54 protein-coding genes and 2 tRNA genes (1 of these 56 running past the window's edge) are annotated in these 57,671 nt (G+C 37.7%); 40 read left to right on the top strand and 16 right to left on the bottom strand.

Annotated features, from left to right (window positions below):
- Positions 1-218 precede the first annotated feature (218 nt).
- The 5 genes from ACQRBH_RS11900 to ACQRBH_RS11920 form a co-directional block, all read right to left on the bottom strand.
- A tRNA-Ser gene (locus tag ACQRBH_RS11900) sits at positions 219-306 on the bottom strand.
- A gap of 71 nt (positions 307-377) precedes the next feature.
- A complete protein-coding gene (locus ACQRBH_RS11905) occupies positions 378-1,091 on the bottom strand; it encodes a lysophospholipid acyltransferase family protein (RefSeq protein ID WP_347376717.1) in 714 nt (237 codons plus the stop codon).
- Entirely contained in the window at positions 1,091-1,639 is a 549-nt protein-coding gene (locus ACQRBH_RS11910) for a Fe-S-containing hydro-lyase (protein ID WP_235234272.1), read from the bottom strand. Before ACQRBH_RS11910 ends, ACQRBH_RS11905 begins: the two co-directional genes overlap by 1 nt.
- Before the next feature lies 1 nt (position 1,640).
- The gene (locus ACQRBH_RS11915; protein WP_427761864.1) at positions 1,641-2,483 is read right to left on the bottom strand and encodes a fumarate hydratase; all 843 of its coding nucleotides are present in this window, start codon (positions 2,481-2,483) and stop codon (positions 1,641-1,643) included.
- A gap of 86 nt (positions 2,484-2,569) precedes the next feature.
- Positions 2,570-3,373, bottom strand: coding sequence for a Uma2 family endonuclease (locus ACQRBH_RS11920; protein WP_427761866.1), 804 nt, complete (start codon positions 3,371-3,373; stop codon positions 2,570-2,572).
- Positions 3,374-3,602: 229 nt separating this feature from the next.
- On the opposite strand from ACQRBH_RS11920, the gene ACQRBH_RS11925 reads away from it, so the two are divergent.
- Complete coding sequence (locus tag ACQRBH_RS11925) at positions 3,603-4,055, top strand: C-GCAxxG-C-C family (seleno)protein (protein ID WP_235234275.1); 453 nt, start codon at positions 3,603-3,605, stop codon at positions 4,053-4,055.
- Positions 4,056-4,121: 66 nt separating this feature from the next.
- On the opposite strand, the gene gyrA is transcribed toward ACQRBH_RS11925, so the two are convergent.
- The 6 genes from gyrA to dnaA all read right to left on the bottom strand — a co-directional run bounded on the left by gyrA (position 4,122) and on the right by dnaA (position 12,642).
- A complete protein-coding gene (gene gyrA, locus ACQRBH_RS11930) occupies positions 4,122-6,608 on the bottom strand; it encodes a DNA gyrase subunit A (RefSeq protein WP_427761867.1) in 2,487 nt (828 codons plus the stop codon).
- A gap of 27 nt (positions 6,609-6,635) precedes the next feature.
- Positions 6,636-8,570 (bottom strand): DNA topoisomerase (ATP-hydrolyzing) subunit B, encoded by a 1,935-nt coding sequence (gyrB, locus tag ACQRBH_RS11935; protein ID WP_235234050.1) that lies wholly within the window; start codon positions 8,568-8,570, stop codon positions 6,636-6,638.
- A 10-nt stretch (positions 8,571-8,580) separates the two neighbouring features.
- Positions 8,581-9,672 (bottom strand): DNA replication/repair protein RecF, encoded by a 1,092-nt coding sequence (gene recF, locus ACQRBH_RS11940; RefSeq protein ID WP_427761868.1) that lies wholly within the window; start codon positions 9,670-9,672, stop codon positions 8,581-8,583.
- Complete coding sequence (locus tag ACQRBH_RS11945) at positions 9,662-9,871, bottom strand: RNA-binding S4 domain-containing protein (protein WP_347376714.1); 210 nt, start codon at positions 9,869-9,871, stop codon at positions 9,662-9,664. The genes recF and ACQRBH_RS11945 overlap by 11 nt, the downstream gene beginning before the upstream one ends.
- A gap of 9 nt (positions 9,872-9,880) precedes the next feature.
- Complete coding sequence (dnaN, locus tag ACQRBH_RS11950; RefSeq protein ID WP_235234053.1) at positions 9,881-10,990, bottom strand: DNA polymerase III subunit beta; 1,110 nt, start codon at positions 10,988-10,990, stop codon at positions 9,881-9,883.
- Positions 10,991-11,259: 269 nt separating this feature from the next.
- Positions 11,260-12,642, bottom strand: a complete 1,383-nt coding sequence (gene dnaA / locus ACQRBH_RS11955) for a chromosomal replication initiator protein DnaA (RefSeq protein WP_235234054.1) — start codon at positions 12,640-12,642, stop codon at positions 11,260-11,262.
- A 342-nt stretch (positions 12,643-12,984) separates the two neighbouring features.
- On the opposite strand from dnaA, the gene rpmH reads away from it, so the two are divergent.
- The 8 genes from rpmH (at position 12,985) to rsmG (ending at position 19,786) form a co-directional block, all read left to right on the top strand.
- Entirely contained in the window at positions 12,985-13,119 is a 135-nt protein-coding gene (rpmH, locus tag ACQRBH_RS11960; RefSeq protein WP_004607108.1) for a 50S ribosomal protein L34, read from the top strand.
- A 49-nt stretch (positions 13,120-13,168) separates the two neighbouring features.
- Positions 13,169-13,504 carry a ribonuclease P protein component gene (gene rnpA / locus ACQRBH_RS11965; protein WP_235234056.1) on the top strand — a complete coding sequence of 112 codons (336 nt, stop codon included), beginning with the start codon at positions 13,169-13,171 and terminating at the stop codon, positions 13,502-13,504.
- A 12-nt stretch (positions 13,505-13,516) separates the two neighbouring features.
- Positions 13,517-13,729, top strand: coding sequence for a membrane protein insertion efficiency factor YidD (gene yidD / locus ACQRBH_RS11970; RefSeq protein ID WP_235234058.1), 213 nt, complete (start codon positions 13,517-13,519; stop codon positions 13,727-13,729).
- Positions 13,730-13,761: 32 nt separating this feature from the next.
- Positions 13,762-14,829 carry a YidC/Oxa1 family membrane protein insertase gene (locus tag ACQRBH_RS11975; protein ID WP_235234060.1) on the top strand — a complete coding sequence of 356 codons (1,068 nt, stop codon included), beginning with the start codon at positions 13,762-13,764 and terminating at the stop codon, positions 14,827-14,829.
- A 12-nt stretch (positions 14,830-14,841) separates the two neighbouring features.
- Positions 14,842-15,672, top strand: a complete 831-nt coding sequence (gene jag / locus ACQRBH_RS11980; RefSeq protein ID WP_427744497.1) for an RNA-binding cell elongation regulator Jag/EloR — start codon at positions 14,842-14,844, stop codon at positions 15,670-15,672.
- Positions 15,673-15,745: 73 nt separating this feature from the next.
- Positions 15,746-17,179 (top strand): tRNA uridine-5-carboxymethylaminomethyl(34) synthesis GTPase MnmE, encoded by a 1,434-nt coding sequence (gene mnmE, locus ACQRBH_RS11985; protein WP_427761870.1) that lies wholly within the window; start codon positions 15,746-15,748, stop codon positions 17,177-17,179.
- The gene (gene mnmG / locus ACQRBH_RS11990) at positions 17,145-19,052 is read left to right on the top strand and encodes a tRNA uridine-5-carboxymethylaminomethyl(34) synthesis enzyme MnmG (RefSeq protein WP_427761871.1); all 1,908 of its coding nucleotides are present in this window, start codon (positions 17,145-17,147) and stop codon (positions 19,050-19,052) included. The genes mnmE and mnmG overlap by 35 nt, the downstream gene beginning before the upstream one ends.
- A 20-nt stretch (positions 19,053-19,072) precedes the next feature.
- The gene (gene rsmG / locus ACQRBH_RS11995; RefSeq protein ID WP_427761872.1) at positions 19,073-19,786 is read left to right on the top strand and encodes a 16S rRNA (guanine(527)-N(7))-methyltransferase RsmG; all 714 of its coding nucleotides are present in this window, start codon (positions 19,073-19,075) and stop codon (positions 19,784-19,786) included.
- 96 nt (positions 19,787-19,882) lie between these two features.
- Here rsmG and ACQRBH_RS12000 read toward each other — a convergent pair whose 3' ends face one another.
- Positions 19,883-20,845, bottom strand: a complete 963-nt coding sequence (locus ACQRBH_RS12000) for an alpha/beta fold hydrolase (RefSeq protein ID WP_427761873.1) — start codon at positions 20,843-20,845, stop codon at positions 19,883-19,885.
- Positions 20,846-21,936: 1,091 nt separating this feature from the next.
- Between ACQRBH_RS12000 and ACQRBH_RS12005 the strand changes: the two genes are divergently transcribed.
- The 6 genes from ACQRBH_RS12005 to ACQRBH_RS12030 all read left to right on the top strand — a co-directional run bounded on the left by ACQRBH_RS12005 (position 21,937) and on the right by ACQRBH_RS12030 (position 27,355).
- Positions 21,937-22,704, top strand: a complete 768-nt coding sequence (locus tag ACQRBH_RS12005) for a ParA family protein (RefSeq protein WP_235234325.1) — start codon at positions 21,937-21,939, stop codon at positions 22,702-22,704.
- A 19-nt stretch (positions 22,705-22,723) separates the two neighbouring features.
- Entirely contained in the window at positions 22,724-23,638 is a 915-nt protein-coding gene (locus tag ACQRBH_RS12010; RefSeq protein ID WP_347376708.1) for a ParB/RepB/Spo0J family partition protein, read from the top strand.
- Between the two features lie 3 nt (positions 23,639-23,641).
- A complete protein-coding gene (locus ACQRBH_RS12015) occupies positions 23,642-24,178 on the top strand; it encodes a DUF4446 family protein (protein WP_347376707.1) in 537 nt (178 codons plus the stop codon).
- A gap of 32 nt (positions 24,179-24,210) precedes the next feature.
- Positions 24,211-25,497: a serine--tRNA ligase gene (serS, locus tag ACQRBH_RS12020; RefSeq protein WP_235232781.1), complete on the top strand. Its 1,287-nt coding sequence runs from the start codon at positions 24,211-24,213 to the stop codon at positions 25,495-25,497.
- Positions 25,498-25,515: 18 nt separating this feature from the next.
- Complete coding sequence (locus ACQRBH_RS12025; RefSeq protein ID WP_427744889.1) at positions 25,516-26,391, top strand: DUF3881 family protein; 876 nt, start codon at positions 25,516-25,518, stop codon at positions 26,389-26,391.
- A gap of 890 nt (positions 26,392-27,281) precedes the next feature.
- Positions 27,282-27,355: transfer RNA gene (locus tag ACQRBH_RS12030), tRNA-Arg, on the top strand.
- A 205-nt stretch (positions 27,356-27,560) separates the two neighbouring features.
- Here ACQRBH_RS12030 and ACQRBH_RS12035 read toward each other — a convergent pair.
- The 3 genes from ACQRBH_RS12035 to ACQRBH_RS12045 form a co-directional block, all read right to left on the bottom strand.
- On the bottom strand, positions 27,561-28,952 hold the full coding sequence (locus ACQRBH_RS12035) for a site-specific integrase (RefSeq protein WP_427761874.1): 1,392 nt from the start codon (positions 28,950-28,952) through the stop codon (positions 27,561-27,563).
- A 14-nt stretch (positions 28,953-28,966) separates the two neighbouring features.
- Positions 28,967-29,179 carry a helix-turn-helix domain-containing protein gene (locus tag ACQRBH_RS12040; RefSeq protein ID WP_235251189.1) on the bottom strand — a complete coding sequence of 71 codons (213 nt, stop codon included), beginning with the start codon at positions 29,177-29,179 and terminating at the stop codon, positions 28,967-28,969.
- Between the two features lie 362 nt (positions 29,180-29,541).
- A complete protein-coding gene (locus ACQRBH_RS12045) occupies positions 29,542-29,859 on the bottom strand; it encodes a helix-turn-helix domain-containing protein (RefSeq protein WP_297874360.1) in 318 nt (105 codons plus the stop codon).
- Positions 29,860-30,103: 244 nt separating this feature from the next.
- Here ACQRBH_RS12045 and ACQRBH_RS12050 point away from each other — a divergent pair, with 244 nt between their 5' ends.
- From ACQRBH_RS12050 to ACQRBH_RS12090, 9 genes are all read left to right on the top strand, one after another.
- Positions 30,104-30,298 (top strand): 2-ketoisovalerate ferredoxin oxidoreductase, encoded by a 195-nt coding sequence (locus ACQRBH_RS12050; protein WP_154322054.1) that lies wholly within the window; start codon positions 30,104-30,106, stop codon positions 30,296-30,298.
- A gap of 353 nt (positions 30,299-30,651) precedes the next feature.
- Entirely contained in the window at positions 30,652-31,794 is a 1,143-nt protein-coding gene (locus ACQRBH_RS12055; protein ID WP_427761877.1) for a transposase, read from the top strand.
- Between the two features lie 34 nt (positions 31,795-31,828).
- On the top strand, positions 31,829-32,872 hold the full coding sequence (locus tag ACQRBH_RS12060) for a YqaJ viral recombinase family protein (RefSeq protein ID WP_288861124.1): 1,044 nt from the start codon (positions 31,829-31,831) through the stop codon (positions 32,870-32,872).
- A gap of 34 nt (positions 32,873-32,906) precedes the next feature.
- A complete protein-coding gene (gene recD2 / locus ACQRBH_RS12065; protein WP_427761879.1) occupies positions 32,907-35,144 on the top strand; it encodes an SF1B family DNA helicase RecD2 in 2,238 nt (745 codons plus the stop codon).
- Positions 35,145-35,247: 103 nt separating this feature from the next.
- Positions 35,248-36,192, top strand: a complete 945-nt coding sequence (locus ACQRBH_RS12070; RefSeq protein WP_427761880.1) for a hypothetical protein — start codon at positions 35,248-35,250, stop codon at positions 36,190-36,192.
- A gap of 67 nt (positions 36,193-36,259) precedes the next feature.
- Positions 36,260-37,477: a CHC2 zinc finger domain-containing protein gene (locus tag ACQRBH_RS12075; RefSeq protein ID WP_427761881.1), complete on the top strand. Its 1,218-nt coding sequence runs from the start codon at positions 36,260-36,262 to the stop codon at positions 37,475-37,477.
- Positions 37,478-37,528: 51 nt separating this feature from the next.
- Complete coding sequence (gene srtB / locus ACQRBH_RS12080; RefSeq protein WP_427761883.1) at positions 37,529-38,311, top strand: class B sortase; 783 nt, start codon at positions 37,529-37,531, stop codon at positions 38,309-38,311.
- Positions 38,312-38,427: 116 nt separating this feature from the next.
- Positions 38,428-39,360, top strand: a complete 933-nt coding sequence (locus ACQRBH_RS12085; protein ID WP_154322061.1) for a ParM/StbA family protein — start codon at positions 38,428-38,430, stop codon at positions 39,358-39,360.
- 17 nt (positions 39,361-39,377) lie between these two features.
- Positions 39,378-39,755: a hypothetical protein gene (locus tag ACQRBH_RS12090; protein WP_154322062.1), complete on the top strand. Its 378-nt coding sequence runs from the start codon at positions 39,378-39,380 to the stop codon at positions 39,753-39,755.
- A 141-nt stretch (positions 39,756-39,896) separates the two neighbouring features.
- On the opposite strand, the gene ACQRBH_RS12095 is transcribed toward ACQRBH_RS12090, so the two are convergent.
- Complete coding sequence (locus tag ACQRBH_RS12095; protein ID WP_243133589.1) at positions 39,897-40,229, bottom strand: helix-turn-helix transcriptional regulator; 333 nt, start codon at positions 40,227-40,229, stop codon at positions 39,897-39,899.
- A 414-nt stretch (positions 40,230-40,643) separates the two neighbouring features.
- On the opposite strand from ACQRBH_RS12095, the gene ACQRBH_RS12100 reads away from it, so the two are divergent.
- From ACQRBH_RS12100 to ACQRBH_RS12175, 16 genes are all read left to right on the top strand, one after another.
- Complete coding sequence (locus tag ACQRBH_RS12100) at positions 40,644-41,084, top strand: sigma-70 family RNA polymerase sigma factor (protein ID WP_195839722.1); 441 nt, start codon at positions 40,644-40,646, stop codon at positions 41,082-41,084.
- Complete coding sequence (locus ACQRBH_RS12105) at positions 41,081-41,272, top strand: helix-turn-helix domain-containing protein (protein ID WP_330578514.1); 192 nt, start codon at positions 41,081-41,083, stop codon at positions 41,270-41,272. The genes ACQRBH_RS12100 and ACQRBH_RS12105 overlap by 4 nt, the downstream gene beginning before the upstream one ends.
- A 194-nt stretch (positions 41,273-41,466) precedes the next feature.
- On the top strand, positions 41,467-42,279 hold the full coding sequence (srtB, locus tag ACQRBH_RS12110) for a class B sortase (protein ID WP_154322063.1): 813 nt from the start codon (positions 41,467-41,469) through the stop codon (positions 42,277-42,279).
- Positions 42,280-42,474: 195 nt separating this feature from the next.
- Entirely contained in the window at positions 42,475-43,290 is an 816-nt protein-coding gene (locus tag ACQRBH_RS12115; protein WP_154322064.1) for a metal-dependent transcriptional regulator, read from the top strand.
- Between the two features lie 20 nt (positions 43,291-43,310).
- A complete protein-coding gene (locus ACQRBH_RS12120) occupies positions 43,311-44,147 on the top strand; it encodes a hypothetical protein (protein ID WP_154322065.1) in 837 nt (278 codons plus the stop codon).
- On the top strand, positions 44,138-44,389 hold the full coding sequence (locus ACQRBH_RS12125; protein ID WP_154322066.1) for a hypothetical protein: 252 nt from the start codon (positions 44,138-44,140) through the stop codon (positions 44,387-44,389). The genes ACQRBH_RS12120 and ACQRBH_RS12125 overlap by 10 nt, the downstream gene beginning before the upstream one ends.
- A gap of 102 nt (positions 44,390-44,491) precedes the next feature.
- Entirely contained in the window at positions 44,492-44,965 is a 474-nt protein-coding gene (locus tag ACQRBH_RS12130) for a hypothetical protein (protein WP_154322067.1), read from the top strand.
- 77 nt (positions 44,966-45,042) lie between these two features.
- On the top strand, positions 45,043-50,718 hold the full coding sequence (locus ACQRBH_RS12135) for an NEAT domain-containing protein (RefSeq protein ID WP_287842562.1): 5,676 nt from the start codon (positions 45,043-45,045) through the stop codon (positions 50,716-50,718).
- A gap of 233 nt (positions 50,719-50,951) precedes the next feature.
- Positions 50,952-51,953, top strand: coding sequence for a heme-binding Shp domain-containing protein (locus tag ACQRBH_RS12140; protein ID WP_154322069.1), 1,002 nt, complete (start codon positions 50,952-50,954; stop codon positions 51,951-51,953).
- Entirely contained in the window at positions 51,943-53,154 is a 1,212-nt protein-coding gene (gene isdE / locus ACQRBH_RS12145; protein ID WP_154322070.1) for a heme ABC transporter substrate-binding protein IsdE, read from the top strand. The genes ACQRBH_RS12140 and isdE overlap by 11 nt, the downstream gene beginning before the upstream one ends.
- Positions 53,155-53,168: 14 nt before the next feature.
- A complete protein-coding gene (locus tag ACQRBH_RS12150) occupies positions 53,169-54,242 on the top strand; it encodes a FecCD family ABC transporter permease (RefSeq protein ID WP_154322071.1) in 1,074 nt (357 codons plus the stop codon).
- Positions 54,232-55,113 (top strand): ABC transporter ATP-binding protein, encoded by an 882-nt coding sequence (locus ACQRBH_RS12155; RefSeq protein ID WP_330641416.1) that lies wholly within the window; start codon positions 54,232-54,234, stop codon positions 55,111-55,113. The genes ACQRBH_RS12150 and ACQRBH_RS12155 overlap by 11 nt, the downstream gene beginning before the upstream one ends.
- 4 nt (positions 55,114-55,117) lie before the next feature.
- The gene (locus tag ACQRBH_RS12160; RefSeq protein ID WP_117540336.1) at positions 55,118-55,522 is read left to right on the top strand and encodes a YbaN family protein; all 405 of its coding nucleotides are present in this window, start codon (positions 55,118-55,120) and stop codon (positions 55,520-55,522) included.
- Between the two features lies 1 nt (position 55,523).
- Entirely contained in the window at positions 55,524-55,862 is a 339-nt protein-coding gene (locus ACQRBH_RS12165) for a nitrous oxide-stimulated promoter family protein (protein ID WP_154322072.1), read from the top strand.
- A gap of 10 nt (positions 55,863-55,872) precedes the next feature.
- The gene (locus ACQRBH_RS12170; RefSeq protein ID WP_154322073.1) at positions 55,873-57,609 is read left to right on the top strand and encodes an ABC transporter ATP-binding protein/permease; all 1,737 of its coding nucleotides are present in this window, start codon (positions 55,873-55,875) and stop codon (positions 57,607-57,609) included.
- Positions 57,609-57,671: the beginning of an amino acid ABC transporter ATP-binding/permease protein gene (locus ACQRBH_RS12175; RefSeq protein WP_154322074.1), read on the top strand. Its footprint extends 1,722 nt past the window's final position; 63 of the gene's 1,785 nt are visible here — the first part of the coding sequence; its start codon is at positions 57,609-57,611; its stop codon lies beyond the right edge, outside the window. Before ACQRBH_RS12170 ends, ACQRBH_RS12175 begins: the two co-directional genes overlap by 1 nt.

The raw sequence follows: 57,671 nt of genomic DNA on the forward strand, positions 1-57,671 counted from the left end.
GTCTTTGTCTGTCTCTCACGAGTCAGCCTATACATAATATCATGTGTTCTTTTATATGTCAAGATGTTTTTTTAATCTTTTTTCGATTTTTTTCAACATCTTTTTTTGACACAATATTCTGTATATATTAACCCTTTTTTCTTCTATATATAGGGTCTACATTAGCCATAAAAAACTGTCTGAAACTTTTTGTTCCAGACAGTCAATACTGACTAAAACGGAGAAAGAGGGATTTGAACCCTCGCGCCGGTCACCCGACCTACACCCTTAGCAGGGGCGCCTCTTCAGCCTCTTGAGTATTTCTCCAGCAGAAGTTATTATACTAGACCTTCTGCCTATTGTCAATCATTTTTTTCAGTATTTACAAAATACTTCATTTACAATGTATTTGCATTAATCGTTTGCTCAATACGTTGTTTTACCAATGCTGCTATTTCTTTTGTTTTCATATCTTTATAATCTTCATAATATAATGGTTCCAGAAAATGAACCTGAACCGTCACAGGGCTAATACTGTTTGTATCAAATGGTTTAAATGAATCTATTAATGCAACTGGTATGATTGGACATTGAGCCTTTGTCGCAGCTTTAAAACTACCACCCTTAAAATCACCTGGATGATTTCCATTTTTAGATCGTGTTCCCTCTGCAAATATGAGATAATTTCTTCCCTTTTTTACTTCATTTGCCACATCAATAATTACTTGCATCGCCTGACGAACATCTTCACGATCCAGCATATAGGCTTGCATACATGCAAATACTTGTTTTAAAAATTGGATATTAGAAACTTCTTTTTTTGCAACAACGGAAAATGGATATGGACACACATCTACAATCGCAAGAACATCATATAATCCCTGATGGTTCGGGAAAAACATAAATCCTTGTTCTTTTGGTATATTTTCAAGGCCATGTGCATCTATTGTAACATTTCCACCTTTATTTGCCCTATGACAGATAAATTGTAACATCTTATAATGTTCTTTTTCTTCATATTTATCAACATGATGTGCATGATAACACAATTTTATCCACATAAACGGTACAAGGAAAATATTTCGAAATACCATTAATAATATTCTCTTCATTATCTTTGATACTCCTTAATCGCAGTTTCATATAAATTATTTCCTTCACAGTCCGCAACAACAATTACTGGAAAATTCTCAACTTCTAATTTCCGAATTGCTTCTGTGCCTAAGTCATCATAAGCAACAACTTCTGATGATTTGATACATTTTGACAATAATGCGCCTGCTCCACCTACAGCAGCAAAATAAACGCTTTCATTTCTAACAACTGCATCCAGTACTTCTTTGCTCCTTTTTCCTTTTCCTATCATTGCTGATAAACCAAGATCAAGAAGTCTGGGCGCATATTTATCCATACGGCTTGCTGTTGTTGGTCCGGCAGAACCAATTGGACGTCCTTCTCTTGCAGGAGATGGTCCCATGTAATATATGACCTGATTTTCTATATTAATCGGAAGATTTTCTCCATTTGATAAGGCTTCATCCATCCGTTTATGCGCAGCATCTCTTGCAGTATAGATTGTTCCTGTGATATATACATAATCACCGGCATGTAGCGAACGAGATACTTCTTTTGTTATTGGTGCTTTTATGTGCTTATCCATCTTATACCTCCCTGATAATGTGTCTATTTACGTGACAGCAAATGTTAATTCCAACCGGAAGTCCTGCGATATGAGTAGGATAAGTATTTACATTTACTGCAAGTGCAGTTGTTGTTCCTCCCAATCCACCTGGGCCAATACCTAATCTGTTAATTTTATCAAGCATCTCTTCTTCTAATTCTTTTACCCATGGAATATCTGAATGTGATCCAACCTCTCGAGTAAGTGCTTCTTTTGCCATAAGTGCGCATTTTTCAAAAGTTCCTCCTACTCCAACGCCTACAATCATCGGAGGACATGCATTCGGACCAGCATCTTTTACTGCAGTTAAAATTGCATTTTTTACACCTTCAATTCCATCTGCCGGCTTTAACATGAATACACGGCTCATATTTTCACTTCCAAATCCCTTTGGAGCAACTTTTATCTTTACTTTATCGCCTTCTACAATACTATAATGAATGATTGCAGGTGTATTATCCTTAGTATTTTCACGAAGGATCGGATCACCTACCACTGACTTTCTCAAAAAACCTTCTGTATATCCCTGGCGTACTCCTTCATTTATTGCATCTTCAAGCCTTCCACCTTCAAAATGAACCTCTTGCCCAATTTCCATAAATATTACTGCCATTCCAGTATCCTGGCATATGGGAATCATATCTTTTGCTGCAATCTGAAGATTTTCCTGAAGTTGATCTAAAATCTGTCTGCCAAGAGGTGATTCTTCTGTTTTTACAGCGTTCTTCAAAGCTACATCCATGTCCTTTGACAGAAAATGATTCGCTTCTATACACATTTCTTTAATATTCCTTGTAATTTCACTTACATCGATTGTTCTCATCTACTTCCTCCTTCATTTGGGACGGGGGTTTTTCAAAAATACTCCGTCCCAAATTAATTTTACCCTGTCCCCACTGAATATACAAGTTAATATTCTGAATACTCTGTATCTTTATCTCTCTTATATAAAAAGCTTATATGATCATACACTTCCTGAAAATCAATCTCCAATTCATTATCCCATATACCAACTGGAATCTTTGCATCAAATCCATAAATTACCGGATAATTTTCTGTTTCAAAATTATATACAATAACCTTTTTTCTGTTTGGATCTATCATCCAGTATTCTCTTACCCCGGCATTTAAATATTTATTAAGCTTGATCACAGAGTCTCTTTTGGTCGATGAACGGGATATGACTTCAATAATAAAATCCGGAGCTCCATAAATACAGCGATTAATGATTTTATCCCTGTCACACACAATAACTACATCCGGCTGCACCATCGTCTTATTATCACAATCAAGCTGTACATCAATCGGTGATATCATCGGAAGACACTTTCCTTTTTTATCTAACACATGAGAAATCATCTTACTGTATATAAGTCCTGCTATTAGCTGATGTGCAGAGGTAGGAGATGACATATCGTATATCACTCCATCAATTAACTCGACACGCCTCTCATCTGGTATCTTATAATAATCTTCTAAAGTATATTCCCCTTGCTTCTTCACCTTATAAGCCACTTGTTCTTCACATAAATAAGAATTCTCAGGTTCCTTTAACACCTGCTCCAATGCACGAAGTGTCTCATATCTTGGTGAACTTGTTACTCCTGAAAAAATCTTCTGGATTGTACCTACAGGTACACCGGAAAGCTCCGAAAGTTGTGCATAAGTATAGCCAAGCTCTGTCTTTCGTTTTAACATTTCCTGAATTGTCATTTTAATCACTTCCATAATAAAATGTGAATCTGTAAGCATATTATATTTTATATATCACCATAAATCAACCATTTGTATTTTATTGTATCCATAATATTTCCATTTTATATATTTGTGGAAATATTATGATTATATCTATAATTGACTCACAAATATTTCTTTTAAAACAACATCTATTGGTATAAAATACTAATTAAGAACAAGATAAAATCCAAAAAGGGGGATTATTATGACTACAAATATCAACATAGAGCAATTACAGAAGGATGCCGTAGACATTTTTAATGCTGGCTTTGCCTGTTCAGAATCTGTGATCTACGCTATCAGAAAGCATTTTGAGATAGATCTTTCTGATGATGCCATCGCTATGAGCTCAGGTTTTCCGTGGGGACTTGGTGGAGGTGGATGTATCTGCGGTGCGTTAGCAGGCGCAACAATGTGTATTGGTTATTTCTTTGGACGAAGAACTCCTGGAGATCCGAAAATCACAAAATGTTTTGCATTAACAAACGAAATGCATGACGCATTCAAAGATTACTGTGGAGGTACATGCTGCAGAGTTCTTACGAAAGGAAAAGAAAAAAATTCTCCTGAAAGAAAGGCTCAATGTACAGATTTTGTTTCCTTTACAGTAAAAAAAGTTGCTGAAATAATTATCCGTGAACTTGAATCTGAAAACTAATCACTGTCAAAAAGTTTACATAAAAAAATCGGGACAAAAGATTTTTTGTCCCGATTTTTTACATTATTACTCAATAGGATCCATTATTTCTTCTGAAGCCTTTTCTTCCTCGTCACCTTTTCGCACTTTTGCTATACTTGCAACGATATCTCCTTCTGGAAGGTTTATCAGTTTTACCCCAGATGTTACTCTTCCAAGTGTAGATATTCCTTCACATTTCATTCGAATGATAATACCTTCTGTATTGATGATCATAATCTCATCATCATTATTTACAGCTTTTACTCCGACTACATTACCAGTCTTCTCTGTAATCTTATAACACTTTACACCTTTTCCTCCACGGTTCTGGCGTGTGAATTCTTCCATTGAAGTTCTCTTTCCCATACCTTTTTCTGATACGATCAAAAGTTCTTCGCCCTGGGAATCCAACTGCATTCCAATGACTTCATCACGATCCGACAGATTCATTCCGCGTACTCCCATAGATGTTCTTCCTGTTGGGCGTACATCTTTTTCATTAAAACGAATACACTGACCATACTTGGTTATCATGAAAATATCTCTGTCATTATCGGTATATTTTACTTCAATCAATTCATCTTCTTCCCGAAGTGTAATAGCTGCAAGTCCTGTCTTACGGACGTTCGCATATTCTTTGATAGGAGTCTTCTTTACAAGACCTTTCTTTGTAGCCATCAGAAGGTACTCTCCATCTCTGTATTCATCAATTGGAATAACGGCACTGATTTTTTCTCCAGGCATTAATTGAAGAAGATTCACAATTGCTGTTCCTCTTGAAGTACGACTTGCTTCCGGAATTTCGTACCCTTTTAGACGATATACACGTCCCGTATTGGTAAAGAACATAATATAATGATGTGTATGAGTCATAAATAACTCTTCTACATAGTCTTCTTCCAATGTCTGCATTCCTTTGATACCTTTTCCTCCCCTATTCTGAGATTTGAAAGTATCATTTGACATACGCTTGATATATCCAAGCTTTGTCATTGTAATAACAACATCTTCTTTCGGAATCAAATCTTCCATAGAGATGTCGAATTCATCGAATCCAATTGAGGTTCTTCTTTCGTCTCCGTATTTATCACGAATGACAAGAATTTCCTCTTTGATTACTCCAAGAAGAAGTTTTCTGTCAGCTAATATTGCCTTTAATCTGCTGATCTGTTCCATCAATTCGTTATATTCTTTTTCCAGTTTTTCCCGTTCCAGACCGGTCAGAGCACGAAGACGCATGTCAACGATTGCCTGAGCCTGAACATCAGACAACCCGAATCTCTCCATTAATTCTGATTTTGCAATCTGAACTGTCTGTGAACCTCTGATAATCTTAATAACTTCATCAATATTATCAAGAGCAATCAACAAACCTTCTAATATATGTGCTCTTTCTTCTGCTTTATTTAATTCATATCTGGTACGTCTGGTTACAACCTCTTCCTGATGCTGCAGATAATAATTCAACATTTCCAGAAGATTCATAACTTTTGGTTCATTATTAACCAGTGCCAGCATGATAACTCCAAATGTATCTTGAAGTTGTGTATGTTTATATAATTGATTTAAGATAACGTTTGCATTGACGTCTCTTCGAAGTTCAATAACAACACGCATACCCTCACGGCTTGACTGATCGCTTAAGTCTGTAATTCCTTCTATCTTCTTATCTCTGACCATTTCAGCGATCTTCTCGATCAATCTTGCTTTATTCACCATAAATGGAAGTTCAGTTACAATAATTCTGCTCTTTCCATTTGGCATAGTCTCAATATCTGTCACGGCACGAACACGAATCTTGCCCCGTCCGGTTCTATATGCTTCTTCAATTCCTCTGGTTCCAAGAATCATACCGCCTGTCGGAAAATCCGGTCCTTTGATAATCTTTAAGATCTCTTCTATTGTAGTCTCTTCTTTATCTTCAATCTGATTATCTATAATTTTTACAACTGCATTGATAACCTCTTTCAGATTGTGTGGAGGTATATTGGTTGCCATACCAACGGCAATTCCGGAAGTACCATTTACCAGAAGATTTGGAAATTTGGCCGGAAGTACAGTCGGTTCTTTCTCTGTCTCATCAAAGTTCGGTACAAAATCTACGGTATCTTTATTGATATCGGCAGTCAGTTCCATAGATATCTTACTTAGTCTGGCTTCTGTATATCGCATAGCAGCCGCACCATCACCATCTACAGAACCAAAGTTTCCATGACCATCTACCAATGGATATCTGGTAGACCACTCCTGAGCCATATTAACCAAGGCACCATAGATAGAACTGTCACCATGTGGATGATATTTACCCATAGTATCACCGACAATACGTGCACATTTTCTATGTGGCTTATCAGGACCATTATTCAATTCTATCATAGAATAAAGTATTCTACGTTGAACTGGTTTCAAACCATCTCTTACATCTGGTAATGCACGAGAAGCAATAACACTCATAGCATAATCAATATAGGAGGTCTCCATTGTTTTTTTGAGATCCACTTCGTGGACTTTATCAAAAATATTATCTTCCATTAGTTGTATCCCTTTCTATGTGTTGTGTTATACGTCTAAGTTCTTTACGTATTTTGCATTTTCTTCAATGAACTCTCTTCTCGGTTCTACTTTATCTCCCATCAAAGTTGTAAATGTAAGATCTAATTCTGAAGTTGACTCTTCATCCATCGTTACTCGAAGTAAGATTCTGTGTTCCGGATCCATAGTTGTCTCCCAGAGCTGTTCTGCATCCATCTCTCCAAGACCTTTATAACGCTGGATTTTATTATTGGTATCACGTCCTACTTCAGACAGGATACGGTCTAACTCTTCATCACTGTACGCATACCATACCTTTTTATTCTTTTCCAGTTTATATAATGGAGGCTGAGCCAGATATACATACCCTTCTTTGATAAGATCTGGCATAAACCGATATAAAAATGTCAATAATAAGGTACTGATATGAGCACCATCTACATCGGCATCCGTCATAATAATAATCTTATGATAACGTAATTTGGAAATATCAAAATCATCATGGATTCCTGTACCAAAAGCAGTAATCATTGCTTTAATCTCTGCATTTCCATATATCTTATCCAGTCTTGCTTTTTCCACATTCAATATCTTACCACGAAGAGGCAGGATTGCCTGTGTTGCCCGGTCTCTTGCCGTCTTAGCAGAACCACCCGCAGAATCTCCCTCTACGATATAGATTTCACAGTTCTTAGGATCCTTATCTGAACAGTCCGCTAACTTACCAGGAAGTGACATGCCATCCAACGCGGATTTTCTTCTGGTCAGATCTCTTGCTTTTCTTGCAGCCTCTCTTGCACGCTGAGCCATTACAGATTTTTCAATAGTCATCTTAGCAACTGCCGGATTCTGTTCAAGATAAACTTCCAACTGCTTACTTACAACACTATCCACTGCACCTCTTGCTTCACTATTTCCTAATTTTTGTTTTGTCTGTCCTTCAAACTGAGGATCTTCAATTTTTACACTGATAATTGCAGTCAGACCCTCTCTGATATCTTCACCTGACAGATTCGGTTCACTGTCTTTTAATAATTTGTTTTTTCTTGCATAATCATTAAATGTCTTTGTCAATGCATTACGAAATCCCACAACATGTGTTCCGCCTTCCGGGGTTGTAATATTATTGACAAATCCATACGTATTGTCTGAATATGAATCATTATGCTGCATTGCAACTTCTACAGATACGTTATTTACCATGCCTTCACAATAAATAATATCTTCATACAACGGTGTATTACTTCGATTCAAATATTCTACAAATTCTTTAATTCCACCCTCATAATGGAATGTCTTTTCTATTGGTTTTTCTTCTGGTCTCTCATCGCGAAGTACAATTTTTAATCCTTTTGTCAAAAATGCCATCTCGCGGAATCGCTGCTTTAAAATATTGTATTCAAAAACAGTATCTTCAAAAATTGTATTATCCGGGAGAAATGTTACTTTTGTTCCTGTTGTTTCAGTATCACATTTCCCAATTACTTCTAATTTCTGAACTACTTTTCCACGTTCATAGCGCTGTTTATAGATATTACCTTCGCGATAAATCTCTACTTCCAGCCAATTAGACAATGCATTTACAACAGAAGCACCAACTCCATGAAGTCCTCCAGATACTTTGTATCCTCCACCTCCGAATTTACCACCGGCATGTAGAACAGTAAATACAACTTCAACAGCAGGAAGACCTGATTTGTGGTTAATTCCTACAGGGATTCCACGGCCATTGTCCAATACAGTTACAGAGTTATCTTTATTAATTGTTACAAATATCGTATCACAAAAACCAGCTAATGCTTCATCTACAGCATTGTCAACAATCTCATATACAAGATGATGAAGTCCACGGGATGAAGTACTTCCAATATACATACCAGGACGTTTTCTAACAGCTTCAAGGCCTTCCAAAATCTGAATTTCATCCGCACCATATTCGTGCTGTACTTTTTCTGTACTCATTCTTATCCTCCTAGTTCTCATTAGTCACTTGTCCATTCTGGACATGAAACACCTTATTTATAGAAAAACAATGATTTACAAAATCTTCTACCCCTGTACAGGTAATAAGTGTCTGTATATCATGAATACTATCTAATAAATAGTTTTGCCTATGTTTGTCAAGTTCAGACAATACATCATCAAGCAATAAAACAGGCGTGTCATGTATGGCCTGTTTTACTAATTCTATTTCAGAAAGTTTTAATGATAACGCAGCAGTTCTCTGTTGTCCTTGTGATCCAAAACGTCTGATATCCAGATCTTGGATCATAAAACATATATCATCTCTGTGAGGTCCTATAGATGTACTTTTAATTCTCAGATCTCTCTCTCTGTTCTTTCTTAATGCTTGTTCTAATGTAAGATTTCCATTACTGGGTTCATAGATTATCTGTATTTCTTCTCTTTTACCAGTTAATTTTTTATGGACAGAAGAAATTATTTTATTAATTTCTTTTATGAATTCTTTTCTTCTATCTATTATTTTAGTACCATATTGAATTAATTGCAATTCCCAGATGTCAAGAGTATCCATCAGTTGTTCTTGCCTGAATGTCCCCATCTCTTTTAATAGATGATTTCTTTGATTCACAATACGATTATAATTGGACAGATTATTCAGGTATACCTTATCCAATTGAGATAGCTCAAGATCAATAAATCTTCTTCTCTCAGAAGGACCATTTTTGATAATATTCAAATCCTCTGGTGAAAAAAATACAAGATTTACAATTCCAAATAGTTCACTGGCTTTCCTTATAGGAATTTTATTGATTGCAATTCCCTTTGGATTATTTTTTTTCAAATGCATATCTAACTGATATTCGATTCCATTTTTTTCGACAACTGCCTCTATATGTGATTCATCTTTTCCAAATTGAATCATATCTTTATCCTTGGCACCCCGATGCGATTTTGTTGTTCCAGAAAGATATACAGCCTCTAATATATTTGTTTTTCCCTGAGCATTGTCACCATAAAATATATTAGTATTATCATCAAAATCAAGTTTTAAAAGATCATAATTTCTAAAATTTTTGAGTTTTAAAGATTTAATCTTCAATTCTTATTTCTTCTCCATCAAAAGTAACAATATCTCCGGCATATAATTTGCGTCCTCTTCGGGTATCTGTTTCACCATTTACCTTTACCAGACCATCTACAATGACTTCTTTTGCTTCTACCCCAGACTCTACCAGACCTGCCGCTTTTAATGCCTGTCCGAGTTTAATATATTCTTCACGTAATTTTATAGTTTCCATTTTTCCCCCCTACGCTACTGCATTAAAGTTTACCGGAAGAATGAGATAGATATAGCTCTCTTCTTCATCTTTGATAAAGCATGGTGCTTTTGCGTTCATCAGATACAAAGTTACCTCTTCGTCATCAATAACACGAAGTGCATCGATTAAAAATTTTGGATTAAATCCTATCAACAGATCTTTTCCTTCTTTGCTAATAAATATTTCTTCATTCATAGATCCAATCTGTGATTTTATCTTTAATTCCATGACTTCATCACCAATATTGATGATAATTGGTTTTTTATCTCCTTCTTTTACAAGTAATGTTGCTCTGTCAATGCAGTTTAATAATTCTTTTTTATTAATTCTTACTTTTGTCTCATAATCATTAGAAAGCATCTGATCTATTTTAAAATACTCACCTTCGATCAGTCTTGACACTACAACCGTATTATCAAACTCAAATACAATATGATTGTTGGTATAAGAAATATAAACTATGCTTTCTACTTCTCCAGACAGAATCTTACTTACTTCAATCAAAGTCTTTCCTGGAACAATTAATTTTTTATCACTTACTGAATCTTTCAATTCTATTTTACGAATGGATATACGGTGTCCATCCAAAGAGATGACTCTCAGAATATTATTTTTTATCTCAAATAATTCTCCGGTCATTAATTTGTTGCTTTCTGTATCTGCAATAGAAAAGATTGTCTGTCTGATAACTTCTTTCAAAGTAAATTGAGATATTTCAATGGATTCTTCTTTTTCAATAATTGGAAGATAAGAGAATTCTTCTCCAGGCTTTCCTGCGATATCAAATTTTGCTTTTTCACAGGTAATAACAGTCTGAAGATTCTCATCCGTTTCGATGGTAATCTCATTGTCTGGGAGCTTTCTTACAATCTCTGAGAATATCTTGGCATCAATGGCTATCATTCCACGGTCAATGATCTCTCCCTCAATATCTGTCTGAATTCCTAATTCCATATCGTTTGCAGTCAATCGTATAATATCATTTGTAGCATCAATTAAGATACATTCCAGAATTGGCATCGTTGTTTTTGATGGTACTGCTTTAGATACTGTGCTAACTCCTTTTACCAAATTGGATTTATTACAAATTATTTTCATGTGTATAACTCCTTTCACGGGGACATAAATAAATATATATATTAAATAATTACGTCTCCTTCTTATTAGGGGCTGTGGAAAAGAGGATAACTGCTTTCAGCCCTTTATTTATCAGTGTTTCAGGTTTTGAAATGTCTGTGGAACAGCTTTGAATCTGATGTGGAAGTACTGGTGATAACTTGTCTTTAAATACTTTTTTATTTCTAAAAAAAATGAATTATACCTGATTATCCACATCTTATCCGAAGGTTGTCCACATGTTATAAACATTATGCCGGATTGATTTTCTTCTTTATTATATTAATTGTATTAGATAAAGTTTCATCTGTTTTTAATTCTGCAGTAATTTTTTCAACTCCATATTTGACAGTAGAATGATCTTTACCTCCCAGAATGATACCAATTGCTTTTAAAGGTGTCTCAGTCATGGTACGAATCAGATACATGGTGATCTGCCGTGGATTTGCAATATCTGCATTACGTTTATTGCTCTTTAAATCAGCAATGGATACACCGAAGTGTTCAGATACAATATCCAGAATCAATTCTGGAGTTACTTCTCTATTATTAGAAGAAACAATGTCTTTTAATGCTTCTGCCGCCAGGGTAATATCGATTGGCCCGTTATTATTTAATTTGAAAAGAGCAATCAGTTTATTAAGTGAACCTTCCAGTTCACGGATATTTGTTTTTACATTTGTAGCAATGTATTCCAGAACATCTCGTGGTATATTATATTTTTCCAGATGATCAAGTTCAATCTTCTTCTGGAGAATTGCCATACGTGTCTCATAATCTGGGGATGATATATCAGCAATTAATCCCCATTCAAAACGTGTGCGAAGTCGTGCCTCCAAGGTCTCGATATCTTTTGGAGGCTTATCGCTGGAGATAATGATCTGCTTTCCAGAAGTATGAAGATGATTAAAAGTGTGGAAGAATTCTTCCTGTGTACTTTCTTTTCCAATGATGAATTGAATATCATCAATTAACAAAACATCGTTATTGCGGTATTTGTCGCGGAATTTAGACATTGCAGATTCATTGCCTGCTGTTTTACCATTTTTCAATGCTTCGATCAGTTCATTTGTAAATGTCTCGCTAGTGACATATAATACCTTCTTTTTTGGATTTTTGTCTAAAATAAAGTGTGCAATCGAATGCATAAGATGAGTCTTTCCAAGTCCAACTCCTCCATATAAAAACAATGGGTTGTACACTTCGCCAGGAGATTCTGCTACTGCAAGTGAAGCTGCATGAGCAAAATTATTGTTACCTCCTACAACAAAAGTATCAAAAGTATATTTTGGATTCAGTCCTGCCTTTTCAGCAGCGGACTTTGTCTTCTTTTTATTTGTTGCTTCAATAGACATGCTTTGAATTTCATTCAATTTGTCATCATCTTCGGAGATGAACACAACTTCAAATTCAATACCGGTAATTTCAGCAATACAAACTTTCAACGGAAGAAGATATTTTTTTTCAATATATTCTACACTGGCATTCATATTTACTAAAATAAATACAGTATTATCGATGACATCATATACTTTCAGAGGTTGTATCCAAGTCGAGAATGATACGTTGGACAGTTCATGTTCTACTCTAAGATGTTCAATAATTTCAGGCCACTTTTCCTTCACAATGTTCATTACAATAAACTCCTAATTCTATCCAATTCGTGGTATTTTAAATAATAACCCACTCTTTACTATTCTACATCAAAATAGAGATTTAAGCAATCTTTAATCATTGTGGATAACTTTATTCACAAGTTTAAAATGCAGATATTCGAGATAAAAATAAAAAAAATAAATGATATCCACACGTTATCCACTTAAAATCCACGTGTTATCCACATTTTGTGGATAAATTAATTTAGAAAAATCCAGGTTTTGCTTGACGTAGAGGCATTTTTTTAATATAATCAAAAATGATGTCTTTAGAAAAAAAGTGGGATTATTCCCTTATAAAATATAAGGAGGTGGATATCTATGAAAATGACATTCCAGCCAAAAAAGAGACAAAGAGCTAAAGTTCATGGATTTAGATCTAGAATGAGCACAGCAGGTGGAAGAAAAGTACTTGCAAGCAGAAGAGCAAAAGGAAGAAAGAGATTATCAGCGTAGGCCGCATATATGTGGCCTTTTCTTCTACAAAAATTGGGAGAATTAGTCAATGAAATATTCCGAATCATTGAAAAAAAATAAGGATTTTCAGAATGTTTATAAACATGGGATATCCTATGCAAATAAGTATCTGGTCATGTATGTACTAGATAATAAGACCAGTCAGAATCGATTAGGAATATCGGTAAGTAAAAAAGTAGGTAACAGTATAGTACGACACAGATTAACAAGATTAATCAGAGAAAGCTATAGATTACAAGAAGATAGATTCAAATGTGGATTTGATATAGTTGTGATAGCAAGAATAGGCGCTAAAGGTAAAAGTTATAAGGAAATTGACAGCGCAATGCTCCATTTGGGTCATCTTCATGAAATTATAGATTAGGGGTAACGTATTATGAAAAAGATTCTGTTAGGCTGTATTAAGTTCTATCAGAAGTATCTATCCGGGCTGAAAGGGTATTCTACCTGTATCTATTATCCAACTTGTTCTCAATATGCAGTAGAGGCAATTGAAAAATATGGTGCATTAAAAGGTGGACTCATGGCAGCATGGAGAATACTTCGTTGTAATCCGTTTGCCAAGGGTGGATACGACCCTGTTCCTTAAAAAAGAATTACAACAATAGGGAGGAAAAAATTATGACTGTGAGTTTACTGACTGCAGCGAATTGGCCGATCGTAGGTCAGATTTGCTGGCTGTTAGGTAAAGTTATGAACTTTATCTATACAATATTAGATAATGTTTTACCAAGTGACACTGGTTTAGTTGGTTTATCAATTATCATTTATACTGTTTTGGTATATACATGTATGATGCCTCTTACCATTAAGCAACAGAGAACGTCAAAGATGACTTCTGTAATGAATCCGGAGATTCAGGCAATTCAGAAAAAATATAGAAATAAAAAAGATCAGGCTTCTATGATGAAGCAACAGGAAGAAATCCAGCAGGTTTATGATAAATATGGAACCTCTATGACTGGTGGATGTCTTCCAATGTTAATCCAGATGCCATTGCTATTTGCTCTATATCCGGTCATCTATGATATTCAGAATTATGTACCTGCAATAAAGAATGCACCTGCAGCGGTAAATAGTTTCCTTACAATTCCTGATCTTACAATATCTCCGATCACAATGATCAAGAATAGTGGTTCTTATGCATTTCCCGCAGTTGTAATTATTATTACAGCAGTTGTATTGCCGGTATTGTCTGGATTGACACAGTTCGGAAGTATCAAATTATCACAGGCAATTTCAGGACAGCAGATGGATAAAGATAATCCGATGGCAGGTACTATGAATACAATGAATTATACAATGCCTATTTTCTCTGTATTCATGGTATTTACACTGGCATCAGGTATTGGTCTTTACTGGATCGTAAGTGCGGTTGTTCGTATGGTTCAGCAAGTATTTATTAATAAGCATCTTTCTAAAATGTCTGTAGAAGATCTGATTGAAAAAAATAAAGAGAAAGCAGAAAAGAAAAAAGCACAGAGAAGTGAAAAAGCCGAAAGAATTAATGCAATGGCACAGACAAATACCAGAGGTATCAAGGATTCTGCAAAACTTAATGTATCTGGTATGAGTGAGAAAGAAAAAGAAGAAAAGATCGCAAAAGCGAAAGCAAATGCAAATAATGCAAAGGCAGGAAGTCTTGCAGCAAAAGCAAATATGGTTAAAAAATTTAATGAAAATGATTAGGGGGCGGCTGTTATGGATTATATTACTGTATCAGCAAAAAATCTGGATGATGCAATTACAGAAGCATTAATTCAATTAGGTGTAACAAGTGATCAGTTAGATTATGAAGTTATTGAAAAAGGTAGTGCAGGTTTTTTAGGAATTGGAATGAAACAAGCTGTCATTAAGGCACGCAAAAAAGTTGTTGTTGAAGAAAAGAAAGAAATTGAAGAAGTAGAGATTCCAAAGGAAGAACCTGTAAAGGAATATCCAAAGAAAGAACCTAAGAAGAAGAACATTTCTAAGGATAGAAAAGAAAAGAAAGAAAAGAAAGAAAAGCATGATGAACCTGTAAAAGAATCTTCTGCAGCTGAGAAAAAAGAAGTTGAACTTGCCAAAATTGAACCTCAGACAATAGAAGCATGTGAGAAGTTTATCTATGATGTATTAAATGCAATGGATATGAAAGATGTAAAGGTTACATCTACTGTAGATGAAGAGGGAGCACTTTCTATTGATATGGAAGGAAGCAATATGGGAATTCTGATTGGAAAACGTGGACAGACTCTTGATTCCCTTCAATATCTGACAAATAGAGTTGCAAATAAGATGCAGGATGGATATGTAAGAGTAAAACTCGATACAGAAGATTATCGCAGAAGAAGAAAAGAAACTCTTGAAAATCTTGCAAAGAATATTGCAAGTAAAGTAAAGAGAACAAGAAGAACAGTTTCTTTGGAGCCTATGAATCCATATGAAAGAAGAATTATCCACTCAGCATTACAGTCTGATCCGGCTGTATCCACACATAGCGAGGGCGAGGAACCATATAGAAGAGTTGTAGTAACACTTGTACGTAGATAAATGATAGAAAGTAGGGGTTGAAAAATCCCTACTTTCTTATTCTATTCAAATAAAGATGATAATGGAGGAAACCATGAAAAATCAATATAATACAACAATAGCAGCAATTTCTACTGCTATGAGCAATTCAGGGATTGGAATTGTAAGAATGAGTGGTTCAGACTCTTTTGAGATTGCTGATAAGATTTATAAAGGAAAGAGAGATAAAAAGTTATCAGATCAAAAATCACATACAATTCATTATGGATACATTATGGATTGTGAAGATACTGTAGATGAAGTTCTCGTAATGTTAATGAGAGGACCTCATAGTTATACAGGAGAAGATACTGTAGAAATTAACTGTCATGGCGGTGTATATATTGTAAAAAGAATTCTTGAGATACTGATTAAAAATGGTGCAAGACCGGCTGAACCTGGAGAATTTACAAAAAGAGCATTTTTGAATGGAAGGATCGATCTTTCTCAGGCAGAAGCAGTAGGAGATCTGATTGTTTCTCAAAATGAATATGCTCTTCAAAGTTCTTTACATCAATTAAAAGGAAATTTAAAAGAGAAAATTAGTAATATAAGAAATGAAATAATTTACCACACAGCATTTATAGAGACGGCATTGGATGATCCTGAACATATCAGTGTAGATGGGTATGGCGAAAAACTTAAGATTGTTTTAGATAAGTTAATGAATGAAATCAAAGTATTATTAAATACGTGTGACGATGGAAGAATTATAAAAGAAGGCATACAGACTGTTATATTAGGTAAGCCAAATGCAGGAAAGTCTTCTTTATTAAATGTGTTAATTGGAGAAGACCGTGCAATCGTTACTGATATTGCAGGAACAACCAGAGATGTTCTGGAAGAACATATAAATCTGCAGGGGATATCTTTAAATATTATGGATACTGCAGGAATTAGAAGTACAAAAGATGTTGTTGAAAAAATTGGTGTAGAAAAAGCAAAAAGCTATGCAGATAAAGCGGATCTTATTCTATACGTAATTGATGCATCCTCTCCATTAGATAAAAATGATGAAGAAATTTTTGGTATAATACAGGATAAACCATCAATTATCTTGCTAAATAAGTCAGATTTAGATATGATAGTAACGGAAGAAAACGTGAAAAAAGCATATTTTGCAAGTAATCTTGCAAAAGAAAATAATTTTAAAGAAATTAAAAAGTTTACAACTCCTATAATAGAGGTATCTGCAAAGAATAACTTGGGAATTGAAAAACTTGAAGAAGTTTTAAAAAATATGTTTTTTGAAGGAAATCTTTCATTTAACGATGAGATTTATATTACAAATATCAGGCATAAGACAGCACTTCAGGATGCTTATGCATCTTTGCAGCGTGTGATAGAAAGTATTGATTCGGGGATGCCGGAAGATTTTTATTCTATTGATTTGTTAGATGCGTATGAGTCTCTTGGAAGTATAACTGGTGAAACAATAGGAGAGGATTTGGTTAATGAGATATTCAGCAAATTCTGCATGGGTAAATAATGATGAATATGATGTGGCAGTAATCGGTGCAGGACATGCAGGGTGCGAAGCTGCACTTGCCACAGCCAGACTTGGATTTCGAACAATAGTATTTACAGTTAGTGTTGACAGTATAGCATTGATGCCATGTAATCCTAATATAGGAGGAAGTTCTAAAGGACATCTTGTCAGAGAACTTGATGCTCTGGGGGGAGAAATGGGAAAAGTGATTGACCGTACTTTTATACAGTCAAAGATGCTCAATAAGTCTAAAGGACCCGCCGTACATTCTCTTCGTGCGCAGGCTGATAAAGCGCATTATAGCAGAACGATGCGTCAGGTATTAGAAAATCAAGAGAATCTTGAAATTAAGCAGGCTGAAGTGGTCAATATATTAACGGAACATGGGAAGGTTACAGGTGTTCAGACATTTTCTGGTGCAATATATAATTGTAAAGCCGTAATACTTTGTACCGGAACATATCTGAAAGCCCGATGTATATATGGAGATGTGAGTAATAATACTGGTCCTAATGGTCTTCAGGCTGCCAATTATCTGACAGATTGTCTGAAAGAATTAGGAATTAAGATGTATCGTTTTAAGACCGGAACACCTGCAAGAATTGATAAAAATACGGTTGATTTTAGCAAAATGGAAGAACAGGTAGGCGATGATAGAGTTGTACCATTTTCTTTTACTACGAATCCAGATGATGTACAGATAGATCAGGTCTCTTGTTGGTTGACTTATACGAATTCAAAGACGCACGAAATTATTCGTAATAATTTGGACAGATCTCCGTTATTTTCCGGGATGATTGAGGGTACAGGTCCCAGATATTGTCCTTCGATTGAAGATAAAGTTGTAAAATTTGCAGATAAAGAGAGACATCAGGTATTTATTGAGCCAGAAGGCCTGGAAACAAATGAAATGTATATCGGTGGAATGTCCAGTTCTTTACCGGAAGATGTTCAGTATGCGATGTATCGTACAGTTCCAGGTCTTGAAAATGTTCGAATTGTCAGGAATGCTTATGCAATAGAATATGATTGTATTGATGCAAGACAATTGAAACCATCATTAGAATTTCGAACAATTGAAGGATTATTTAGTGGTGGTCAGTTTAATGGAAGTTCAGGATATGAAGAAGCAGCAGCTCAGGGACTTGTTGCAGGAATCAATGCTGCAAGAAAATTGCAAGAAAAAGAACCTTTGATCTTAGACCGTTCAGAAGCCTATATTGGAGTGTTGATAGATGATCTGGTAACAAAAGAAAGCCATGAACCATATAGAATGATGACATCCAGAGCAGAATATCGTCTGTTGTTAAGACAGGATAATGCTGATCAGAGATTGACAAAAAAAGGATATGAGATTGGTCTGATATCAGAAGAAAGATATCAGAGACTTTTGAAAAAAGAAGAACTGATTCAATCAGAAATAGAAAGATTAAAGCATGCTAATATTGGAAATACAGATAAGGTACAGAAATTGTTAGAATCCTTTGGAAGTACACCATTAACATCAGGATCTTCACTTGCTGAATTGATTCGTCGTCCCGAATTATCTTATGAAGCTTTAAAGGAAATAGATGTTAACAGACCAGAACTTCCTGTTGATCTTAAAGAAGAAGTAATTGAGCAGGTAAATATTTCTTTAAAATATGATGGATATATTAGCAGACAAAAAAAACAAGTAGAGCAATTTAAAAAACTTGAAAATAAAAAAATTCCAGAAGATATTGATTATGATGCAATGAAGAGTCTTAGAATTGAAGCTGTACAAAAATTAAAAGAGTATCGTCCAATTTCCATTGGACAGGCATCTCGTATATCAGGAGTATCCCCGGCAGATATATCAGTACTATTAGTATATCTCACTGGAGGGCATTAGATAACATATTGGAGCAGGGCATGAATCAATTATTAGAAATTAAATTAAAAGAATTAAATATTCAGATTAATGAAATACAAAAGAAACAGTTTGATACATTTTATTCTATGCTGGTAGAATGGAATAAAGTAATGAATCTTACAGGAATCACAGAATATGAAGAGGTTATAGAAAAACATTTTGTAGACAGTCTTTCCATTGTAAATATTTTTGATCTGTCTGAGGTAAATACTGTGATTGATGTCGGAACCGGTGCCGGATTTCCGGGAATTCCACTTAAAATTGCATTTCCTCATTTAAAAATTACACTTTTGGATTCTCTGAATAAACGTATTCATTTTTTAGATTCGGTGATAGATGAATTAAAGCTTGATGGTATATATACAATTCATGGTAGAGCAGAAGACTTTGCAAAAAAAGATGATTATCGAGAAAGATATGATTTGTGTGTATCAAGAGCAGTTGCTAATCTATCTACGTTGTCAGAATATTGTCTGCCATATATACGTGTAGGGGGTATGTTTATTTCTTATAAATCAGGTGATGTTGATGATGAAGTATTAGAATCCAAAAAAGCAATTTCAATACTTGGCGGAAAACTTGATAATGTGGTAAAATTTCAGCTTCCTGGAACTGATATTAATCGTTCTTTTATAAAAATAGAAAAAATAAAGAATACAGGAAAAAAATATCCCCGAAAAGCTGGTTTGCCTTCAAAAGAACCTTTAAAATAACAAGTTTATGTTTGTTTGGCAGAAAAAGCTCTGTATGAATTTGTCATACAGAGCTTTTTCTTATAGTTTTCTTATAATTTATTTTAGTTATGCGGATTAAAAATCATCTTCTAAAAAGATTTTTACTTGATCTATAAATTCTTTACTTCTTTCTAATTGAGGAAGATAATTTGATTTATCAATATATATAGATTCTATAGAAGGTAATATATTTTCATATTCTTTTGATATACTTTCACTTTCATCTCTTTCTTTCCCGTTAATGATATAAATGCTATTTGTTAATTTTTCTAAACAATGTTTTAGATTTACAGTTGTATAATGTCCAACAAGACTTGCAAATAAATACTTAGAAGAAGAGACGCTTGAATGGGCAGTTTCATAATATGTATTTATTAAACTGCTTTCAACATTGTGAAAGTCATAGAAAAACTTGTTATGAAATAAATCTTCGATATCTTTTTTCTTAGTCAGCATATTATATAAGAATGTTCCGATAACAGGAAAATTAATTAATTTAGCAAGAATTTTTGTTCGTTTACTTGGAATTCTTTCAAGTGTATTCAATGTTAATGGATTTACCATTAATATCTTATCGATAATTGATTGGTTATTCTGACAGGCTGCAATCGCAATTGCAGCAGATTCCCCAGTTGCTATTATATCTGTTTTACTTCCGATAACATGCTTAATAAAATCATCAATTAATTGTACATATAAATAATTAGTATATGTAAGGTTAGGTTTATCAGAACGTCCACATCCTAATAAATCTATACAATAGACGGTATTATTCTTAGATAATTCTGAAATTATATCATGCCATTCGTATCCTGAACTATAAGTGTTCAAATCATGAATAAGAAGTAAAGGTTTACCCTGGCCCTTTGCAGTATAATAAACTTTACCAAATTTCCATTCATAATAAGAACCAGATGGGTTACTCAACAAATTATCTAATGTTGCAGAAAAGTATATTATTTTATTTATCATATGTATTGCAGCTGTAGACGCACTAATTAACGTTATGCCTGTAGCAAGTTTTCTTTTCCAACCCATAATTACACCTCATTAATTATAAAAGTTTATTTTTACTATATTTATTATACTACAGATTAAAAGTAGTGTAAATGTTTCACGTGAAACATAAAATTTAATAATGTTCTGTTAGTGATTTTTTGTTGAAAGAATTATTTAGCAATAATTATAATAAAAGAAAAAATGGATTAGTTTAGTTAAAGTAATAGTTTATATAGATACGAGTATTGATGAACAAAAATATGATTATTAAAATTCTAATTAACAAGACTATTATTAGCCTTTTAACTTATGTATATGATATGTACTTTTATATACCTTATAGTCATACTTGATTTAAACTGGCTTAATTCTTTAATATAATTTGTAGAAATCAGCCAGTCTTATAGTTAGTCAATGTAATTTAGTAGAACATATTAAAATAAAAAAATAGATAAAAAGAGACAAAATCATTTAAATTAAGTTATCTTTTATTTAACAAACCACAATAAATACATACATTATATAATTATAATTTATATATATAATGCCAAAATAAAAAGGTTTAAACCCGCATGAGCTTGCTCATAAGTGGGTGAAAGGCCTTGAGACCCGCCCCCGATGTGAGCATAAAAGTGGAATATAAATCCCACAATATGCGAATATTGGGGCGGATTGCGGGAGTGCGAAGCACGGAATAATCCGTAATCATCATAGTGGGGTTTAACCCCAACATCTATATATAGGTTAAATAGAATATAAATAAATATAATTTTTTTGTTGATTGGTATAATTATAAAGTTATATATAATTATAGTTAAAAATAAATGTCTTATTTTGCTTTAATACAAAATTATAAATTAAAATTTGTTTCACGTGAAACAATAAAAACTAATATAGAGTAAATGTTTCACGTGAAACATTTATAAGAAAGCAAATATAAATAAGAATATGATTAACTATATGCTACTTTTAATATATAATTCAGTAAAATAAAAATTAACAAAAATGAAATGTTTCACGTGAAACATTTATAAAAAACATAAAATATGTAAATCGAAATAAACATTCTATGGATAACTTGTTTAAAAAGTGATATACTAGAAACATCCTGAAAGAAAGGTGATTAACAGATGGGACGAATTATAGCAATTGCTAACCAAAAAGGTGGAGTCGGAAAGACTACAACTGCAATTAATTTATCTGCCTGCCTTGCTGAAAAGGGTCAAAAAGTTCTTGCCATTGATATGGATCCACAGGGAAATATGTCAAGTGGATTGGGATTGGATAAAAATTCTGTGGAAAAGACAATATATGACTTGATAATAGGTGAATCTGAAGTAGAAGAAGTATTACAGAAAAATGCTTTGGAAAATCTGGATATACTTCCTGCAAATGTGGATTTGTCAGCGGCAGAAATTGAATTAATAGGAATTGATGAAAAAGAGTATATTGTAAAAAAAGCTATTGAAAAGATAAAAGATGCCTATGATTATGTAATTATTGACTGTCCGCCATCATTGAGTATGTTAACCATTAATGCAATGACTACAGCAGATTCAGTATTAGTACCTATTCAATGTGAGTATTATGCATTGGAAGGATTAAGTCAATTAATACATACAGTAGAGTTAGTAAAGGAAAGACTTAATCCAGTTCTAGAGATAGAAGGCGTAGTATTTACAATGTATGATGCAAGAACAAATTTATCATTACAGGTCGTAGAAAATGTAAAGGACAATTTACAGCAGAATATATATAAGACAATAATTCCTAGAAATATAAGACTTGCAGAAGCACCAAGTTATGGAATGCCAATCAACCAGTATGATGCAAAATCAGCAGGAGCAGATAGTTATAGGAGACTTGCTGATGAAGTGATGAATAGAGGACAGGAATAAATGTATAGGGGAGAATGATATGGCAGTAAAGAAAAAGGGATTAGGAAAGGGACTTGACAGTCTGATTCCAGATAACAGAAGTGTAAAGCCAGCCGAAACAGAATCAGGACCCAAAAAGGATACCATATCTGATGTTAAATCAGGCGAGCAAATGATGAAAATCAATATGGTAGAACCAAACCGAGACCAGCCAAGAAAGAATTTTGAAGAAGATGCATTATTAGAACTGGCAGATTCAATTAAACAATTCGGTGTGTTGCAGCCACTTTTGGTAAGAAAAAGAAAAGATTATTATGAAATTATCGCCGGGGAAAGAAGATGGAGAGCTGCTAAACTTGCGGGCATAAAAGAAGTACCGGTAATAGTGAAAGATTATACAGAACAAGAAATTGTTGAAATTGGATTGATTGAAAATATACAAAGAGAAAATTTAAATCCAATTGAAGAAGCAATGGCGTTCAAAAGACTTTTGGAAGAGTTTAATCTGAAGCAAGATGAAGTCGCAGAACGAGTATCTAAAAGTAGAACCGCAGTAACCAATTCAATGCGACTTTTAAAATTAAATGAAAAAGTCCAACAAATGATCATAGATGATATGATAACAACTGGACACGCAAGAGCACTTTTGGCTATTGATGATAAAGAACAGCAATATATTTTGGCAAATAAGATTTTTGATGAAAAACTAAGTGTACGTGAGACAGAAAAATTAATTAAAGATATTAAAAATCCAAAAAAACCAAAAGAAAAGAAAATTGTTGAGAATGATTTTATATACAATGATCTGGCCGAAAAAATGAAAGAAGTGATGGGAACAAAAGTAAACATCTCATCAAAAGGGAATGGTAAGGGGAAAATAGAAATAGAATATTATTCTGATAAAGAATTAGAACGTATGTTCGAAATGATAATGAGCATAAAAAGGGGAGAATAAAATATGGAAAGTAAGATACTGAAAGCACTGGGAATTGATCCAGCATTCATACTTATCTTCTTATTAATTTTAATTATTGTTCTATTCGTGTTATATGTGAATGTTACATTAAAATATAATAGATTAAAAAGTAGTTATAACACGTTTATGAAGGGGAAAGATGGAAAGACTCTTGAAGAGAGTATGAAAGAAAGAGTAGAAGAAATAGAATCTATTCTTAAAGTAACAAAACAAAATCGTATGGAAATTAAAGAAATCAACAAAAAACTAGATAGAAATTATCAAAAAGTTGGAATTGTAAAATACGATGCGTTTAATGAGATGGGCGGTAAATTAAGCTTTGCGTTAGCAATGTTAGATGGAAACAATAGTGGTTGGGTCATCAATGCAATGCACAGCAGAGAAGGATGTTATACCTATGTAAAGGAAATCCTAAAGGGTGAGAGCTATGTCGAGTTAGCTGAAGAAGAGGCAGAAGCATTAGATAAAGCAATCTTCGAGAACTATGATATGGATATCAAAGATATAAAGAATAAATAATTCAACATACGAAAAATGAGGAGGAAATGAACATGTTAGACATTAAATTTGTAAGAATGAATCCAGATGTTGTAAAGGAAAACATCAAAAAGAAATTTCAGGATGAAAAATTACCACTGGTTGATGAAGTATTAGAATTAGACCAGAAAAACAGAGATATTAAGCAAGAAGTAGAAGCACTCCGTGCTGACAGAAATAAGATTTCAAAAGAAATCGGTGCATGTATGGCACAGGGCAAAAAAGAAGAAGCAGAAGAATTAAAGAAAAAAGTTCAGGAGAATGCTGACAGAGTAGAAAGTTTGTCTGCAGAAGAAAAAGAAGTAGAAGCAAAGATAAAGAAAATCATGATGACAATTCCAAATATCATCGATCCATCTGTACCAATTGGAAAAGATGACAGTCAGAATGTTGAAATTGAAAAGTATGGTGAGCCTGTGGTTCCAGATTTCGAGATTCCATATCACACAGAGATTATGGAAAGCTTTAATGGAATTGATCTTGAAAGTGCAGGAAGAGTAGCAGGTAATGGATTCTATTATCTGATGGGTGATATTGCGAGACTTCATTCTGCAGTTCTTGCTTATGCGCGTGACTTTATGATTGGACGTGGATTCACATATTGCATTCCTCCATTTATGATCAGAAGTAATGTTGTGACAGGTGTTATGAGTTTCGCTGAAATGGATGCCATGATGTATAAGATTGAAGGTGAAGACCTGTATCTGATTGGAACCAGTGAACATTCTATGATCGGAAAATTTATCGACACAATGTTGACAGAAGATCAGCTTCCTCAGACATTGACTAGCTATTCACCATGTTTCCGTAAAGAAAAAGGAGCGCATGGAATTGAAGAACGTGGAGTATACAGGATTCACCAGTTTGAAAAACAGGAAATGATCGTAGTATGTAAGCCAGAAGAAAGTAAGATGTGGTATGACAAATTATGGCAGAATACTGTAGATCTGTTCCGTTCTATGGATATTCCGGTACGTACTTTGGAATGCTGCTCTGGTGACCTTGCAGACTTGAAAGTAAAATCTTGTGATGTCGAAGCATGGTCTCCAAGACAGAAGAAATACTTTGAAGTAGGAAGCTGTTCAAATCTTGGTGATGCACAGGCAAGAAGACTTGGTATCCGCGTAAAAGGAGCAGATGGAAAATACTTTGCCCATACTCTCAATAATACAGTTGCAGCTCCACCGAGAATGTTAATTGCATTCCTGGAAAATAATCTTCAGGCAGATGGAACAGTAAGAATACCGGAAGTACTTAGACCATATATGGGTGGAACAGAAAAACTGATACCTAAGAAATAGTATTTGTAAGGAAATAATATGCATCAATATCTGAAAGCTATTGGATTTGGAAACATCAGCAATAAAAAAGAATTGAATAAGATTCTTACACAAGTTAAAAATTCATTTACCCAGCATAATCTGATCGGACAGGATGAAGAAACTGACTTCTGTGAATATGAAAAAGAATATGGTGCGGGGATGGGAATTGCCCTGTGTGGTGATATGAATGTCGATGAATCATTTGAAAGACAATATTATTATCCATACTTTTTTGGAACAGGAATTACATCATATGCCGATGTGTGTATAGAGAAACGAATGGACAAAGAAGCATATGTTGGAATCTGTGAAGATGTAAAGATAGGGATTAACTTAATCTTTCATCTGCAAAATACAATAGAATACATGAAAGAAAGACAGATGTCAAAAAAAGGAATTAAGTATACATCCGTTACATTATCTGGACTTTCCACCGGAGGCACAATATTGCTTCCGGTGTTGAAAGATAAAGAACAAGAAAGAAGACAACAAGAAGAAGTTCATAACAGAATGTTGCTTGTAAGCGCTGCGAAAAGTGGAGATCCTTCGGCAATCGAAAGTCTTACAATGGATGATATTGATACATACTCGAAAGTATCAAGGCGTCTGGCATCGGAAGATGTATTCAGTATTGTAGACACATATATCATGCCACATGGCATTGAGTGTGATCATTATGCAATCTTAGGTGAGATATTAGAATTGCAGCAGATCATTAATGAAGAAACACAAGAACAGATTTATGTAATGAAATTAGAAGTCAATGGGTTGAATTTTGACATCTGTGTTCCGGTAAAAGAAGTGATAGGGGAACCGGCGGTTGGCAGAAGATTCAAAGGAAATGTGTGGATGCAGGGTAGGATAAACTTTTAATTGGGGACGTAGACTTTTTAAAAAAGTCTACGTCCCCAATTAAAAAATGTGGTGTACCCAAACGTAAAATACCCTGTACCCAACGTAAAATACCCTGTACCCAACCAACACTTGATTTTCTTTTCTGTAAATGTTAGAATATGAAAAGTGCAAATGTTCTCTTAGTTAAATGGATATAACAAGTGCCTCCTAAGGAAGGGGCTTGCCTGACGCCTTTGAACTATAGGAAAAAGAACTCGATAGTTCGAATCTGTCAAAGTAAGTGTTATATAGCTTGCCACCAAAGGCGAATGTATCGAGGAAAGTTGGATGGAGCAATTCATCCAGAAAGCATAAGTAATTGAATAACCGGTTACCGATCCGGAAGCTTTGAAAAGTGCCAGAAAGCCTTATTTTAAGCCAAAAATCGGATATGTCTTCGTAGCTCAGCTGGATAGAGCACTCGCCTCCTAAGAGAACGAGGAGCGGACACCTTTTGGGGAGGACCCCACCTTAAAATTTCATATACGTCTCCGTAGCTCAGCAGGATAGAGCATCCGCCTCCTAAGAAGGAGCCGCGGCTGAACCCTGAGGGAAAACAGAAAAAAGAACTTTGAGTTCGAATCGATTCTGGAAGAGACAAAATTAACAACGAAGCTTTCCCCATTCAGGCGGATGCTCTACTGTTAATAAAATGAATAATCTGATGATATCCAGCTAGTCAAAATTAGCTGAAAATCATAAAACGGTTACCGAACCAAAGTGCTGAAAACCCAGTGTTTAAGCCAAAAATCGGTAATGTCCTCTTAGTTTAACGGATAAAACAAGCGCCTCCTAAGTGGTCGGAGGTCGTCCACCAAAATTGAATAAATAGCTTATAACAGTTGAATAAACTGCTATAATATACAAGTGTTCCAGTAGCTCAGTTGGATAGAGCATTCGCCTCCTAAGCGAAGGGTCGGGTGTTCAAGTCACCTCTGGAACGCTAAAAGTACCGAGAAATCAAGGATTCCCGGTACTTTTTCTTTTGTACCGAAAAAATAATATCCTATTTTGCGTCAAATTATCATATGCATAAAAGTATATATTCTGCTAATTGGTGGGCGAACTACTTAAAACAGGATTCGAACTCTTGCTAATAGGTTGCTAATAAATTTTCCTTGCTAATATTCTGCTAATAAGGATATATCCTAATCTTTATTGAAGTTTGTGGATGCCTGGGCAATAAGATTGCTCAACATAGCAGTCAGTTCCGGTGAATTTTGAAGTGCCTGAACTACATTTGTCAAATCTGGATTATTGTTCTCATATTCAGGAGGACGAACAGATCTTAAATCACATCTTGAATAAAATGCTTCCTCAAATTTCTGAGCATTAATCTTACGATCTTCATCCAGGATATGAGCATATACATCTGTAATCATATCAATCTGTGCATGTCCTGTGTCACCTTGAGTTGCTTTTATATCGCCTTTATTGAGCTTTAACTTATATGTGGTACTGGAATGTCTCAGAGAATGGAAAACTACGTTTGGAAGTTCAAGTTTCTCCTTCAGCTTATTAAATTCCTTTTCAATAACTCTGCTTTCACTCGGTCTGCCGTTTGGAAGAGCAACAACCAGATCATAGTCATAGTATTCATCACCAAAGAAAGACTTTACTTCATCCTGTTCTTCCTTCCATTTTCTCAAGATATATGCAAGAGTTTTTGGAAGCCATACTTTTCTAATACTGGATTCTGTCTTGGGCTTTTTTAATACCAGGTTTGTGCTTGTACCGTTCATCATAGATGGAAATACCTGAATAATATCTTTTTCATCTAGAAATTGTCTGGCATCCTTGGATACTCTGGCAAGTTCCTGAACAACCATCACATGGGCATCATCAGCAGCAATATCAGCATCGCTTATATGTACATTATCCCATTGTAGTCCAATGATTTCTCCCAAACGTAATGAACACGCAAATGCAAGATTTATTGCAATATAAAGTTTTGGATCCTTGCATCCGTCCAGTGCTTTTCGAATCATTTCTGCATCCCATATATCTCTTTTCTTATAGGTCGTTTTTGGACGATTGGCTAACGGAAATGGATTTCTGGAAATTAATTCCCATTTCACAGCTTGATCAAATGCACAGCGCATAAGTTTATGTACGCTATTGATAACACCTGGAGTTACATATTCACTTCTAGGCGTTCGGTTTCTTTTAACAACGGATTTTGTTTTTTTAAGTGTCTGATAATACTCATCCACAACTTTAGGATTGATACTTTGAATCGGAACGTCGCCAATGATTGGATTAATGTAATTTGCAATCAGAGAGCAATTAGATTCATAAGTAGATAAAGCCCAGTGTGTCGTACCATAAATTTTTACGAAATCATAAAGAAAGTCGCGAACTGTAACATCCTTTGGTGGAATAAAGGTTCCATTGTTTTGCTCCGACTCTACTTCAATTTTTCTCTTTTTGGCTTCGGCGTGGGTATTATATGTTTCCCACTTTTGTTTTTTTTCTCCTTTCTCATCCTCGTAGTAATAAACAACAGAATATTTTTTCTTACGTTTAAGTATTGTAGCCATACGTTACCTCTCCTTTAATTTGACTTGCTATTTAGCCAGTCCTCAAAGGATCGTCTATTTATCCGAATAATTCTGCCGATTCGTTTGGAAATAAAGAAATTCTGTTCGCATAGTTTATATGCAGATTTATTGCTTATTCCTAAAATGACGGCAATATCCTGAACGGAATAGGTATCTGATCCACATGACTTTATAGCAGCTGATTCATGTGTAGATTTTGCTGTCATGTATACTCCTTTCTAAGACAGCATTGGAAACGTATAGCCTTACTGATCCTCTTGCATTTATTATACGTTTCTTTCTCTGTCTTGTAAATTTCAATTTTTATATTGTAAAACTTCTCAGAATCCAGTTCCTATGCCCTTCCAGGCCACGTAGAAGGCGTTACTATGTAATCTTAAAGCTGCAGGCACGCAATAAATGCAGGCACTATCTGCAGCACCTATATCAATCTTCTGAGAGGTGTATGCAATTATCAAGGTACAACTTGGGTCTTGCCCATTTACTTAGAAATAGTCATGAAATTTTGGAGATTGGAAGAATTTTGGAAAAAAATTAAGCTGCCATAAAAGGCAGCCTGTAAAAATCATTAGGGATGTTTGGAGGTTAATCTTTTGAGAATGGATATAACCGCCATCATATCATCCTCATCCAACTGTTTTAAAAGATCGTTTGCTTTTTGATAAAGAGGTAAGTTATGAATCCTTTCATCAAAGAACTCCTGTGGTGTAATATCAAAATAACGGCATATTTCATAAAACTGGCTCATGGAAGGCAGAGAACGTCCGGAGCTGATATTCTGGATGTAACTTTTATTTTTACCAAGATCAAGACTCATTTGATATTCGGATACATTTTTTCTAAGGCGCAGCTCTGTGATTCGGTCTGCAATATATTTTTCATCCATTTTTTCTCACCTCGTTTTCTTTATTTTAATCTATTTACGAAAGTGAAATTACGGATTAAAATAGGTGTATTAAAAGTAAAGAGGATAATATTATTGATTATATCCGTAATTTGCGGATATAATACAACATACATGATCATATACACAGAATCTGGCGGATTGCAGACGTTTATTTAAAAAGTTATCAGTAAAAAGATGTGTTATGTGTATGATTTCGGGGTATGATGTAATAGAGGTGAGTCAGATGAAAGTAATCGGAACAGAACAGGAAATCGAATGGATTAAAGAAGCCTTGCAGAACAACTGTGAGGGATGTCCCCTTTCTGCATTGTGTGCAGGAGCTGCTAAGAAAGACAGTGAGCAGTACGGAAAGGTAAAACAGACATGTAAAGAATTCCTGGGTGAGCATATTGTTTTTATTACAGAAAACAATATATAGTATATATAGAATTGACACAAACAATATCTTGTGCTACTATACTGATATAGTTTATTTTTTATGCATTCCCTTGTAGGGAAGTTCTGGGATTGTGCGAATCCCGGAATCAACAGGCAGAGAAAAACTTCCTGTCTGGCATAAGCTGTTTATGTTTGTATAAAGTGTCACTATGCGGTGTGTATCGCGGTAGTGATGCTTTTTGTTTTATTAGGTAAAATACCAGAGATTTAGGAATGGATGGAGAAATACTCTTTTCATTCCTTTTTTTATTTGTTTAATGGCAGATGATGCAGCCACAACCAGCTTTGAGCTGTTTATGGATAAAACTTATTTTAAGAAAGGTGGAAAGACACATGAATGAAACAAGAATTTTTGCAGATGCGTATCAGACGACGTTTGCAGACCCAAAGGAGATGCTGGAATTTTTAGCACAGAGAGCAAAAGAATCTTCCTGGATCCGTAAGCCTACAAGAACACTGCGACTGGTTCCGGCTATTCAGGAAGTGGGTAAAATGAAGGATACAGTAGGAAAAAACTGGGAAGAGATCCTGGAGGATACTGAGAATAATACCCAGCTTGCTTTAAAAATTAAGGGTGAGACCTATCCGGTGCGTACCTGTGCGATCCGGACAATTCTGGATCGGGCAGGAATTTCTGGTTCCGGGCTTAGAAAACTGGAAACAGCAAATTATGCGAAGGTAGTGAATTACTGCCTGAAGGTAGCGAAAGGGGATGCTCTGATTAAGATTGCAGATGGAAAAGTATCTGCAGTTCACGGTGGAGATCATCATGATTACAGCATATTGGATATGCGGGCAGTATTTGAAATGACCATGCAGTTTCTGAATACCAATTTTCCGGGAAACAGTTACGTGGAAGGTTCCGGAATGTTCGATCATTCCATTGTTTCCGCAATGTGGGAACTTGGGGGAAATCAGGAACTTCTGGATACTTACAGGGATGCTTTAAGTGATCATGGCATCAGCGATAATATCATTGCACCCGCTGTAAGGCTTACGACATCAGATGTTGCAGTAAGCGGAGCAAATCTGTATCCGATGCTGACTTGTTCCAGCAGTGGCAGGACGATCAGTCTTGGCAGTCCAATTAAACTGGCGCATACCGGCGGTGCTGATATGACACAGTTTCTGGCAAATTTAAGAATGCTCTGTTCCAGATATCAGGATGCAATTTCAGATATAACGAAATTGATGGATATTGAAATCCATCATCCGCTGAATTGTATTCGTTTATTGATGAAACGCCTGGGAATCCGAAAAAAATTGATCAATGATGTGGCGGAAATGTTTGAGTTCCAGAAAGGAAACGGACCCTGCACTGCACATGATATTTATTTTGCTATGAACGAAGCATCGTTCTTTGCAGCCTGTGAAGGAATGCAGGGAGCAGCAATCATTAATCTGGAAGAACAGATTACCCGTGCATTGGCTTTAGACTGGAAAGAGTTTGATGTAGACGGAGCAATCAAATGGTAAGGCAATAAGAAAAATCAGAAGGAGGAAATAAAGAATGACAGGACTGAATTTGAATTATGAACCGGAGATTGTAGTGGATATCAGTGGACTTACGAGAGAGGAATGGCTTGATTACCGTAAAAAGGGAATTGGTGGCAGTGATGTGGCGGCTATTATGGGAATCTCCCCGTTTGCGACAATCCGGGATCTATATAACAACAAGGTGGGGATTCTGCCTGCTATTCCGGAGGAAGAAGAAAACAACTGGGTTGCAAAGGAAGTCGGACATCGGCTGGAAGATCTTGTCGCAGAGATTTTTGTCAGAAAGACAGGACTGAAGGTATTTCCGGTAAGAAAAATGTTCCGGCATCCCCTGTATCCGTTCATGCTTGCAGATGTGGATTTTTTTATTTTATTTCCCGATGGCACATACGGAATTCTTGAATGTAAGACCTGTAATTACAATGCAAGTAAGAAATGGGATGATGATGCAATTCCGGATAATTATGTGCTCCAGGTCAAACATTATCTGTCGGTCATGAACATGCAGAAAGCTTATATTGCATGTCTGTATGGGAATAATGAAGATGAATTTGTATTCCGTTATCTGGAGCGTGATCTGATGGATGAAGAAGACCTAATAGAACAGGAAGCGTTCTTCTGGGAGGAATATGTTGAAAAACATGAGGAACCGCCGTATAACGGAAAGACAGACCTCATTTTAGATAGTATTCGGAGATCTGTGGGATATGCGGACATTAGTCTCCCGGAAATCGAATTATCATGTCTGGAATCTAAAAATCTTGAAAGATATCTTGCTCTGGCAGAGGAAAAATCCCAAATTGAAAAAAGAAAAAAAGAGATCGAAGCGGAGCAGCGTGCAATCAGTGTGCCTTTTGTGGAGCAGTTAGGAGCCGGATGCAAAGCCATTTTAAAGGATGGTACGAATTGTTACCGGGTTACGTATAATCCGACAAAACGTACACAGATCGGAAAAGCGCAGATGGAAAAGCTGAAGATTCAGCATCCCGATATTTATGAAGAATATGCGAAGACAACTGAGAGCAGAACGTTTCGTATAAAGAAGGAGGCTGCATAATGTTTGGCAGATTCAAACTGGAGGGATGTGGAAGATGCGATGCAGATATGTGAATAAGATCTATATGAATGAAGGAAATGGCTTTACTGTAGCACTCTATTGTACCCAGGATACGTCCGTGCCATTGTCAGCAAGGGATAAGTATCTGGCATCCCGAAAGATGATCGGCTTTACTGCCGTGGGATACAATTTGCCGCTTACAGACCAGATTGAACTGGAAATGGAAGGAGCCTGGGAAAACGGAAGTCATGGCCTGCAGTATAAGGTGGAATCCTTTATGGAAATTGTTCCACGGACGAAAGAAGGAATCATTGGCTATCTAGCATCTGGTGCGATAAAAGGCGTCAGACAGAGGACGGCAGAAGCCATCTATCATCAATTTGGTCTGGATACGCTGGAAGTCATTGAAAAAACACCGGAGAAACTGCTTTCCGTTCCGGGAATTTCAGAAAAGAAACTCCGTGGGATTATGGATTCCTTTGGGAAGAACCGGGTGTTTCGGGAGCTGATGACCTTTCTGGCTCCTTACAAAGTGACACCAAAGAAAGTGAATCTAATCTTGCAGACATTTAAAGATGAATCTGTGGATATCATCCGGAAACGCCCATATATGTTATGTGCAGTCAAGGGATTTGGATTTCTGACAGTGGATAACATTGGCAGGGCACTTGGAAAGACTCTGAATGATCCCATGCGTATTTCAGGGTGTATCAGTTACGTGTTAAATGAGGCTATGAAGGAAGGACATCTTTATCTGGAACAGGAAATTTTAACAGAACGGGCACTGGAAGTGCTGAATAAAGATCTGACTTTTCAGGCGGTGACTGCTCAGAATGTAAGCAATGTACTCTACCGTCTGGTCATGCAGAACAGCATTGTATTAGATGGGGAAAAGGTCTATACCTTCCGCCAGTTTGAAGCAGAGGAACAGACCGCAGCCATGGTTGCAAGGCGGATTCTTTATCCTATGGAATCGCTTGATGTGGAAACTGAACTTGTACAGGCGCAGAAAGTCCTGGGAATTACACTGTCAGAAAAGCAGAAACAGGCGGTCAGGATGGTGTTTGCGAATCCTATCAGCATCATTACAGGTGGTCCGGGTACCGGAAAGACAACTGTTTTAAAGGTAATCCTTTATATTCACGGCATGAAATGTAAGTCTGAAGTGCAGTTAATGGCACCGACCGGCAGAGCCGCAAGACGGATGGCAGAAAGTACGGGTAATCAGAACGCCTCGACCATGCATATGGCACTGGGGCTTCTGGGAGAAGATTATACGGCTGAGTTTGCCTATCTGGAGGCAGGGTTTGTCAATGTGGATGAAACATCCATGGTGGATATGCGGCTGGCTTATGAATTTTTCCAGAGAGTCAAAGGGGATACAAGAATCCTTCTTGTGGGGGATGTGGACCAGCTTCCTTCGGTGGGAGCCGGTGATGTATTTCGTCAGCTTATCCAATGTGGGCTGATACCGGTCACAGTGCTTGACCTTGTGTATCGTCAGGGTGCCACAAGCAGCATACCAGTGAATGCAAAGCTGATGCAGGAGGGAAAAACCAACCTGATCCTGGGCGATGATTTTGTGTTTGTGCCCTGCAAAGGGACAGAAGAAACTGCAGATACCGTAAAGAGACTCTATCAAGAGGAAGTCATCCGAAATGGTCTCGACCAGGTGCAGATCCTGACCCCTTTCCGGGTAAGGACTGCAGCTGGTGTGGTGGAATTGAACCGCACGCTGGAGGATATCATTAATCCACCAGTCAGTGGAAAGAAGGAACTTGTGATTGGAAAAGACGTATTCCGGGTTGGGGATAAGATCATACAAAATAAAAATACTGCACTTATCAGCAACGGAGATATGGGAACCATTCTGGATTTTGATGAAGACGAGGAAGGAAACCCTAAGATCAGTATCCAGTTTACGGAGAACCGGAGAATTGAGTATGAGCTGGAACAGATGGAAATGATTGAACATGCAAATGCGATTACGGTTCACAAATCGCAGGGATCGGAGTGTCCGGTGGTGATTATTCCGTGGGTGAAGGCATTCTATGTTATGCTGAAACGAAACATTCTCTATACTGCAGTGACCAGGGCCAAGTCCAAAGTCTATCTGGTCGGGGATTGGAACGCAGTATGTCAGGCGATTCATACCGATGACAGTGGTAAGAGAAATACAGTGCTGGCAGAGAGAATCTGCAGCTATTATGACCAGTATCAAAGCCGGAATAAGCCTGCGCAGGAAATGGAACAGTTAAAACTTGCAGTATAAAAATTTTAAGAAATATTACAATCTCAGAGAAATGCAGACTATTACTCTATGTAGGGTTTTCGTCTGCTTTTATTTTGGACAGAAATCGAAAGGAGCAGAACGAATGAAATCAATCTTATATGACAAATCAGAAGCTGTTGCAGCACTCAACCGGGTGGAAGGATTTAATCCTGTGGAACTTGCAAGAAGATTGGAAAAGGAAGGACAGGAAGATCAGCTGTATCTGGATGTGAAATACCGGAAACTCTGGTTCCGTCTGGTATATCCCATGGGAAAAATTATCAGTATTGTTCGCAGTTTTTCAGAAAATGCAGCTTTGGTAGAAGCGAGAATCTATCTGGATAAGTGTGATGCGGAGGACAATTTCATTGCCAACGCATTTTCACAGAAATTCCGGTCAGAGGATCCGAATTTTGGAGCGAAATTTCTGGAACTTGCGGAAACGGCTGCTGTCGGACGGGCACTGTCAGATGCCGGGTTTGGACTTCAGTTTGCGGATGTAGGTGAAGAAAATGATCTGGAACAGGTGGATGCCGGGATTCAGATTACGCAGTCATCTCAGAATTCAGGAACTGTGCAGAGTCCTTATAGCGGGAATCGGGCTGATTATCAATCGACTGAAAATACGTATCAACAGACTGAAAGGCAGATGACGGGTGGTTCCATTCCGCCGATGCAGACACAGTCTGGCATGATGGGACAGTTTTTTCAACAGGCACAGGCAAATGGTTCCATCATCGGTCAGCCATCCATGCAAAATACCTATGGCCAGCAGCCGGGAATGAATTCCATGGCGGTAGGTACAGCGGAAAATGCGATAGACGGTTCCCTGCCTGTGGAAGAACTTCTGCAGCACATGACTTATGAGCAGGCGGTGCAGGTTGTGATTCCGGGCAAAGGGAAATATGGCGGCAAGACCATGGGACAGGTGGCAAAAGAAAGCCCACAAAGTCTAGAGTGGTTTGCCAGAAGTTATTCTGGGAATAACAATGCGGTTTCGGCTGCAGCTAAATTTTTGTTAAATAAAGCATTACCAATGGCAGGATAGTGGATTCTGCCTGTTAAGACCCCACAGTCAGCTATCTGGCTGCGGGGGAAAGGAGGCTTGAATATGGATGTATGACATGTCAGGGTTTGATTACGATATCCGCGATGTGGTGCGTGTACTGAATCTGCAGGTGCGTCGGAAAAATCCTAGTTCCTATGATGTGGACTGTCCTTTCTGTAACCATAAAACAGGAAAGATGAATGTTAATATCAAGAAAAACGTCTTCCGTTGTAACTATTGCAATGAGCAGGGGGGAATGCTGGATTTATACGCCAAGTTATATGGACTTTCAAAGGCAGAAGCAAACCGGCAGATTCGGGAGGCATTAAACCTGGGCCAATACCGGGATGATTATAAGATTCCGGAGAAAAAGCCGGAGCCTGAGATTCCCGAAAATAGTGACCGTGCATCGGATGCGGATATCAACCGTACCTATTCCATGCTGCTTTCCTATCTTACGTTATCAGAAAAGCACAAGGAAGACTTGCTGGCGAGAGGGCTTACGGACGAGCAGATCGAGGCACAAAGATATCGGAGCGTTCCTCTCTTTGGATTAAAAAGTCTGACCAGGAAACTACAGGAAAAAGGATGTACGGTAAAGGGAGTGCCGGGATTTTATCAGGATAAGGATGGAAAATGGACGATTCATTTTTCAGCAAAAAATTCTGGGTTCCTAATCCCGATTCTTTCCATGGAAGGTCTGATCCAGGGATTTCAGATCCGGCTGGATCATGTGACAGATTCCAGAAAGTATATCTGGCTCTCCAGTGTAAATTACCAATATGGAGTCTCATCCGGAAGCCCCGTTCATGTAATAGGGAATCTGGATGCGAAAGAAGTGTATGTGACAGAAGGTGCTTTAAAAGGAACCATTGCTCATTATCTGTCCGGAGCTACGTTCTTATGTGTGCCCGGAGTGAACCAGCATCGGAATCTCCGCCCTATTCTAGACAGCCTTTCCAAAAGAAATCTCCACCTTGTATATGAAACTTTTGACATGGATAAGAAAATGCCGGTTGCCTGTGATGGACAGTATGGTAAATGCAGCGAATGTACGAAGAGGAACAGGTTTGGAGAGTGTCCTTATAAGGTGAAAAAACGGGAAATCATTCAAAGTGGGTGCAGAAAACTGTACGAACTTTGTAAGGAATATTCTTTGCCCGTGAAAAGAATGTTGTGGGATACGGATGAAAACAAAGAATGGCGTGGACAAATCAAAGGGATAGATGATCTATATTATGATTTGTACATAAATCAGACAGATAAAATGTCTCAAAGATTATAGAAACAGGAAGGTCGGAGTATTCTGCTCTGGCCTTTCTTGAAAGGAAGGTTTATGAAAAGTAAAAGAAATGTACCACTACTGGTTATGATGATTGCATCGTTCATTATATTTATATTTGCTGCAGGCAAATTAATAGGAATTTTTCTGGAGTATCAGAAAGGCAATCGTACGTATGAAGAACTTATGGAGTACGTACAGGATCCAGAAACAGATGAGCAGGGTAAAAATGATCCGGATCCAGAAGATGATTCAGGATTTACATTCCTTCAGGTAGATTTTGAAGGATTAATGGCTCAGAATCCGGATGTTGTAGCATGGATCCAGATACCGGCACTTTCTGTCAGCTATCCGGTTGTACAGGGAAAAGATAACTCTTTTTATCTGCATCATATGTTTGACGGACAGGAAAACAAGAATGGTAGTATCTTTATCGACTATCATAATAAGCCGGATTTCACGGACAGTAATACGATTGTGTATGGTCATAATATGAAGAATGGAAGTATGTTTGGAACGTTAGATAAATATCAGGAAAAATCTTTATTTGAGCAGTATCCTTGTTTTTATATTTATCTTCCAGACGGTATCTTAGAGTACCGGATCGTATCCTGCTATGCAGGAAGAACAGGAAGTGTGGGGTATACTTATAGGTTTCCTGAGCAGGAAGATTTTCAGGACTTTTTGGAAAGAATTTTATCCTTCGCTGCTTATGATACAGGAACGGAAGTTACGGACACAGACCATGTCGTTACGCTTTCTACCTGTGTCAACTCGAACCGAAATTATCGGTATTTGGTGCACGGAAAACTGGAGAGGAAAATAGAGATGGGATAATGGATGATGGCATCGGCAGCTATTGCTGGTGCCTTTTCATATTTTTGAGGGAGTGGTTGCGTTTTACGTAGGTAGTACGTACAGAGTAAGTAGAAAGAAAAAGGAGTGATCATTTTATGATTAAGAAATTAAGAGTAGCAGTAGATCATGGCAACCGTAATATGAAGACTTGCAATCATGTATTCACGACAGGGCTGACAGAAATGGATAAGAAGCCTGCAAGGGGCGAGATATATCTGCAGTATCAGGATAAGTATTATACGCTCAGCGAACGTCGTATCCCATATCAGAGGGATAAGACTTCAGATTCCCGATTTTTTGTACTGACATTGTTTGCAATTGTTATGGAATTGGAAGACAAGACACAAATTCAGTCAGATGATGTGATTCAGATCGAACTTCCAATCGGACTTCCGCCAAAGCATTACAAAGAGCTGTATGACAAGTATGAGAAATATTTTAAGGGTGATGGAAAAGTGTTTCGGGTGGAATACTGTGGCAGAGAATATCATCTCTGTATGAAAGATGTGAGGGCTTTTGTGCAGGACCTGGCTGCCATGATGACAAAGATAGATAAGATTGGGGAGGCTCCGAAAGCAGTAGGAATTGATGTTGGGGGATTCACAACAGATTATTTGCTATTAAGAAGAGGAAAGCCAGATATGGATTACTGTGATTCATTGGAAAAGGGCATCATTACTATGTGTAATGAGATCATTTCCAAAGTCAACAGTGAATATGACATGCTATTGGAAGAAGTGGATGTGGAAAGCATCATTCGGGGGAAAACAGAATTTTATGATGAGTATGTAGTCCGGGCGGTTGAGAACATGGTACAGGACTATGTGACAGATCTTCTGAATAGTATCCGTGAACGTGGTGTGGATACGAAATCTGCCTATACAGTTTTCATTGGTGGTGGTTCTATTCTGCTCAGGCGATTTTTAGAGAAATCTGACCGTTTGGGACGTTATCTGTTCATTGATGACCTATGCGCCAATGCAAAAGGGTATGATCTCCTGTATCGTATGTATGAGAGCAGCAAATAGAACGGGAAGTGATTGTTGTGACCAAAAAGAATCCCAATAAATTCACGATTGGATTTAAGAAAAATAATGTTTCCCATCAAAAAGTCGTTGAGATTTTAAATAATACGGAAGACAAGGCGGATTTCATTGCCAGCGCAGTGCTTCATTATCTTGGCGAGGGAAAAGGAACTGATTCTTTGAATCCGGACAAGTCTTCCCTATTGCCATTGATTAGAACAATTGTAAAGAAAGAGATTCAAGAAGCAATCTCAGAAAAGAAATTTGTTTCTACAGAAAAAACAAATCTGGATGAGACAGTCATGGATTTGTCTGGTTCAGAAGAAGAACCGATTGCTTTTGATGAACATATTATAAAAAATATCTCAAATGCATTGGATGCATTCCGAGGTATATAGAAAAGAAGCAGCCTTTGATTGGGCTGCTTCGAATTTTGTCGAAAAGTTTTTCGATTCATAAGTCATTCATAACTGGCTCATAAGTCGCTCATAAATGGCCGTTCTATAATCAAACAATGGTGAAGTGGAGAATGAAAGGAATTACTTTTGTTTTCGGAGACCGTCAAGGAGTCCACGGAGCGTATGTAAAGCCAGATCTTTTTCTTCATCTGTACAGTCATTTAACTCATAAATGATCTGTTCGATATAAGGATTGGCAGGTGGCTTGTCGTAGAAGATGACGGAATCAAGCGAAATATTCAAGTATTTGGCTAATAGACTCAGAGTTTCAAGTCTGGGGTTAGCATTATAGTTCTCAATATCAGATATTGTGCGTAAGGAAACGTGCACATTTTCAGCCAGAGCATTCTGTGAAAGATTCCTGCGAAGACGTTCTTCTTTGACCAGATCTCCGAGCAATTTCTTAACCATCATTTTCATCACCTCACTTAACGCATATATTTTACTCTAGTTCCGCAGTATATGAAATGCGTTAAAATGCGTGCGATAGAGCAATATAATGCGTTAAGTGAATAGAGAATAAGGAAGTTATTTGGGAGAAGAGTCTGATTGAGTTACACAGATCGGTATAGGCATAGCAAGAACTTATTAAAAAAATCTTATACCAATATGTGGAACATCCTTCTGGTGAGTATGCAGAATATGCCTTAATAACATGTGGATTAGCACATGAAATAGTATGGATAATCTGGAAAGTCGAATTAGGTATAAACCGATTCGACTTTCTTTTTGATTGTCGAATTTTATCGAATAATGGAATACGGTGTCGATCCCCGCCTTCTGGGATTTCAAAAGAAAAACGAAATCAAAATACAGGAGGATAAACAATTGGATAAATTTACATATACCGGTTCCAAGATTAAGAATCAGTTTACTGCATACATACTGGCGCAGATTCGAGGAGCCAGACAGAATTATTTACGAAAGATGCTGCGGATTAGCAGGAATGAAATGCCAGCAGAGGATTTGACAATGGAAGAAATGGGCATTTCAGTAGAAGAAAGCCTTGAACTGAAATATCGTGAAGAATTGTTGTTAAAAGAGGCAGATGGGGACTATCCGAAATGGGACGAGATGAAGGATCAGAAACTTGTGGAGGCATTGCTCTTACTACGTGAGGATGAGAGAAAACTGATTTATCAGCATGTGTTTGAGGAACGGACGTTTGATGATATGAGTCGGATCAATGGCTTGCCACCTTACAAGGTGAAAGGGATTTATTATTATGCAATCCGTAAGATAAGAAAATGGATGGGAGGTGCAAGATGATGAATTTTGAAGAAGTGTTGTTCCGGGCGAAGATGGGAGACCATGTAGCTACTGAACGGATATTAGAGATGTTCCGACCATTGCTGATAAAAAACTCTTTGATAAATGGAAGATTTGATGAGGATTTGTACCAGGAGTTGATAATTGAAGTGCTAAAGTGTATTCAGTCGTATCAAGAATTGGATTAGCATGTATAAAGGTAATGAAGTAACAGGCGAGCTGGAATTTTATTACTCAAGTTGGAAAACGAGAAACATTCTCAAGTACAAATGTACATTTTAAGAAATAATATTGTATAATGATTAGACAAAACTAACCAATAGTCATAGAATACAGAGTTGTTGAGGAAAAAGTAATGTCTTGAAAGGAATGTAATAGAAAGATGAAAAAGAAAAAATCATATCATTGGTTATTATTTATTATTATTGCAATTATCTTGATTGGGACTGCACTTTATCATATTCTTCCTCCATACATAGACCGTTTGTGGACAGCACGAAGCTATAAGAAACTGGCAGAGGAGTATGTCAGTGATGAATCCGAACCGGACGATGGAAAGCAGAAGAAAAAAGACTGGTGGCTTACGGACGTTAAGGTAGAATTTGACAAGCTGAAAGCCGAGAATCAGGATGTCATCGGCTGGATACGTTTTGATAATCAGGACGAGTTTGGAATTAATTATCCGATTTTGCATTCGGGTGACAATGAAAAATATTTAAGAACTGACTTGCATGGCAACAATCATATTGCAGGAAGTATCTTTCTGGAAGGTCTCAACAAATCTGATTTTTCAGACTATTACAACATCATTTACGGTCACAATATGATAGATGGAAGTATGTTCGGAAGTCTGAAGAAATATAAGGACGAAGGCTTCTGGCAGGAGAATCAATACTTTACTGTGTACTCCGAAACAACTGCCTACCGTTATCAGATTTTCTCCTATGAGGATGCAGTCATCGGCGGCGATGTATACAAAGTAGGATACAAGCCTGGTGAAGAATATCAGAAGTTTATCGACCAAATGATAAAAGATTCTGATGTTGATACAGGTGTAAAGCCGCAATCCAGCAATAAGATACTGACACTTTCTACATGTACGGGAAATGGATACAGCAAGCGATTTGCCATCCATGCGGTCTGCATTGATGCACAGACAACAGACCAGTCAGAATTAAAGGAAACAGGTAATTAAAATACATTGACAAACTTCAAAAAAGAACAATATAATTAAAAATATAACGGTTTGGAATGGCTAACCAAAAATGTAATTAGAAAACGAGAAAACAGACATCAATGCGAAGATTCCGCCACTGACAGAAAATTTTGCGGGAAATACCGGATATCGGATAAAAGGAAATGCATAAAAAAACAGGTAGGAAGTGTAACAATGAAGAAGATAGAAAACAGAAATATTGATATGACAAAGGGCAGAGGGGAGATGGAAGAAGATCTTCTGGAATATGTCTATCGGACATGGAGACAGGGCAGACAGATTACATCAAAAGAGTATGCCAGAACAACAGGGATAACCGGATACGAGGCGGCAGGACTGGTACGAAGCCTGGTAACAAAAGGTTTTTTATATGAAACGGGAAATGGTAATCTGGGACTGACAGAAAAAGGGAAACTGGAGGGGATGGATTGCCTTGCCAGACATGAGAAACTCACGCAGTTTTTCCAGATGGTAAGTGGAATGGATCAGGAACGGGCGCAGGAAGATGCGTGTCGTGTAGAACACTATATCAGTCCGGAAGGATTAAAAGGAATTGAGAATTTTATGCAATATGGAGATATATATGACAGGGTTTATGACGACATGGATCTGTATACCTTTTATGGGGATGGAGAATTCCCGATGGCATTTGGACTTTATGAACCGGAAAGACGTAATCCAAGGTTTCTTGCAGCCGAGTATGAGAAACTGGAACATTCTGCTGTTTTAAGAATTAAGAAGTCTGAGAACTGTTTTCTGCTCCGAACGAAAAAAGAGGAATCCTTAGGTTTTGTGTGGTATCGGAGAGAGGAAGAGTGGATACAGGCAAAAAAAGAAAAATGTGTTTATCAACTCCCAACAGATATTTTTACCTACACCGCTAATACGAGCATCCCAATTACCGAAGCAGTGGCAATCATTGCCATTACCCGTTTTGACCAAAAACCGCTGCAAATCGATTATCGGGAATTGAATATACATGTATGGTAAAGAAGGAGATAAGAAACAATATGGAAAAAGGTGAACATCTGAAACGACAGAACAGACCTACGATGCTCCAATTAAAATATTTACAGGGACTTTCAAGGGTGGAAAAGAAACGTGGAGTACAAGGAAGTATCGCAGAATATTATAACGTGAACCGTTCAACGGTAAACCGATATTTTAAAAACTGTATAGAAAGAGGGATTCTGACAGAAACACTGGAATTTACTGTTGAAGGCCAGGAATGGCTGGGCAGGTATGTGGAGTTATACGAGAATCTTCAGAAATACCTAGAAGAAATCGGTGCGAGACCGGAGGAGATAGAAAAAACAATAGATGTTATGGTGGAAGACATCGACATTCATATGCTGGAATTGATGATCAATGCACATGCAGAAAAGAAATCAGTATACAAAAGAAGAGAGAATGAACTGGATCAGGAGATACAGAACAATCTGCAGAAATGCGAAAGGCATCCGGTTGTATTCCGCTTGTATCGTATGAATAAAAAGTCGGGAAAGAGCAGAGACTCTATGGCAATGAGAGGATTTGAAGAAACAGCAGAAATTGTTCAGAATCACGGAGAAAGTTATCTGGAACTGAAGCTGAAAGAAATGACGGCACATTCCAGAGCGAATGGCAAGGTGATGGCGGGCAGGTTGAAAACACTGAAGTATGAGCATAACGAGATCTTTGAGACAGCAGAGATTGAGGATAATCGTGTAAGAATTCCAATGGAAGCATGCAGAATGCATAAATGGACTGGCATAGGTACAATGGGCAGTGTACCGATTACAGTAACTTGCAACGTGGGAGAGATGCACATGCCGGAAAGCACTGCGATGTTATTTTTTTGGGTATAAAAAAGCAAAATGAGAAAAAATATCATTGTGCAAAATATGCAACAAAAATGAGAAAAAAATTCAATAAAAAGCCGTTGTTGATAAAATACCATCAACAACGGCTTTTTTGCACAAAAAAATGTCTGAATAACAACAAAAATAAAAGAAAAATCGCTATAATTGTTGCTATTTGGGCAACAAATCATTTGAATATAGTGTTGACAGGTGTGGTGGATTATGGTATCTGTTGGATGTGGAGTTAGACGCAAATAACCGAAAATAATATTGCGGAACTCTAAGCAATCATAACTAAAAATTTATTAGCGAAAAGCTAATACCAAGACAAGAAAAGGAGGATTACAGTTATGAGAAAGATTAAGAAATTAGTTGCTACATTATTAGCAGCAACAATGTTACTGGCAATGGGAGTTACAGCGTTTGCTGCAGATTCATTAGCAGATGGTAAGTACACAGCAAAGCAGAATCTTTATAAGAACTCAGCTTGTACAACAACATCTATGGGAGATGATGCACTCAATGATATGCGTGCAGAAATTACGATTGCAGATGATGAGGCAACACTTGTTGTTCATACTCATGAGATTACATATTTAGGTCTGACTGGACATTTAGGAAAAATGGTAGTTAATGGAAAAACAGTTACTCCGAAACAGACTACAACTAATGGCGTAACAGATTACTACTTCACATTCACAGGTTTAGATGCATCTACAATTTATGAAGGCTGTGTAATTACTGGTAAATTCACAACATACGTTGGAAGTATGCCGATGAACGCAACAGGATATTTGAAACTTACAGACATCACAGCAAAATAAAATAAGTAAATATGTATGTAAAGCAAGCTGCTTTACCAAAAAGTGCAGCAGCTTGTTTTACTTGATACGGAGGAAAAATGAAAAAAATAAAAAAGATATTAGCCTTTGTATTGAGTACAAGTATGTTACTTGGCGGTATGAATATACAAGCGTTTGCTGGTGAACAGAAAGAAACAAATACCGCAAATACAGAGTTAGATAACCAAAATGAATATGTTGTTCCACTGACTTTTTATGGACCTTCTGGAAAACTGCTTACGGAGGAGCCTTATTCGGGTACAGTTCAGGATTACATGGATAATGTTGCACTAGTAAAAAAGAATGATAATGGAACATATCATGTAACCTTACAGATTGAAAATTATGAAAAAATTGATATTTTGCAGTTCTCAAAACCGGGTGTAATTTCAGATGATATAGCACCTTCGAATGCACCTATGGGAACTTTTAATATTCCAGAAAAATATATTGCTAATAATGAGGAAAATCCATCAGAGGCAACGGAATATTTGAAGGAACAAGGACAAATTAATGAAGAGTGGAATGATAAATACATTCAAAATTATTCTGTTGAAAAAGCAACAACGGGTGTGTCGTGGTATTCTTTTGATGTGGATACACTGGAAGGAACGATGTATACTAAAGCTTTCTATAGTTATGGAAGAACAGATGATGACTTGGAAAGCTATATGTACGGAATTGTAAACGGAAAATTTACATTTGATGTAAATAATGCAGTAGTTGCTAAAGAGATTAACGAAGAAAATTATAAAAATATTGGATTGGAGCTTTCTAAAGTTGTAACCAGTGTTGGAGATTCATCGGATTTCACAGGATTTGTAGCAGAAGAAAAAACTGCAAATGATTTGTTTAGTGGTACTTGTGAAGCAAAAATTGAGAATGGAAAAGTTACTGTTACAGCAGAGACAAGTAGCATTGATTCAATAAGAGTACTTGAAGAAATTAAGGATTTAGGCGAGTGTACTTATCCTTCAACTTCTTCATATCGCCAATATATGTATGCGTATTCGAGAGAAGTAAAAAAGAATAAGTATATTTCTGTTTATTCAGACAATATTTTGGAAGATGGAAAATTTTCCATTGAATACGAAAACTTAGAAGAAGCTATTTTTGGAAAACAGGTTGAGATACAAACAGAAGATGGTACCTACTATGGAGAATTGCGAGTAAGAACAACACCGAAAGAAAAACTCGAATTGACAGATGGTGATGTTACACTTGTAACAGATAATTACACAGTTAATAGTAAAGCAAAATTTGGAGCAGAACTTTTACAGGAAACATCAGATGAAGCTAGTGAATATAACAAATATTATTCTTTGTTAGCAGGAAACGCTTCAAAAGCATTGATCTATAATTTGTCATTAAAAATGAATGACTCACAGGTTATCCCATCAAGAGCGGTAGAATTAAGAGTAAAAATTCCGGAAGACTGGGATACGAGCAAAATAGAAGTTCAATGGTATTATCCAGTAAATGAAATGTTTAATCCGATAGAGTATTTTGATTCGTCTTCCTATAAAAATGATGATGGAACTATTCACATGGAAGGCGATGAACTGGTTATAACAGGTACTACTCGTGTTTATAATACAATCGCTATTACACAAAAAGCAGATAAAGTAGACATTTCAGAAATTCAGGACGGAACATATAATGTTAATGTTACTATGTGGCAGCAGGAGCAGCCGGATAGATTATCTATGAGCAATTCGGCAGTTGTAAATGATTCCGCTCGTTTAGTAGTTAAAAATGGAAAGAAACATATTTACTTTGATACGCAGGGAATTACAATCGGAGGTAAGTACGGATATAGCAATGGCATTTTCTGGGCAAATAATGAGCAGACAGAAGAAGATGGGCTTCCAGTATTAAGCGAATATACACCACTCGATTATTACAGTTATTATCTGAATGATTCAGGAAACACAGATATGGATTCTTATGCAGAACAGTATGATCTGTATTATCCAAAGACGGTTGGATTCGAATTTCCGGAATCAGCAGACAGAGATGACGGGGTATATCTGAACTTCTTTGTTCCTATCATGGATGAACTTCAGCATAAAGTTCCTGGATCTGGTGAAGGATGCAGAACTGCATTTATGACTTTATCTGGTTTAACCCCTGTAGCAGAAATTAACGAGCCGACTCATGATAAATCTGTTTTAGTTGTAGCAGTTGACAAAGCATCTAAATATGCAGCCGACAATTATACAGAGGAATCTTACAAAGTATTATCTGATGCAGTAGCAAAAGCTCAGAAGGTAATCGACGGAACAACATCTGCAAACGATTCTGAAATCGTAGCATTAGATAAAGAAATCTCTGATGCAATCAGCGGATTAAAAGAGGCAACTGGACTTGATAAATACAATAAAGTTCTGAAAAATGCCAAAGCATTAAATGAAGCAGATTATACAGCAGAAAGTTGGGCAGACCTTCAGGCAGTGATCGCTGCTCAGGAAGGAAATGTGACAGAAGAAAATGCAGATCAGGCATCCGCAGACCTTCAGTCAGCAGTAGATGCACTTGTACCGATGTCAACAGCCGTTTCAATGGAAAAAGGCGTTTATGAAGTACAGGCAACACTTACCAATCAGGATGGAACAGCAAATGATTTGAATGCGGGATTAAAATCTGCTCGTTTATATACAGATAAAGACGGTAATGTAACTGCTTATCTGTACGTGGACGGAATTACCGGTATGCAGTATCGAAAAGGTGCTGGATATGTAGATGCAGATACAGACGCAGGCAGACTTGTAGTTGCACTTCCTGCAAATGTAGAAAATCATAAAGTAAAAGTAACAACAGAAAGCGGAGAAGCAGAACTCCTGTTAAATCTGGATTTAAAATCTGCAGTAAAACAGGAAATTAAAACTTCTGATCTGGAATCGAAGTTAGAAGATGCAAAAGCATTAAAAGAGAAGAATTACACAAGTGATTCATTTGCCGCAGTCACAGATGCCATTGCAAAAGCAGAAAGCGTTCAGGCAGATAAAGTGGCATTCCAGTCAGAAATCACAGCGGCAGAAACAGCTTTGGATACAGCAACAGCAGGTCTTGTAATGAAAGAAGAAGTAAAAGCAAGAGCAGAACTGGATCAGGCAGTTTCCGATGCGAAAAATAATTATGCAGAAGCAAATTATACAAAAGACAGCTATGAGAATCTGAAGTCTGCAATCAAGAAAGCTGAAGAAGTATTAGCAAAATCTGATGCGACAGCAGATGAAATGAAAGAACAGGTTGACAAACTGGACAAAGCGGTGAAAGCACTTGTTCGCCTGGACGATGCAGTAGATAAGACAGAATTAAATGGCTATATCAAAGATGCACTGACCAAGATAAATGACGGTACTTATACAGACAACAGTTGGAACAGTTTCCAGGCAGCAATCAAATCTGCTCAGAAAGTATCCGCTGATGTCAATGCAACAAAAGCAGAAGTAGAAAAGCAGACAAAACTGCTGACCTCTTCTTATGAAGCACTTGTTGTTAAGAACAAACAGAGTGATCTTTTTGAAAAATATCCGCAGATTTTTGAAGGTACATATTCCGTACCGATCAAACTGCTCAACGCAACATCCGATGAAGATTCTATGGGAAATGCTTCCATGGTTCAGACCGGAATTGTAAGAGTTACAAATAAGGGTGAAGTAACACTGGAGATGAATTTCCAGTCCATGCAGTTTGCCGGAATGACAGGTTATCTGTACAAACTGAAAAAAGTAGATATGGATACGGTTGAATACAACAAATATAATTATCCGGTAAAATATGAAGCTTCCGATGCAACAATTCTGGAAGAGTACACAGATGTTTACGATTTATTTAATGACAAGAACTCTGAGTATTACGACAAGAATACAGAAGGAAACTGGTATCCGAAAAAATTATCAATCCCGATTGAACTGAACGACAACCTGTTCTATGTAGAGGTTTATGTTCCAGTTATGGAAAGCATCGGTGAAGGACAGGGTACAAAGGTTGCCAGAGTTTCTATCGACTGGGCAAACATCAAACAGGAGACAGGAGTGGAGAGAGACAACAGTGTAATCGAAGCACTTCTGAATCAGGTATCCGGTATGCAGCAGGGTGATGTTGCTGACGAATACTGGAACGCTTTAAATGCGGCTTACATGACAGCTCAGGATGTTTACAATGATATGAATTCTACACAGAAAGAAATTGATCTTCAGGTGAAGGCTTTACAGGCAGCCGTAGATGCAGTAGAAACTCAGATCGTAGACAAGACAGAACTGAATGCTTTGATTGAAAAAGCAACAGCGGAAGCAAACCGTACAGATGTTGTTTATACATCTGCAACATTAGAAGCATTAAAGACAGCAATTACAAATGCACAGGCAGTAGCAGCAAAAGAAGATGCTACCAAGGCAGAAGTTCAGGCACAGGTTACAGCACTTCAGACAGCACTTGACAGTTTAAGAGTTGTTGATAAGACAAACTTAAATGCACTGATCGAAAAAGCAAAGGCTGAAGCAGCAAAAACAGATGTTTACGAAAGCAACAGTCTGACAGTCCTGAATACAGCAATCACACTGGCTGAGAATGTTGCAGCAAATCCAAAGGCAACCGAGTCAGAAGTTGCAGCAGCAGAGAAATCTCTGACAACTGCATTAAACGGACTGGTAGAAAAAGAAGTTGTAGATAAGAGCAAACTGGAAAGCAAAATTGCAGAAGCAAAGACATATTTAAGCCAGACAGACATTTATACAGAAAGCTCTCTTGCAACATTACAGAGTGCAGTAGGTCGAGCACAGAATGTAATGGATAATGATTCTGCATCACAGAAACTGGTAGATGATCAGGTGACAAAACTGACAGAAGCAATCCAGCAGTTAGCAAAGAAGAGTGATGGGAAACTGGATATCAAGAACCTTGCTGATGGAGTTTACTCTATCTATGGAACAATGGTGAAAGTAGACAAGAATACTTATTCTATGTCAAATGAAGCAATCAACCATACAATTAAGCTGACAGTAAAGAATGGCAAATATTACATTACTCTGAACTTCAACGGATTGACAGTAGGACAGAAACTTGGATATTTAAGCAAGCTCAAATACTTTACAATAGGTTATACACTTGATAAGTATGGTAATCCGCAGGGAACACTTGCTGATGTTACAGTTGACAGCTATCAGAAGAACAGCGATGGCTCACTGGTTTCTGACCAGTACGGAACAAACTATCCAGATGAAGTAACATTCGAGCTTATTCCGGAAGCTCTGGATGATGGATATGTTCCGTTACAGGTATTCGTTCCAATCATGGACGCTATCAGCTCTGGTACAGGAACACAGCCAGTATTCCTGAAACTGGATTGGACTTCATTAAAAGCAACAACATCCGATGATCCAGACTTTGACAAGAACGACAACAATGGTAATAACAACAATAATAACTCCAACGGAAGCAACAACAGCTCTTCACTTGGAAACAGCTCACTTGGAAATAACAGCCTCGGAAGCAGTTCACTTGGAAGCAGCACACTTGGTTCTTCCTCACTTGGAAGTGGTTCTTCAAGTCTGAAGAGTGGAACATCCAGCCTTGGATCAGGTTCCAGCCTGAAATCAGCATCCAATGTTAAGACTGGTGATGTTGTACAGAACAATACCCTGTGGGCAACTATCCTTCTTCTCGGAGGAGTCGCTTTACTGGCAGGAATCATGGAGTACAACAGAAAGAAAAAAGCAAACGTAAAATAATAAGTAGTGATTTGGCAAAAAGGTGACTATTCAGAACCCTTTAGAATAAGAAAAGCTGATACGTCATGCTTGCATGTAAGTAGCAGCTTTTCTTATTCGTAAGGCGGCTCGAATAGAGTCGCCGCTCCATACATGAGCAAAATTAGCTGCAAAGCAGCGAGAAAGCACGAGACATCGTGCGGTTTTGCGAATGTATGGGTAGGGTTCTGAAAAGTTATAACAGGAGATAAGGAATGAAATTAGCAGCGAAGAAAAACAAAATATTGTCTGCCATTATGACTTGTGTGCTTGCCGTTACTTTAATGGCAGGCTTTCCTGCTGTTAAGGCTTATGCCGCAAGCGGGACAGTGTATAGCTGTGCGATCAACAGATGTTACGCACACCCAGTTACCGGAGTAATCGAAGATTCCGGTGGAGAGAGTTCTTATGCAACAGGACAGGGCATGGTAGAAGGCTGTGTATACAGCAATGGTATCTTGGAAGTAACAGACGATGGAGCTTATTATCTGACTTTCCGCATGAGTCTGATGGACTACACCAGTGGACATAGCTTTCAGGTACAGAATGTAGGTGATTCCGGCTGGTCAACACCATCCGAGATCGGCGTAACAGGAAATGGTACAGACAGCAACGGTACAACCGCAGATGTTTGTATGCGTGTGCCGAGCGAAAACTGTGTAGTCAGAGGTTCCATGTATGTAGAACCGATGGGAAGAGATGTTGTTTTCTATCTGTACCCAAGTAATTACAGCGAAGGCAATAATACAGATATGAATGCAACCATGGTAACAGGCAGTTCCGATGGAACATCAGTGACATCCGGTGACGGATCAGGAACGGTGGAAAGCTCTGGTTCATCAACAGGAAACAGCAGTTTGAGTTCTGGAAGTTCCTCACTTCAAAGCTACGGCACATCAGACAGCAGTTCTTCCGGCACATCAAAGAAACTGGAAAGCAGTATTACAGAAGCTGCAAAACCGAGCAGTGATTCCTCTTCGCTGGATACGGAAAATGCAGTGAATTCCGCAGAGGGACTGAGTCTTTCGACAGCTAAAGATGGAACAAGTGACAGCGATTCCGACAGCGGAAATACTTCTTCCGGCAACCGGATTTTCCAGATTGCATTGGCAGTTGTAGTAACAGGTCTGATTCTGCTTGGAGCAGTATCCGGAGTAATCTATTTCTTCCGCAAGAACTGGAAACGTTGGGGAGGTGCAGAGGACGATGATGAATAGACGTTTAAAAAAAGCATCGGCTGTCCTCCTTGCCATGACCATGATTTTCTCTCTGGCAGGTTGTGTAGACCAGAGTCAGGGGAAGAAAAGCAGTGATTCCAATGCAAAGACGGAGAGCAGTACAGATAAGCCAACAAGTAATGATTCCGCATCCGATAGCAAATCTTCTAACAGTAAAACGGAAGATGCCAAGTCCTCTGACAGTAAATCTGCGAAAAAGGATTCTTCTGACGAAGATGCTGAGTCCCTTTTGAAGATAGATGATCCGGACGAAAAGGCAGCCGTGGAAGCAGCGAAGAAAAAGGTACAGGCGATGAAAGAAAGCCCAAGAATCATAGCGACTTCTCCGGCAACCGCAGATATCTGTGACAAGCTGGAACTGGATCTGGTAGGCGTTTGCAGTAGTACCGTATCCACAATTCCCGACAGATACAAAGATGTAGAGACAGTCGGAACAGCCATGAGTCCGGATATGGAGATTGTATCTTCTTTAAATCCAGACTGGATCTTAAGTCCGGTGTCATTGCAGAGTGATCTGCAGCCGAAATATGAAGCAATCGATACAGACTGGGCGTTTTTGAATCTTAGAAGTGTGCCGGGAATGTACCGTTCCATTCAGGAGTTGGGTGAGATTTTCGACAGAGAAGATCAGGCACAGAAACTGGTGGACGAATTTACTGAATTTTACGATGACTATAAGAAAAAGAATGAGGGAAAAGACCATCCGAAGGTTATGATCCTGATGGGACTTCCTGGTTCTTATATTATCGCAACACCGAATTCCTATGTGGGAAGTCTGGTGGAACTGGCAGGCGGCGAGAATGTATACTCTGACACCGATCAGGAATTTTTGACCGTAAATACTGAGGACATGAAAACCAAAGAGCCGGATATTATCTTACGTGCCGCACATGCACTGCCGGATCAGGTGGTAGAGATGTTCAATAAAGATTTTGCGGAGAATGACATCTGGCAGCATTTCGATGCGGTGAAAAACGGCAGAGTTTATGACCTTACTTATGAATATTTCGGCATGAGTGCTACATTCAAATATCCACAGGCTCTGGAAGAATTACAGCCGATTCTTTATCCGGAAAGTGATGAAGATACAGCAAAAGCAAAAGAAGCCAGTGACAATGCACAGAAGAAAGCAAAGGATTCTGACGCAACTGAGAAATACAACGAACAGCAGAGCAAGTAGAAAGGAGAGGGCAGATGAAAGAGACAGAATTAAAAAATACTTCTGAGACTTCTGAAATGGAAGTCCAGAACCTCTCCGGTCAGGATAAAGCAAGAAAGCATCGGAAAACAGCAAAAGCAGCCATTTCCTTTATTGTAATGATCGTATTGCTGGTTGCATTATTCTTTGCGGCAGTGAATATCGGAAGCCTGAAAGTCAGCTTCCCGGAACTACTGAAAGGATTATTTGTAAAGTACAATGAAGACGTGGCAACAATCTATGACTTACGATTCCCACGAATTGTAATCTCCATGTTAGCCGGAGCTGCGATAGCGGTATCGGGTGTGTTATTTCAGGCGGTATTAAAAAATCCACTTGCCGATCCGGGAATCATTGGTATTTCCAGTGGAGCAAGTTTTGCGGCGGTACTCATTACCGCATTTGCACCGACTTTATTTTTTTTCACTCCATTATTTGCATTTCTTGGCGGTGTGATTGCATTTGTCTTAGTTTACAGCCTGTCATGGAAAGGGGGATTAAGTCCCTTAAGAATTATCCTTGTCGGTGTGGCAGTCGATGCAATGTTCACCGGCTTATCCAGTGCGTTAAATTCTATGAACGGCGGAAATATGTCCGGCGTGGCAGCAATCGTCAATGGAAACATTACAATGAAAACTTGGGATGATGTGAAAACATTAGTGCCGTATGTAATTGTGGGATTGATTCTGGCACTGATTATGACGAAGATGTGCAATCTGTTAGCACTGGAAGATAAGACAGCACGAAGCCTTGGAATCAACGTTAATGTAATGCGTATCGTGATTTCACTGATTGCCGTATTACTTGCAAGTATTTCAACGGCAGTAGCCGGAGTAATCAGTTTCTTAGGACTGATTGTTCCACATATCGGAAGAATTCTGGTAGGAAGTGACCACAAGGCATTAGTACCATTCAGTGCTTTGTTCGGAGCGTTTACATTCCTGCTAGCAGATACCATCGGAAGAACGATAGCCGCTCCGTATGAGGTATCCGCATCCATCATTATGAGTGTGGTCGGAGGCCCATTCTTCATCATTCTGTTAAGGAGGTCTAAGAAGTATGCGAAGTAACTACGAAGAAATTGAGTTGACCTCAGAAGAATTGGACTTGATTCGGGAAGATTCAGCTTTTGAACAGAAGAAAAGAAAATCTAAGGTTGATAAGTGGGCAGACAAGCCTGCGATGGAAGTCAGAGACCTGCATTTTTCCTATGGAAAAAATAAAGTCTTAAAGGGCGTATCCCTGAAGATTGAAGAAGGTAAAATTACAACGATTATGGGAGCAAACGGATGTGGTAAATCTACTCTGTTTTCCCTGATGACGAAAAACCTTTATCCGAGAAAGGGAAACATTTTCCTCAAGGGTAAGAACATCCAGAACCTGAACTTAAAAGAATTCGCCAGAAAGGTTGCGATTGTTCAGCAGTATAACAGTGCATCAGACGATATCACTGTTGAGAATCTGGTGGCATTCGGAAGAACCCCTCATAAGAAAATGATGCAGGGAGACAGTGCCGAAGATGAGCGTATGATCCAGTGGGCATTGGAAGTAACCAATCTGACAGAATATCGTGACAGGGAAGTGTCAAGACTTTCCGGTGGACAGCGTCAGCGTGTATGGATTGCAATGGCACTTTGTCAGGGAACAAAGACTCTGTTCCTCGATGAGCCGACCACATATCTGGATATCCGGTATCAGATTGAGATTTTGCAACTGGTTAAAAAACTTAATCAGGAATTTGGAATTACCATCATCATGGTACTGCACGACATCAATCAGGCAATCGCATATTCGGATAATGTCATCGGTATGAAAGATGGAAAAGTGCTGGTGGAAGGTGATCCGGAAGAAGTGATTACGGAAGAGAGTATCAGGGAGCTGTATGGCATTGAACTTGGTGTGACAAGGGTTGATGGCAGAAAATTTGTATTGGCGGTGTAAGAAGATGAAAAATCCTTTAAAAGTAGTATGGATCGTGCTTGGATTTCTTTGTCTGGGACTTGGTACGATAGGAATTGTACTTCCTATCCTGCCAACCGTTCCGTTTTATATGGCAACACTGTTTTGCTTTGCAAAGAGTTCTAAGAAACTGCACGACTGGTTCGTAGGAACGAATCTTTATAAGAAACATCTGGACAGTTTTGTTCAGAAAAGAGCCATGACAATGGGAACAAAATGCAAGATTATCGGAATGGTAACGGTAGTCATGGCAATCGGCTTTATCTGCATGAAGAATGTACCAATCGGAAGAATCTGTATCGCAGTTGTGTGGGTATGCCACCTGTTATACTTCTTCTTAAGAGTTAAGACAGAAAAGCCTGAAGCTGAAATGGCAGAAAGCGTAGAGTAAGATGGACAAAGTAGAAAAGAAACGGCAGAAAGAACAGTATGTCGTGGAAGAGATGATCCGGCTGTATTGCCGAAAAAAACATCCGAAAGAAAAAAGACAGGAAGGGCAGATGTGTCCTGACTGTCAAAGACTTTCGAATTATGCAAAACAAAGAAGCCAGAAGTGTCCATTTATGGAAGAAAAAACGTTCTGTGCGAATTGTAAGGTACATTGTTATAAGCCGGAGATGAGAGAACAGATCAGGCAGGTTATGCGGTTTTCAGGACCAAGGATGCTGTTGTATCATCCGGTGCTTGCTATCTGGCATCTGGTGTGTAGCAACAAAGAGAAGAAAAAGTAAGGAGTTACTTATGATTAAAACAAGACTGGTGGGGCTGTTGTCCCACGCAAAAAAGTATATCGTGTATACGATTTTGTGGCAGTGGGCAGCCCTCCTGTCGCAGGTATTGGCAGTCTTTTCTATCGCAGATTTACTGGAACGGGTAGTATACCGGGCAGTAACCGTACCGATCATTGAGCGGACAATATTGATTTTAGTTCTGGTTGTGGTGATCCGATTTATCTGTGAACGGATGGGAGCAAGGTCTTCCTATCTGGCGTGTGTGGATGTAAAGCGGATTCTGCGTGAAAAGATTTATGAGAAAATGTTAAAGCTGGGAGCTTCCTACAGTGAGCAGGTATCCTCTTCGGAGGTCGTACAGGTGTCAACTGAGGGTGTGGAGCAGTTGGAAACATACTTTGGAAAATATCTTCCACAATTATTTTACAGCCTGATCGCACCACTGACCTTATTTATCATTCTTTGCAGAGTGAGCCTGAAAGCGAGTGTGATCCTGCTGATTTGTGTACCGCTGATCCCTATTTCTATCGTGGTGGTACAGAAGATTGCAAAGAAATTACTGAATAAGTATTGGAGCATCTATACTGGACTGGGAGATTCGTTCCTTGAGAATTTACAGGGACTTACCACATTGAAGATTTATCAGGCAGACCAGCAGAAAGCAGACGAGATGGATGTGGAATCCCAGAACTTTCGTAAGATTACGATGAAGGTGCTGACCATGCAGCTCAATTCCACAAGCGTGATGGATATTGTAGCATATGGCGGGGCAGCGATTGGTATGGCAGTGGCTGTATCGGAATTTTTGAAAGGAAATATTTCTGTAAGCGGAACGCTGTGCATCGTCCTGCTTGCCAGCGAGTTTTTCCTGCCACTCCGTCTGCTTGGTTCTTTCTTCCATATTGCAATGAATGGTATGGCAGCAAGTGACAAGATCTTTAAGATATTAGATCTGCCGGAGCCACAGGCTGGAGAAAAAACGCTGCTGGACGGAGCGTTAGATATTACACTTACAGATGTTCATTTCTCTTACGAAGAAGACAGAGAGATTTTAAAAGGAATCAACCTAAATCTTCCGGCAGGAAGCTTTGTATCACTGGTTGGAGAATCTGGATGTGGCAAGAGTACGATCGCCGGAATCCTGGCAGCCAAGAATCGGGGATATACAGGAGAGATCACAATCGGAGAGATTCCTCTTTCGGAAGTGAATGAATCGGATTTGATGAAACACGTAGTGCTGGTCCGTCATAACAGTTATCTGTTCAAGGGAACAGTGGAAGAGAATCTTCGTATGGCAAAACGGGATGCGACCACAGAAGAGATGGAAGCTGTCCTTCAGAAAGTCAATCTGTTAGGATTCTTACAGACGCAGGATGGATTGCAGACACAGTTATTGGAAAAAGCAAGCAATTTGTCCGGCGGTCAGTGCCAGAGACTGGTGATTGCAAGGACATTGTTAAAGAATGCATCAGTCTATATTTTTGACGAGGCAACTTCGAATATTGACATCGAAAGTGAAGAACTGATCATGAATGTTGTCCATGAACTGGCAAAGACAAAGACGGTGCTTCTGATTTCCCACCGACTGGCAAATGTCGTGAAGTCTGACCAGATTTATTTCTTAAAGGACGGAGAAATCAAAGAAAGCGGAAAGCATGAAGAGCTGATGAGCCAGAATGGTGTGTACAGACATCTGTATGAAAGCCAGATGGCATTGGAAAACTATGGGAAGGAGGGCAATGCGTAATGAGTAAAGTGAATCATCATACACAGAATAATGATACAGCAACAACGAAAAAACGCAGAAGT

Origin of the sequence: Bariatricus sp. SGI.161, from assembly GCF_050313695.1 — a bacterium.
Classification (GTDB): domain Bacteria; phylum Bacillota; class Clostridia; order Lachnospirales; family Lachnospiraceae; genus JAFBIX01.

Bases quoted from the DNA above. Each gene is read 5' to 3' on its own strand.
- ACQRBH_RS12085 (WP_154322061.1), top strand. From the start codon at position 38,428: ATGATTAAGAAATTAAGAGTAGCAGTAGATCATGGCAACCGTAATATG.
- serS (WP_235232781.1), top strand. From the start codon at position 24,211: ATGTTAGACATTAAATTTGTAAGAATGAATCCAGATGTTGTAAAGGAA.
- srtB (WP_427761883.1), top strand. From the start codon at position 37,529: ATGAAAAGTAAAAGAAATGTACCACTACTGGTTATGATGATTGCATCG.
- mnmE (WP_427761870.1), top strand. From the start codon at position 15,746: ATGAAAAATCAATATAATACAACAATAGCAGCAATTTCTACTGCTATG.
- recD2 (WP_427761879.1), top strand. From the start codon at position 32,907: ATGCGATGCAGATATGTGAATAAGATCTATATGAATGAAGGAAATGGC.
- ACQRBH_RS12005 (WP_235234325.1), top strand. From the start codon at position 21,937: ATGGGACGAATTATAGCAATTGCTAACCAAAAAGGTGGAGTCGGAAAG.
- ACQRBH_RS12160 (WP_117540336.1), top strand. From the start codon at position 55,118: ATGAAAAATCCTTTAAAAGTAGTATGGATCGTGCTTGGATTTCTTTGT.
- ACQRBH_RS11910 (WP_235234272.1), bottom strand. From the start codon at position 1,639: ATGGATAAGCACATAAAAGCACCAATAACAAAAGAAGTATCTCGTTCG.
- ACQRBH_RS12015 (WP_347376707.1), top strand. From the start codon at position 23,642: ATGGAAAGTAAGATACTGAAAGCACTGGGAATTGATCCAGCATTCATA.
- ACQRBH_RS11925 (WP_235234275.1), top strand. From the start codon at position 3,603: ATGACTACAAATATCAACATAGAGCAATTACAGAAGGATGCCGTAGAC.
- ACQRBH_RS12140 (WP_154322069.1), top strand. From the start codon at position 50,952: ATGAAATTAGCAGCGAAGAAAAACAAAATATTGTCTGCCATTATGACT.
- ACQRBH_RS11920 (WP_427761866.1), bottom strand. From the start codon at position 3,373: ATGACAATTCAGGAAATGTTAAAACGAAAGACAGAGCTTGGCTATACT.
- rpmH (WP_004607108.1), top strand. From the start codon at position 12,985: ATGAAAATGACATTCCAGCCAAAAAAGAGACAAAGAGCTAAAGTTCAT.
- ACQRBH_RS11975 (WP_235234060.1), top strand. From the start codon at position 13,762: ATGACTGTGAGTTTACTGACTGCAGCGAATTGGCCGATCGTAGGTCAG.
- ACQRBH_RS12000 (WP_427761873.1), bottom strand. From the start codon at position 20,845: ATGGGTTGGAAAAGAAAACTTGCTACAGGCATAACGTTAATTAGTGCG.
- rsmG (WP_427761872.1), top strand. From the start codon at position 19,073: ATGAATCAATTATTAGAAATTAAATTAAAAGAATTAAATATTCAGATT.
- isdE (WP_154322070.1), top strand. From the start codon at position 51,943: ATGATGAATAGACGTTTAAAAAAAGCATCGGCTGTCCTCCTTGCCATG.
- ACQRBH_RS11905 (WP_347376717.1), bottom strand. From the start codon at position 1,091: ATGAAGAGAATATTATTAATGGTATTTCGAAATATTTTCCTTGTACCG.
- ACQRBH_RS12120 (WP_154322065.1), top strand. From the start codon at position 43,311: ATGGAAAAAGGTGAACATCTGAAACGACAGAACAGACCTACGATGCTC.
- mnmG (WP_427761871.1), top strand. From the start codon at position 17,145: ATGAGATATTCAGCAAATTCTGCATGGGTAAATAATGATGAATATGAT.
- ACQRBH_RS12055 (WP_427761877.1), top strand. From the start codon at position 30,652: ATGAATGAAACAAGAATTTTTGCAGATGCGTATCAGACGACGTTTGCA.
- ACQRBH_RS12045 (WP_297874360.1), bottom strand. From the start codon at position 29,859: ATGGATGAAAAATATATTGCAGACCGAATCACAGAGCTGCGCCTTAGA.
- gyrB (WP_235234050.1), bottom strand. From the start codon at position 8,570: ATGAGTACAGAAAAAGTACAGCACGAATATGGTGCGGATGAAATTCAG.
- ACQRBH_RS12095 (WP_243133589.1), bottom strand. From the start codon at position 40,229: ATGATGGTTAAGAAATTGCTCGGAGATCTGGTCAAAGAAGAACGTCTT.
- ACQRBH_RS12155 (WP_330641416.1), top strand. From the start codon at position 54,232: ATGCGAAGTAACTACGAAGAAATTGAGTTGACCTCAGAAGAATTGGAC.
- ACQRBH_RS12040 (WP_235251189.1), bottom strand. From the start codon at position 29,179: ATGACAGCAAAATCTACACATGAATCAGCTGCTATAAAGTCATGTGGA.
- dnaN (WP_235234053.1), bottom strand. From the start codon at position 10,990: ATGAAAATAATTTGTAATAAATCCAATTTGGTAAAAGGAGTTAGCACA.
- ACQRBH_RS12025 (WP_427744889.1), top strand. From the start codon at position 25,516: ATGCATCAATATCTGAAAGCTATTGGATTTGGAAACATCAGCAATAAA.
- ACQRBH_RS12075 (WP_427761881.1), top strand. From the start codon at position 36,260: ATGTATGACATGTCAGGGTTTGATTACGATATCCGCGATGTGGTGCGT.
- ACQRBH_RS12070 (WP_427761880.1), top strand. From the start codon at position 35,248: ATGAAATCAATCTTATATGACAAATCAGAAGCTGTTGCAGCACTCAAC.
- jag (WP_427744497.1), top strand. From the start codon at position 14,842: ATGGATTATATTACTGTATCAGCAAAAAATCTGGATGATGCAATTACA.
- gyrA (WP_427761867.1), bottom strand. From the start codon at position 6,608: ATGGAAGATAATATTTTTGATAAAGTCCACGAAGTGGATCTCAAAAAA.
- rnpA (WP_235234056.1), top strand. From the start codon at position 13,169: ATGAAATATTCCGAATCATTGAAAAAAAATAAGGATTTTCAGAATGTT.
- ACQRBH_RS12050 (WP_154322054.1), top strand. From the start codon at position 30,104: ATGAAAGTAATCGGAACAGAACAGGAAATCGAATGGATTAAAGAAGCC.
- ACQRBH_RS12165 (WP_154322072.1), top strand. From the start codon at position 55,524: ATGGACAAAGTAGAAAAGAAACGGCAGAAAGAACAGTATGTCGTGGAA.
- ACQRBH_RS12010 (WP_347376708.1), top strand. From the start codon at position 22,724: ATGGCAGTAAAGAAAAAGGGATTAGGAAAGGGACTTGACAGTCTGATT.
- ACQRBH_RS12035 (WP_427761874.1), bottom strand. From the start codon at position 28,952: ATGGCTACAATACTTAAACGTAAGAAAAAATATTCTGTTGTTTATTAC.
- ACQRBH_RS12150 (WP_154322071.1), top strand. From the start codon at position 53,169: ATGAAAGAGACAGAATTAAAAAATACTTCTGAGACTTCTGAAATGGAA.
- ACQRBH_RS12060 (WP_288861124.1), top strand. From the start codon at position 31,829: ATGACAGGACTGAATTTGAATTATGAACCGGAGATTGTAGTGGATATC.
- ACQRBH_RS12130 (WP_154322067.1), top strand. From the start codon at position 44,492: ATGAGAAAGATTAAGAAATTAGTTGCTACATTATTAGCAGCAACAATG.
- ACQRBH_RS11945 (WP_347376714.1), bottom strand. From the start codon at position 9,871: ATGGAAACTATAAAATTACGTGAAGAATATATTAAACTCGGACAGGCA.
- ACQRBH_RS12135 (WP_287842562.1), top strand. From the start codon at position 45,043: ATGAAAAAAATAAAAAAGATATTAGCCTTTGTATTGAGTACAAGTATG.
- ACQRBH_RS12105 (WP_330578514.1), top strand. From the start codon at position 41,081: ATGATGAATTTTGAAGAAGTGTTGTTCCGGGCGAAGATGGGAGACCAT.
- yidD (WP_235234058.1), top strand. From the start codon at position 13,517: ATGAAAAAGATTCTGTTAGGCTGTATTAAGTTCTATCAGAAGTATCTA.
- dnaA (WP_235234054.1), bottom strand. From the start codon at position 12,642: ATGAACATTGTGAAGGAAAAGTGGCCTGAAATTATTGAACATCTTAGA.
- ACQRBH_RS12115 (WP_154322064.1), top strand. From the start codon at position 42,475: ATGAAGAAGATAGAAAACAGAAATATTGATATGACAAAGGGCAGAGGG.
- ACQRBH_RS12170 (WP_154322073.1), top strand. From the start codon at position 55,873: ATGATTAAAACAAGACTGGTGGGGCTGTTGTCCCACGCAAAAAAGTAT.
- srtB (WP_154322063.1), top strand. From the start codon at position 41,467: ATGAAAAAGAAAAAATCATATCATTGGTTATTATTTATTATTATTGCA.
- ACQRBH_RS11915 (WP_427761864.1), bottom strand. From the start codon at position 2,483: ATGAGAACAATCGATGTAAGTGAAATTACAAGGAATATTAAAGAAATG.